This window comes from Lysinimonas soli (assembly GCF_042655435.1).
GTDB classification, from domain to species: domain Bacteria; phylum Actinomycetota; class Actinomycetes; order Actinomycetales; family Microbacteriaceae; genus Lysinimonas; species Lysinimonas soli.
Genome location: NZ_JBHSMG010000001.1, coordinates 451,385 through 508,454 on the forward strand (window position 1 = coordinate 451,385; position 57,070 = coordinate 508,454).

51 protein-coding genes and 1 tRNA gene (2 of these 52 cut by a window edge) are annotated in these 57,070 nt (G+C 70.4%); 36 read left to right on the forward strand and 16 right to left on the reverse strand.

Annotated features, from left to right (window positions below):
• Positions 1–462 carry the 3' end of an ATP-dependent helicase gene (locus ACFPJ4_RS02160; protein ID WP_386738645.1) on the forward strand. Its footprint begins 1,248 nt before the window's first position, so only the last 462 of its 1,710 coding nucleotides appear in the window; its start codon lies beyond the left edge, outside the window; it ends in the stop codon at positions 460–462.
• Between the two features lie 823 nt (positions 463–1,285).
• Here the strand turns inward: ACFPJ4_RS02160 and ACFPJ4_RS02165 are convergent.
• Positions 1,286–2,629: a zinc-dependent metalloprotease gene (locus ACFPJ4_RS02165; RefSeq protein WP_386738646.1), complete on the reverse strand. Its 1,344-nt coding sequence runs from the start codon at positions 2,627–2,629 to the stop codon at positions 1,286–1,288.
• 133 nt (positions 2,630–2,762) lie between these two features.
• On the opposite strand from ACFPJ4_RS02165, the gene ACFPJ4_RS02170 reads away from it, so the two are divergent.
• The 7 genes from ACFPJ4_RS02170 (at position 2,763) to ACFPJ4_RS02200 (ending at position 11,131) form a co-directional block, all read left to right on the forward strand.
• On the forward strand, positions 2,763–3,854 hold the full coding sequence (locus tag ACFPJ4_RS02170) for a YlbL family protein (protein ID WP_386738647.1): 1,092 nt from the start codon (positions 2,763–2,765) through the stop codon (positions 3,852–3,854).
• A 38-nt stretch (positions 3,855–3,892) separates the two neighbouring features.
• Complete coding sequence (locus ACFPJ4_RS02175) at positions 3,893–6,811, forward strand: UPF0182 family membrane protein (protein ID WP_386738648.1); 2,919 nt, start codon at positions 3,893–3,895, stop codon at positions 6,809–6,811.
• A gap of 47 nt (positions 6,812–6,858) precedes the next feature.
• A tRNA-Met gene (locus tag ACFPJ4_RS02180) sits at positions 6,859–6,932 on the forward strand.
• Between the two features lie 344 nt (positions 6,933–7,276).
• Positions 7,277–8,260, forward strand: a complete 984-nt coding sequence (locus ACFPJ4_RS02185; RefSeq protein WP_386738649.1) for a hypothetical protein — start codon at positions 7,277–7,279, stop codon at positions 8,258–8,260.
• A gap of 41 nt (positions 8,261–8,301) precedes the next feature.
• Entirely contained in the window at positions 8,302–8,955 is a 654-nt protein-coding gene (locus tag ACFPJ4_RS02190; protein ID WP_386738650.1) for a LuxR C-terminal-related transcriptional regulator, read from the forward strand.
• Between the two features lie 14 nt (positions 8,956–8,969).
• Positions 8,970–10,148 carry a sensor histidine kinase gene (locus ACFPJ4_RS02195; RefSeq protein WP_386738651.1) on the forward strand — a complete coding sequence of 393 codons (1,179 nt, stop codon included), beginning with the start codon at positions 8,970–8,972 and terminating at the stop codon, positions 10,146–10,148.
• Positions 10,145–11,131, forward strand: coding sequence for a hypothetical protein (locus ACFPJ4_RS02200; protein ID WP_386738652.1), 987 nt, complete (start codon positions 10,145–10,147; stop codon positions 11,129–11,131). Before ACFPJ4_RS02195 ends, ACFPJ4_RS02200 begins: the two co-directional genes overlap by 4 nt.
• Positions 11,132–11,159: 28 nt before the next feature.
• Here the strand turns inward: ACFPJ4_RS02200 and ACFPJ4_RS02205 are convergent, their stop codons facing one another.
• The gene (locus ACFPJ4_RS02205) at positions 11,160–12,323 is read right to left on the reverse strand and encodes an acyl-CoA dehydrogenase family protein (RefSeq protein WP_386738653.1); all 1,164 of its coding nucleotides are present in this window, start codon (positions 12,321–12,323) and stop codon (positions 11,160–11,162) included.
• A gap of 89 nt (positions 12,324–12,412) precedes the next feature.
• On the reverse strand, positions 12,413–13,006 hold the full coding sequence (locus ACFPJ4_RS02210) for a TetR/AcrR family transcriptional regulator (protein ID WP_386738654.1): 594 nt from the start codon (positions 13,004–13,006) through the stop codon (positions 12,413–12,415).
• Between the two features lie 74 nt (positions 13,007–13,080).
• On the opposite strand from ACFPJ4_RS02210, the gene ACFPJ4_RS02215 reads away from it, so the two are divergent.
• From ACFPJ4_RS02215 to ACFPJ4_RS02230, 4 genes are read left to right on the forward strand one after another with little or no spacing between them, the layout of a single operon-like run.
• Positions 13,081–14,688, forward strand: a complete 1,608-nt coding sequence (locus ACFPJ4_RS02215) for a carboxyl transferase domain-containing protein (protein ID WP_386738655.1) — start codon at positions 13,081–13,083, stop codon at positions 14,686–14,688.
• Positions 14,688–16,727 (forward strand): acetyl/propionyl/methylcrotonyl-CoA carboxylase subunit alpha, encoded by a 2,040-nt coding sequence (locus tag ACFPJ4_RS02220; RefSeq protein ID WP_386739755.1) that lies wholly within the window; start codon positions 14,688–14,690, stop codon positions 16,725–16,727. Before ACFPJ4_RS02215 ends, ACFPJ4_RS02220 begins: the two co-directional genes overlap by 1 nt.
• A complete protein-coding gene (locus ACFPJ4_RS02225) occupies positions 16,724–17,215 on the forward strand; it encodes a MaoC family dehydratase (protein WP_386738656.1) in 492 nt (163 codons plus the stop codon). The genes ACFPJ4_RS02220 and ACFPJ4_RS02225 overlap by 4 nt, the downstream gene beginning before the upstream one ends.
• A gap of 1 nt (position 17,216) precedes the next feature.
• Positions 17,217–18,020, forward strand: coding sequence for an HpcH/HpaI aldolase/citrate lyase family protein (locus tag ACFPJ4_RS02230; RefSeq protein ID WP_386738657.1), 804 nt, complete (start codon positions 17,217–17,219; stop codon positions 18,018–18,020).
• Between the two features lie 16 nt (positions 18,021–18,036).
• On the opposite strand, the gene ACFPJ4_RS02235 is transcribed toward ACFPJ4_RS02230, so the two are convergent.
• Positions 18,037–18,726: a response regulator gene (locus ACFPJ4_RS02235; protein WP_386738658.1), complete on the reverse strand. Its 690-nt coding sequence runs from the start codon at positions 18,724–18,726 to the stop codon at positions 18,037–18,039.
• Positions 18,723–20,315 carry an ATP-binding protein gene (locus tag ACFPJ4_RS02240; protein WP_386738659.1) on the reverse strand — a complete coding sequence of 531 codons (1,593 nt, stop codon included), beginning with the start codon at positions 20,313–20,315 and terminating at the stop codon, positions 18,723–18,725. Before ACFPJ4_RS02240 ends, ACFPJ4_RS02235 begins: the two co-directional genes overlap by 4 nt.
• A gap of 156 nt (positions 20,316–20,471) precedes the next feature.
• On the opposite strand from ACFPJ4_RS02240, the gene ACFPJ4_RS02245 reads away from it, so the two are divergent.
• Together ACFPJ4_RS02245 and ACFPJ4_RS02250 are read left to right on the forward strand one after the other, a co-directional pair.
• Positions 20,472–21,845, forward strand: coding sequence for a cation:dicarboxylate symporter family transporter (locus ACFPJ4_RS02245; protein WP_386738660.1), 1,374 nt, complete (start codon positions 20,472–20,474; stop codon positions 21,843–21,845).
• Between the two features lie 94 nt (positions 21,846–21,939).
• A complete protein-coding gene (locus tag ACFPJ4_RS02250; RefSeq protein ID WP_386738661.1) occupies positions 21,940–22,764 on the forward strand; it encodes a carbon-nitrogen hydrolase family protein in 825 nt (274 codons plus the stop codon).
• Positions 22,765–22,803: 39 nt separating this feature from the next.
• Here the strand turns inward: ACFPJ4_RS02250 and ACFPJ4_RS02255 are convergent, their stop codons facing one another.
• Positions 22,804–23,451 (reverse strand): TetR/AcrR family transcriptional regulator, encoded by a 648-nt coding sequence (locus ACFPJ4_RS02255; RefSeq protein WP_386738662.1) that lies wholly within the window; start codon positions 23,449–23,451, stop codon positions 22,804–22,806.
• A gap of 116 nt (positions 23,452–23,567) precedes the next feature.
• Positions 23,568–24,767, reverse strand: a complete 1,200-nt coding sequence (locus ACFPJ4_RS02260) for an aminotransferase class I/II-fold pyridoxal phosphate-dependent enzyme (RefSeq protein ID WP_386738663.1) — start codon at positions 24,765–24,767, stop codon at positions 23,568–23,570.
• 117 nt (positions 24,768–24,884) lie between these two features.
• On the opposite strand from ACFPJ4_RS02260, the gene ACFPJ4_RS02265 reads away from it, so the two are divergent.
• From ACFPJ4_RS02265 to ACFPJ4_RS02280, 4 genes are all read left to right on the forward strand, one after another.
• Positions 24,885–25,427: a hypothetical protein gene (locus ACFPJ4_RS02265; protein ID WP_386738664.1), complete on the forward strand. Its 543-nt coding sequence runs from the start codon at positions 24,885–24,887 to the stop codon at positions 25,425–25,427.
• A 116-nt stretch (positions 25,428–25,543) separates the two neighbouring features.
• Positions 25,544–26,179: a PKD domain-containing protein gene (locus ACFPJ4_RS02270; RefSeq protein ID WP_386738665.1), complete on the forward strand. Its 636-nt coding sequence runs from the start codon at positions 25,544–25,546 to the stop codon at positions 26,177–26,179.
• Between the two features lie 100 nt (positions 26,180–26,279).
• Positions 26,280–27,734 carry a S1C family serine protease gene (locus tag ACFPJ4_RS02275; RefSeq protein ID WP_386738666.1) on the forward strand — a complete coding sequence of 485 codons (1,455 nt, stop codon included), beginning with the start codon at positions 26,280–26,282 and terminating at the stop codon, positions 27,732–27,734.
• 194 nt (positions 27,735–27,928) lie between these two features.
• Positions 27,929–28,969, forward strand: a complete 1,041-nt coding sequence (locus tag ACFPJ4_RS02280) for a glycosyltransferase family 2 protein (RefSeq protein WP_386738667.1) — start codon at positions 27,929–27,931, stop codon at positions 28,967–28,969.
• Positions 28,970–28,982: 13 nt separating this feature from the next.
• On the opposite strand, the gene ACFPJ4_RS02285 is transcribed toward ACFPJ4_RS02280, so the two are convergent.
• Both ACFPJ4_RS02285 and ACFPJ4_RS02290 read right to left on the reverse strand, forming a co-directional pair.
• Positions 28,983–31,835: a CDP-glycerol glycerophosphotransferase family protein gene (locus ACFPJ4_RS02285; protein ID WP_386738668.1), complete on the reverse strand. Its 2,853-nt coding sequence runs from the start codon at positions 31,833–31,835 to the stop codon at positions 28,983–28,985.
• Positions 31,836–31,913: 78 nt separating this feature from the next.
• Positions 31,914–32,708: a hypothetical protein gene (locus tag ACFPJ4_RS02290; RefSeq protein WP_386738669.1), complete on the reverse strand. Its 795-nt coding sequence runs from the start codon at positions 32,706–32,708 to the stop codon at positions 31,914–31,916.
• Between the two features lie 129 nt (positions 32,709–32,837).
• Between ACFPJ4_RS02290 and ACFPJ4_RS02295 the strand changes: the two genes are divergently transcribed.
• From ACFPJ4_RS02295 to ACFPJ4_RS02310, 4 genes are read left to right on the forward strand one after another with little or no spacing between them, the layout of a single operon-like run.
• Complete coding sequence (locus tag ACFPJ4_RS02295) at positions 32,838–33,767, forward strand: hypothetical protein (protein ID WP_386738670.1); 930 nt, start codon at positions 32,838–32,840, stop codon at positions 33,765–33,767.
• On the forward strand, positions 33,764–34,945 hold the full coding sequence (locus ACFPJ4_RS02300; protein ID WP_386738671.1) for a cytidylyltransferase domain-containing protein: 1,182 nt from the start codon (positions 33,764–33,766) through the stop codon (positions 34,943–34,945). Before ACFPJ4_RS02295 ends, ACFPJ4_RS02300 begins: the two co-directional genes overlap by 4 nt.
• Complete coding sequence (locus ACFPJ4_RS02305) at positions 34,942–35,814, forward strand: N-acetylneuraminate synthase family protein (RefSeq protein ID WP_386738672.1); 873 nt, start codon at positions 34,942–34,944, stop codon at positions 35,812–35,814. Before ACFPJ4_RS02300 ends, ACFPJ4_RS02305 begins: the two co-directional genes overlap by 4 nt.
• Before the next feature lie 25 nt (positions 35,815–35,839).
• Complete coding sequence (locus tag ACFPJ4_RS02310; protein ID WP_386738673.1) at positions 35,840–37,066, forward strand: DUF6716 putative glycosyltransferase; 1,227 nt, start codon at positions 35,840–35,842, stop codon at positions 37,064–37,066.
• Here ACFPJ4_RS02310 and ACFPJ4_RS02315 read toward each other — a convergent pair.
• The 3 genes from ACFPJ4_RS02315 to ACFPJ4_RS02325 form a co-directional block, all read right to left on the reverse strand.
• Positions 37,054–37,827, reverse strand: coding sequence for an ABC transporter ATP-binding protein (locus tag ACFPJ4_RS02315; RefSeq protein WP_386738674.1), 774 nt, complete (start codon positions 37,825–37,827; stop codon positions 37,054–37,056). The genes ACFPJ4_RS02310 and ACFPJ4_RS02315 overlap by 13 nt on opposite strands.
• Complete coding sequence (locus ACFPJ4_RS02320; protein ID WP_386738675.1) at positions 37,827–38,624, reverse strand: ABC transporter permease; 798 nt, start codon at positions 38,622–38,624, stop codon at positions 37,827–37,829. Before ACFPJ4_RS02320 ends, ACFPJ4_RS02315 begins: the two co-directional genes overlap by 1 nt.
• Positions 38,625–38,698: 74 nt before the next feature.
• Complete coding sequence (locus ACFPJ4_RS02325) at positions 38,699–39,406, reverse strand: phosphocholine cytidylyltransferase family protein (protein WP_386738676.1); 708 nt, start codon at positions 39,404–39,406, stop codon at positions 38,699–38,701.
• Positions 39,407–39,807: 401 nt separating this feature from the next.
• Here ACFPJ4_RS02325 and ACFPJ4_RS02330 point away from each other — a divergent pair, with 401 nt between their 5' ends.
• From ACFPJ4_RS02330 to ACFPJ4_RS02345, 4 genes are all read left to right on the forward strand, one after another.
• Complete coding sequence (locus ACFPJ4_RS02330; protein WP_386738677.1) at positions 39,808–40,815, forward strand: ABC transporter ATP-binding protein; 1,008 nt, start codon at positions 39,808–39,810, stop codon at positions 40,813–40,815.
• Positions 40,791–42,410 carry a hypothetical protein gene (locus ACFPJ4_RS02335; RefSeq protein ID WP_386738678.1) on the forward strand — a complete coding sequence of 540 codons (1,620 nt, stop codon included), beginning with the start codon at positions 40,791–40,793 and terminating at the stop codon, positions 42,408–42,410. The genes ACFPJ4_RS02330 and ACFPJ4_RS02335 overlap by 25 nt, the downstream gene beginning before the upstream one ends.
• Before the next feature lie 4 nt (positions 42,411–42,414).
• A complete protein-coding gene (locus ACFPJ4_RS02340) occupies positions 42,415–42,693 on the forward strand; it encodes a DUF3039 domain-containing protein (protein ID WP_386738679.1) in 279 nt (92 codons plus the stop codon).
• 210 nt (positions 42,694–42,903) lie between these two features.
• Positions 42,904–43,860, forward strand: a complete 957-nt coding sequence (locus tag ACFPJ4_RS02345) for a hypothetical protein (protein WP_386738680.1) — start codon at positions 42,904–42,906, stop codon at positions 43,858–43,860.
• 85 nt (positions 43,861–43,945) lie between these two features.
• Here the strand turns inward: ACFPJ4_RS02345 and ACFPJ4_RS02350 are convergent, their stop codons facing one another.
• Positions 43,946–45,238 (reverse strand): nicotinate phosphoribosyltransferase, encoded by a 1,293-nt coding sequence (locus ACFPJ4_RS02350; protein ID WP_386738681.1) that lies wholly within the window; start codon positions 45,236–45,238, stop codon positions 43,946–43,948.
• Positions 45,239–45,364: 126 nt separating this feature from the next.
• Here ACFPJ4_RS02350 and murI point away from each other — a divergent pair, with 126 nt between their 5' ends.
• From murI to ACFPJ4_RS02385, 7 genes are read left to right on the forward strand one after another with little or no spacing between them, the layout of a single operon-like run.
• On the forward strand, positions 45,365–46,210 hold the full coding sequence (murI, locus tag ACFPJ4_RS02355; protein ID WP_386738682.1) for a glutamate racemase: 846 nt from the start codon (positions 45,365–45,367) through the stop codon (positions 46,208–46,210).
• Positions 46,211–46,251: 41 nt separating this feature from the next.
• Positions 46,252–47,025 carry a ribonuclease PH gene (gene rph, locus ACFPJ4_RS02360; RefSeq protein WP_386738683.1) on the forward strand — a complete coding sequence of 258 codons (774 nt, stop codon included), beginning with the start codon at positions 46,252–46,254 and terminating at the stop codon, positions 47,023–47,025.
• Positions 47,022–47,636 (forward strand): RdgB/HAM1 family non-canonical purine NTP pyrophosphatase, encoded by a 615-nt coding sequence (gene rdgB / locus ACFPJ4_RS02365; protein ID WP_386738684.1) that lies wholly within the window; start codon positions 47,022–47,024, stop codon positions 47,634–47,636. Before rph ends, rdgB begins: the two co-directional genes overlap by 4 nt.
• A gap of 45 nt (positions 47,637–47,681) precedes the next feature.
• Entirely contained in the window at positions 47,682–48,593 is a 912-nt protein-coding gene (locus ACFPJ4_RS02370; protein WP_386738685.1) for a cation diffusion facilitator family transporter, read from the forward strand.
• A gap of 34 nt (positions 48,594–48,627) precedes the next feature.
• Positions 48,628–49,248 (forward strand): metal-dependent transcriptional regulator, encoded by a 621-nt coding sequence (locus tag ACFPJ4_RS02375; RefSeq protein WP_386739756.1) that lies wholly within the window; start codon positions 48,628–48,630, stop codon positions 49,246–49,248.
• A gap of 57 nt (positions 49,249–49,305) precedes the next feature.
• The gene (locus tag ACFPJ4_RS02380; RefSeq protein WP_386738686.1) at positions 49,306–50,577 is read left to right on the forward strand and encodes an Nramp family divalent metal transporter; all 1,272 of its coding nucleotides are present in this window, start codon (positions 49,306–49,308) and stop codon (positions 50,575–50,577) included.
• Positions 50,578–50,617: 40 nt separating this feature from the next.
• Positions 50,618–51,394, forward strand: a complete 777-nt coding sequence (locus tag ACFPJ4_RS02385) for an alpha/beta fold hydrolase (RefSeq protein WP_386738687.1) — start codon at positions 50,618–50,620, stop codon at positions 51,392–51,394.
• 27 nt (positions 51,395–51,421) lie between these two features.
• Here the strand turns inward: ACFPJ4_RS02385 and ACFPJ4_RS02390 are convergent, their stop codons facing one another.
• Both ACFPJ4_RS02390 and ACFPJ4_RS02395 read right to left on the reverse strand, forming a co-directional pair.
• Positions 51,422–52,183, reverse strand: a complete 762-nt coding sequence (locus ACFPJ4_RS02390) for a DedA family protein (protein WP_386739757.1) — start codon at positions 52,181–52,183, stop codon at positions 51,422–51,424.
• Positions 52,184–52,261: 78 nt separating this feature from the next.
• Positions 52,262–52,912 carry a DedA family protein gene (locus ACFPJ4_RS02395; protein ID WP_386738688.1) on the reverse strand — a complete coding sequence of 217 codons (651 nt, stop codon included), beginning with the start codon at positions 52,910–52,912 and terminating at the stop codon, positions 52,262–52,264.
• Positions 52,913–53,172: 260 nt separating this feature from the next.
• Here ACFPJ4_RS02395 and ACFPJ4_RS02400 point away from each other — a divergent pair, with 260 nt between their 5' ends.
• Positions 53,173–53,523: a metalloregulator ArsR/SmtB family transcription factor gene (locus tag ACFPJ4_RS02400; RefSeq protein WP_386738689.1), complete on the forward strand. Its 351-nt coding sequence runs from the start codon at positions 53,173–53,175 to the stop codon at positions 53,521–53,523.
• 18 nt (positions 53,524–53,541) lie between these two features.
• On the opposite strand, the gene ACFPJ4_RS02405 is transcribed toward ACFPJ4_RS02400, so the two are convergent.
• Positions 53,542–54,264, reverse strand: a complete 723-nt coding sequence (locus tag ACFPJ4_RS02405; protein ID WP_386738690.1) for an SOS response-associated peptidase — start codon at positions 54,262–54,264, stop codon at positions 53,542–53,544.
• Between the two features lie 356 nt (positions 54,265–54,620).
• Here ACFPJ4_RS02405 and ACFPJ4_RS02410 point away from each other — a divergent pair, with 356 nt between their 5' ends.
• Positions 54,621–56,402: a glycosyltransferase family 2 protein gene (locus tag ACFPJ4_RS02410; RefSeq protein ID WP_386738691.1), complete on the forward strand. Its 1,782-nt coding sequence runs from the start codon at positions 54,621–54,623 to the stop codon at positions 56,400–56,402.
• Positions 56,399–57,070 carry the 5' portion of an efflux RND transporter periplasmic adaptor subunit gene (locus ACFPJ4_RS02415; protein WP_386738692.1) on the forward strand. Its footprint extends 63 nt past the window's final position, so 672 of the gene's 735 nt are visible here — the first part of the coding sequence; the start codon lies at positions 56,399–56,401; its stop codon lies off the right edge, out of view. The genes ACFPJ4_RS02410 and ACFPJ4_RS02415 overlap by 4 nt, the downstream gene beginning before the upstream one ends.

Here is a 57,070-nt window from a genome sequence, read left to right on the forward strand (position 1 = left end):
CTCGCACGCGAGGCGGGCTGGAGCATCCGCCCCGAGGACTCCTCGCTGCCGCGCGAGAACTGGGACGCACTCGACGCGATCGTGCGGTTCGCCTCATCGCTGCCGACCTCGGTGACCCTGGAGCGCTTCTCCGAAGAGCTGAGCGAGCGCGCCGAGTCGAACAACGAGCTCACGGTCTCGGCCGTGGTGCTGTCGACCCTGCACAGCGCGAAGGGGCTGGAGTGGGACACCGTGTTCCTGATCGGGCTGTGCGAGGGGCTGTTGCCGGTCAGCTACGCCCGGGGCGAGGCCGCCATCGACGAGGAGCGTCGCCTGCTCTATGTCGGCATCACGCGGGCACGGCGGCGGCTGCGGATGTCGTGGTCGCGGACGGGGTCGCGCGGTCAGCAGCGGGAGCCCAGTCGCTTTCTGGCGGAGCTGAACAGCGGCACGCGGGGTGCTGCGACCAGACGCGCGGGCTGATCGCCCCGTCGCGAGCCGAGAGCTGCCAGCTGGTGGCGACGGCGACGGGCCCGGTTTCGAGCCGACGCAGGATACGCCGCGTCGCGAAGGCGGCGGCCTCGACGATCGCGAGCCGTGCGGGCGCCGGGGCGGGACGACCCCAGAGCTGCGTGGCCATGGCGGGCCAAGCCGGGTCGGCATCCGTTCGGGAGAGCTGCATGCAGTAGAGGCAGGGGCCGCTGCCGGGTTCGACGAAAGGGCCGACCGTCACGCCGCGGTCGCCGAGCACGACCGGGACGTGGGGGATGTCGCGGCGCAGCCATTCGCCGTGATCCTGTGCCGACACGAGCCAGCCCGCCACGACGACGGCAAGGTCGGGTTCTGATGCGGCGAGCACTCCCGACTGCGACAGCAGCGTGCGCAGCTCGTCGGCGAGCATGCCGTCGCCCGTGACCAGCACCCGAGCGTGGGGCCCGGCATCGGCGGCGCCGTCGTCGAGCACGGGCGACAGGCGCTCGAGCAGCTCGTCGGCGCGCGACGCCGGGATCCCGGCGCCGCGCGCCATCATCTCGAAACCGCTGGGCGAGATGCCGGCGACGAGGGCGGCGACCAGCCGCTCGGTGTCCTCGTGCACGTCCTCCAGGACGACAAGCGCGTCATCCACCCCGAACTGCAGGCTGCTCGGGCTCCGCCAGACCAGCGGAATCCCGCCCCGTATCTTCAGCACCATCCTCCGAGGATGCCCCGTCGCGACGCGTGTCGTCGTGGTTCGTCCACAGCGCTACGGGCGCCGTGAGGGCGGCGGGGGCTCGGGCGGGCCGCGGCGACGGGCCGCGCGCCGGCGCTACACCTCGTGCGGGCGGTTCTCGCCGTCGTCGTTCAGCAGATCCTCGATGGCCATGTCGACGTCGTCGGGGATCCGCGAATCCTGCCCGAGCCGCGCGATCAGCGCCGTCGGGTCGTCGATGTCCTGGTCCGAGGGGATGAGGTCGGGGTGGGCCCACAGTGCGTCGCGCCCGTCGTTGCCGACCGCATCGGTGACCTTCTGCCACATGGCGGCCGCCTCGCGCAGCCGGCGCGGTCGCAACTCGAGTCCGACGAGGGTGGCGAAGGCCGACTCGGCGGGTCCGCCGGCGGCGCGGCGGCGACGCACCGACTCGGCGATCGCCGCGCTCTTGGGCAGGCGCTTGGTCGCGGCGGCGGTCACGACATCCACCCACCCTTCGACCAGGGCGAGCATCGTCTCCAGGCGGGCCAGGGCGGCCAGCTGCTCGTCGCTCTTCGGCGGGATCAGCGCCCCGCTGGTCATCGCGGCCCGCAGCTCTTCGGGATTCTGCGGGTCGAAGTCGGCGGCGAGCTCCTCGAGCCGCTCGGTGTCGACCCGGATGCCGCGGGCGAAGTCGGTGATCTGCGTCAGCAGGTGCAGCCGCAGCCACTTGGCGTGACGGAACAGCCGCGCGTGCGCGAGTTCGCGCACCGAGAGGTAGAGCCGCACCTCGTCGACGGGGATGTCGAGTCCGGCGCCGAAGGCGTCGACGTTCTGCGGCACGAGCGCCGCCTGCCGGTGGTCGCCGTCGAGCAGCGGGATGCCGACGTCGCCGCCCGAGACGACCTCGCCCGCGAGCTGCCCCACGACCTGCCCGAGCTGCATGGCGAAGAGCGTTCCGCCGATGTTGCGCATGAGCTGGCCCGCGTTGCCGAGCATGCCGCTGAGCTCTTCGGGAGCCTGCTCTTCGAGCACCCCCGTGAGGGCATTGGCGATCGAGTGGGCGACCGGCTCGGCGAGCTGGGTCCACACCGGCATGGTGGCCTCAGCCCATCCGGCACGAGTGAGCAGCACGGGCGCGACGGTGAGCTCAGCGATCGAGGTGACCTCGTCGAGCCACAGCTCGGCCACGTGCAGAGCCTGCTCGAGGGCGGACTGCTCGGCGGGCGTGCTCACGACCGCGGACCGGGCGGCGAGCCCCTTGGCCTGTTCGAGGGCGAGACCCCAGTTGATGCCCTCGCCGCTGTTCTGCAGCGCCTGCTGCAGCTGGCCGATCAGGCGCTGCACCATCTCGGGATCGTCGGGCAGCCCCGCGGCGCTCGCGAGCTTGGCGGGGTCGAGGTCGGTATTGCCGGCGAGGAAATCGCGCAGCATGTCGCGGAAGTCGTCTTCAGACGGCTCGTCCCGCGAATCATCAGCCATGTGTTCTACGGTAGCCCTCGCCCGGCCGGCGAACCGGGGGATTCGCCTAGGCTGGCCCCGCACGGCCTCCGCCCGCAGCGAACAGCCGACGTCATCCGCACGACCTCCATCCGACCCGAAAGCCCCGACTCCGTTGCGCTCACTCTTCTCTGACCGTGGTCGGGTCGCCCGGGCCACCGGCTGGCTGCTGCTCGTCGCCGCGGTGACCGGAACCGTGCTGATCGGCGTCTCCCCGTCGCCCTACGCGGTCGAGCGCCCCGGGCCGGTGTACAACGTGCTGGGCAAGACCCTGGTGAGCGGCAAGAACGTTCCGCTCATCGAGATCCCGGGCAGGACGACCTACCCGGCCGGGGGCATGCTCGACATGCTCACCGTCTACGTCGACGGCTCGCCGCAGCAGCGCGTCAGCTGGATCGAACTCGCCGGTTCGTGGTTCGACGCGAGCCGGGCGGCCGTTCCGCTCGACGAGATCTACCCGCCCGGGCAGACCGACAAGCAGGCGAACGAGGAGAGCGCGCTCGATATGAGCAACTCCCAGCAGAACGCGATCGCCGCCGCCCTGACCGAGCTCAAGGTCGGCTACACCTCCCAGCTGCTCGTGGCGCAGGTCATCAAGGGCACGCCCGCGGCCGGCAGGCTGAAGGCGGGTGACGAGCTCGTGACCGTCGACGGCGAGCCGATCACCGGTCTTGCCGTGCTCCAGTCGGCGATCAGGGCCACGGGAACCTCGGGGTCGGTCTCGCTCGTGATCCGCCGCGCCGGCACGACGAAGACGGTCGAGATCACTCCCGAGATCAATGCCGAAACGGGCAAGCCCGCGATCGGCATCTACACCGGATCGCGTTTCGACTTCCCCTTCGACGTCAAGATCCAGCTGCAGGATGTGGGCGGTCCGAGTGCCGGGATGATGCTGGCCCTGGGCATCTACGACAAGCTCACCCCCGGAAGCCTGACCGGGGGCAAGCACATCGCGGGTACCGGCACGATCGACCCCGACGGCTCGGTCGGCGCGATCGGCGGCATCCGTCAGAAGCTGTACGGCGCACGGGACGACGGGGCGAGCTGGTTCCTGGCCCCGGCTTCGAACTGCGACGAGGTCAGGGGGCACATCCCGAGCGGCATCAGGGTCGTTGCGGTCAAGACGCTCGACGATTCGCTCGCCGCCGTGCGGGCGATCGCCTCGGGATCCGGCACGGGCTCCCTGCCGAGCTGCCCCGCGAAGTAGCGAAGCGTTCTAGCAGGAGGCGACCCTAGGATCGACGGGTGACGTCCTCCACCGCCAGTCGACCCCAACGTCCGCCCCGCAACCGCACACGCGCCGCGTTCGCGATCACCGCCGCGGTGATCGCCGCGCTCGTGATCGCCTTCTTCATCTTCTCGGGGCTGTACGCCGACGTGCTGTGGTACGACCAGATCGGCTACCTCAAGGTGCTCACGACGCAGTGGGCTGCCACGGCCGCCATGTTCGGGGTCGGATTCGTCGCGATGGCCCTTCCCGTCTGGCTCAGCATCTTCATCGCCTTCCGGGCACGCCCGGTGTACGCCAAGCTCAACTCCCAGCTCGACCGCTATCAGCAGGTCATCGAGCCGCTGCGGCGCCTGGCGATGTACGGCATCCCGGTGGTGCTGGGCCTGTTCATGGGCGTCTCGACCGCGACCCGCTGGCCCACCGTGCTGCAGTTCCTGAACCGCACGAGCTTCGGCACGAAGGATCCCCAGTTCCACCTCGACGTGTCGTTCTACGTCTACGAGCTGCCGTTCTACCGCGGGGTGGTGGCGTACGCCTCGGCGGCCGTCATCATCGCGGGGCTCGCGGCGCTCGCCACCAACTACCTCTACGGCGGCATCCGGATCACGGGGCGCGAAGTGCGCATCTCACGCCCCGCGCGCATCCAGCTCGCCCTGACCGCGGCCATCTACCTCGGGCTGCAGGCCGTCAGCATCTGGTTCGACCAGTACTCCACCCTCACCGACAGCACCTCGATCGGAACCTCCGTGAGCATCACGGGCGCCGGGTTCACCGACGTCAACGCCACGATCCCGAGCCGTGTGATCCTGGCCGGCATCGCCGCGTTCGTGGCGCTGCTCGCCGTGGTCACGGCGATCATCGGCCGGTGGCGCCTGCCCCTGATCGGCACGGCGCTGCTGATCGTGTCGAGCATCGTGATCGGCTCGATCTACCCCGCCATCGTGCAGAACTTCCAGGTCAACCCGAGCGCGCAGACCCTCGAATCGAAGTACATCGACCGCAGCATCTCGGCGACCCGCGATGCCTACGGGGTCAACGGCGTCAAGACCGTCCAGTACAACGCGACGACCGACGTGCAGGCGGGGCAGCTGCGGGCGGATGCCGAGACGGCCGCGAGCATCCGCATCCTCGATCCCGCCCTGGTGAGCAAGACCTTCGCGCAGTTGCAGCAGGTGCGGCAGTACTACCAGTTCAGCCCCCACCTGGATGTCGACCGCTACAAGATCAACGGCACGACCCAGGACACGGTCATCGCGGTGCGCGAGCTCGACTCGGCGAACCAGAGCTCCAACAGCTGGTACAACGACACCCTCGTCTACACGCACGGCTTCGGGGTCGTCGCCGCGTACGGCAACCAGCGCACCAGCAACGGCCAGCCCAAGTTCCTCGAGTCCGACATCCCGCCCAAGGGCTCGCTCGGCAGCTACCAGCCCCGCATCTACTTCGGCGAGCAGTCGCCCGGCTACTCGATCGTCGGGGCCCCGAAGGGCTCGAAGAACGTCGAGTTCGACTACCCGTCCGGCGGGGGCACGACCGCGTCCGATGCGAGCACCGACGGCGCGACGACGACCTACAGCGGCAACGGAGGACCGAAGCTCGACAGCTTCCTCAAGAAGCTCGTCTACGCGATCAAGTTCCAGTCGCAGGAGATCGTCTTCTCGAGCGCCGTGACCAACGACTCGCAGATCCTCTACGACCGCGACCCCAAGGCCCGCGTCACGAAGGTCGCGCCCTACCTGACCCTCGACAGCGACCCGTACCCTGCCGTGGTCAACGGGCGCGTGGTGTGGATCGTCGACGGGTACACGACGACCGCGGACTACCCGTACTCGCGGGTGCAGCAGCTGTCGAACACGATCGTCGACACCTACACGCCGCAGCCGGACTACGCGCTCGACGACGTCAACTACATCCGCAACTCGGTCAAGGCCACCGTCGACGCCTACAGCGGCAAGGTGACGCTCTACGCGTGGGACACCACGGACCCGATCCTGAAGACCTGGCAGAAGATCTTCCCCGCGACGATCAAGCCGGCGAGCGCCATGAGCACCGAGCTCACCGCGCACGTGCGGTATCCCGCCGATCTGTTCAAGGTGCAGCGCTCGATCCTGCAGACCTACCACGTGACCGACGCCGCCTCGTTCTACCAGGGCGTCGACGCCTGGAGCGTGCCGAACGATCCGACCCAGCCCAAGTCGACCGCCAAAGCCCAGCCCCCGTACTACTTGACGATGCAGGTGCCGGGCACGAAGAACTCGGCGTTCACGCTGTACTCGACCTACATCCCCAAGTCGTCGTCGTCGTCGAGCCGCAGCGTGCTGACCGGGTACCTGGCCGTGGACTCCGATGCGGGGCCGAACTACGGCAAGATGACGCTGCTCACCCTGCCGAAGCAGGCGACCGTGCCCGGGCCGGGCCAGGTGCAGAACACCTTCGACTCCGATCCGACGGTCTCGACCCAGCTGAACCTTCTCAGACAGGGGCAGACGGATGTCGTCTACGGCAACCTGCTGACCCTCCCGGTCGGCGGGGGGCTGCTCTACGTGCAACCGGTGTACGTGCAGTCGAGCGCGAACGCCGACACCAGCTATCCGCTGCTGCGCAAGGTGCTCGTGGCCTTCGGAGACAAGATCGCTTTCGAGGACACGCTGAACGCGGCGCTCGACTCGCTGTTCGGTGGCAACTCCGGTGCGAGCGCAGGGGACAACGGCGCGGCGGGAACCGGGTCGGGCACCTCGCCCGGCACGGGCACCGGGAGCGGTACGACGACCGGCACCCAGAACGCCGCGCTCAAGAAGGCCCTCAGCGACTACCAGGCCGCCCTCGCCAGGCGTCAGGCCGCCTACGCGACCAACGATCTCGTGGCGGCCGCGCAGGCCGACCAGCAGATGCAGGATGCCATCAAGGCGGCGATCGCAGCGGAGGGCAACTGAGCGACGCAGCCAACCCCCAACGCACGTGATAGGCTCACTTCTTGTGCCGCGGGGTGGAGCAGTTCGGTAGCTCGCTGGGCTCATAACCCAGAGGTCGCAGGTTCAAATCCTGTCCCCGCAACGAAAACGAAGGCCCCGGTCGTGCAGACCGGGGCCTTCACCATGTTGGGGGGACCCATGAGGCTTCCCTTGCGTGAGGATTCCCCGGTAGTTTGAGCTGACCTTTCGTCCGCTCGAGCATGAGAGCACGCCCTGACCACTCCGCCGCCCTCCGACCCTGACGCGCCCGTCGAGCCGGAGACCGTACCGCCTCCGCCGTTCGGACTCGCGCCGTCGACCGTCGATCCGACGCCCCCTGCCGTCTCGACGGAGCCGGCCGTCGCGCCGGCGTCGGCCGCAGCGGCCGAGCAGCACGCGTCATCGTCTCCGCTTCGTCGTCGCCCTCGCGGCCTCGTCCTGGGCCTCGTGCTCGGCGGGGTCGGGGTACTGATCCTGGCCGCGTTCGGGATCGGCTACCTGGCGCTGGCCTCCAACTACGCCCCGAGTGCGAGCGTCAGCCGCTTCCTCGACCTCGTCGTGAAGGGCCAGTCGAAGGCGGCCGTCGCGACGCTCCAGCCGGCGCCGGACGGCAACCGCAGCCTCGTCGCCGACGACGTGTACGCCGCCGCGAAGCATCGCATCATGACGTACCGCATCCTGTCGACCGTGATCAGGGGCTCGCAGGCCATCGTCCAGGTGGAGCTCACGACCGACGCCGGGTCGTGGAAGCAGCCCTTCGAACTGGTCACCGGCCGCAAGGTGCTGCTCTTCGACGTGTGGACGGTCGACGGCACCTCTTTTCCGACCGTCGAACTCGACGACGGGCGACCCGCCGGCGTGACGGTGACCGCGAACGGGGTCCCCCTGAGCTCGAACGGCGAGGACTCGGCGGTCTTCCTCGCGCTGCCCGGCGACTACCGTTTCGCGATCGAGAGCGACACCACGCTCGTGACGGCCGACAGTCATGACGCCCTCGTGTCGAGATTCGACACGAGTAAGAAGGTCGCCCTGCAGGTGCAGCTGACCGCCGACGGCGTCGCGAGCGCGCGGACGGCCGTCGACGACTTCCTCCAGGCCTGCATCGCGCAGCCCGTGCTCGCGCCGACCGGCAACTGCGGGTACTCCGTGATGGACACTCCGGGGGCCACGCTCAGCAACATCAACTGGAGCATCAAGCAGCGACCGATCGTGTCGTTCGATCCCTGGAAGGACGGCGGTTGGACGGTCAAGACCGATACCGCGGGCTCTCTCGAGATGGATGCCGACTTCCGCACATCGCGGGAGTACGGCCAGGCGGTCGCGGTCTTCGACTCCTACGACATCCAGGGCTACGTGGCCCTGGACGGCAAGGGGGGCTTCGTCTTCACGAGCACGTACGAGGGCGACGCCGCGAACCAGCCGAACGCGTAGGCACGAAAGCCGAACAGTAGAGTGGCGGGAACATGGTCCAGGTGAGTGCGTCACGGCCGACCCGCGTTGCGCTCGTCGACGATCACGCGATCGTCGAGGTCGCGTTCCGTGCCGCCTTGGCCGAGGTCCCGTCCGTGCAGTTCCTCGGCATCTCGCCGACCGTCCACGAACTGCTCGTCGAGCATCCCGACGCCGAGTTGGTCGTGCTCGACCTGCGCCTCGCCGACGGGTCGTCGCCGATCAGCAACGTCACGGCCTTGCGGGAGCACGGAATGCGGGTGATCGCCTACACCTCGGGCGAGGACCCCTACTTCGTGCGCCTGGTGGCCCGCACCGAGGTGCTCGGCATCGTGCGCAAGTCGGCGCCCGTCGACGTGCTGCTCGAGACCATCCGCTCGGCCGCCGCCGGTCAGGCCCTCATGTCGACGGAGTGGGCCGCCGCGATCGATGCCGATCCCGAACTCGCCGACGCCGGCCTGAGCGCGCAGGAGGAGGCGGTTCTCGCCATGTTCGCGACCGGCCTGAAGACGCAGGCCGTGGCCTCCGCGCTCGGGATCGCGGTCGGAACCGTCGAGGACTACGTGCGCCGCATCCGTTCGAAGTACGCGCGTGTGGGGCGGGCGGCGCCCACCAAGATCGACCTGTACAAGCGCGCGATCGAAGACGGCTTCCTGCCGATGCCGGGGCGCGAGTGAGTACAGAACGAGCGGTGATCGCGCCCACGGTGGTCTCGGCATCGGCGCCGATCACCCGTGCCATGGCCCGCGGTGTCGGGGTGGGCGGCGTGGTCTTCGCCGCGCTCAACTTCCCGGCCTTCCTCGCGCAGTCCCCGACGATCGACCCCGGATGGGATGTCGGCTTCGCGGGCGCCTACCTGGCCGCGACGATCGTCATCGCCGTCGGCTCATGGCTCGCCGAGGTGCGGACGCTCCAGATCATGGCCGGGGTGCTCGCCGGCATCTACCTCCTCGGGATGCTCACCTTCGTGCTCGCGCTCCCGCGCCAGGGGGTCGGCGACCCCGGCGAGGCACCCTGGTTCATCTCGCTCATGGTGATCGGCGCCTCGGCCGCCGCGGTGTCGTTGCCGACGGTGGCCGCCTGGATCTACCTCGGGCTCAGCGGGGTGCTGATCGCCGTCGACCGCCTGCTCTACTGTGCTCCGGGATCGATCAACGGGACGATCGAGGGCACCCTGTTCGAGTTGTTCTTCTGCGCCTTGTTCGTCGCGCTGGCGATGGCGTCGCGACGCCTGGGCGAGTTGCTCGACCAGGCGGGTCTCGCCGCAGAGATCGAGACGCGGCGCAACGCGACCCAGAGCGCCCGGACCCGTGAGCGGCGCCGCATCGATGCGCTCGTGCACGACAACGTGCTCGCGGTGCTGCTCGCCTCGGCGGTCGGGGGAGACGAACGGGTGGTGGCCGACCAGGCTCGTCGTGCCCTGCGGCAGATCGAGCGGTACGGCTCCGACGGCGACCCCGAGCCGGTGACGGCGGCCCAGCTGGTCTGGGAGCTGCAGTCGATCACGACCGACATCGCACCCGACGCGGAGTTCCGGTTCGAGCTCGACGGGGAGCGTCCGCCGCCGCCCGAGGTCATCGAGGCCGTCAGCGAGTCGACGGCCGAGGCGTTGCGCAACAGCGTGGTGCACGCCGACGCCGTTGACCGCACCGCGGCGCGCGCCGTGCATGTGCGCCTCGACGAGCAGGGCGTCGCCGTGCTCGTGCTCGACGACGGGGTCGGCTTCGACGCGAAGTCCGTGCCGACCTCGCGCCTCGGAATCTCGGTCAGCATCGTGGGGCGCATGCGCGGAATCGCCGGCGGCTACGCCGCGATCGAATCGGAATCCGGTCGCGGTACGACCGTACGGATCGGCTGGATGAGGCCATGACCCGGGACTCACGCCCGCTGCAGCGCGGCACTCCGCTCGACTTCGCCGGGTGGCCGGCCTGGGTCGTGCTCGCCGCCTTCACGGCGGTGAACACGATCATCGCGGTGCTCGCGGGCGGGCCTGCCATGAGAGACGGACACGGTGTCGGGGCGCTGGCGCTCCTGACCGGGGCGGCGGCGCTCACGGTGCTTCCGCGCCGGCATCCGCTCGCCCTGCGGTGGGTGCTGCTGGTCATCGCGCTCGTCGCCGCCTGCACGGTGCTCATGCTCGAGCAGATCCCGGTGAACGGGGCCGACGGGTTCCGCAGTTGGAACTACAACGCGAGCAACTTCGTGTGGTTCGGGGTCGCTCTGCTCGGCCGCATCCGCTGGGCCTGGATCGGGATGGCCGTCGTCTGTGCGATCACCTGGACCTGGAGTCTCGTCGTCACCCACGGCCTATGGAGTGGTCTGTCGCCGACCTACGGCGAGATCGGGGCGCTGCTGGCCGGCACCTTCTTCGCCGTGATCCTGCGCAGGGCGGCCGATGACGTGATGACGCTGCAGGCGGTGCGGCGCCAGCGCGTCGGAGAAGAGCAGCTGCGCGCCGAGAGCGAGCGGGAGCGGGCGACGCAGCTGGCTCTCGTGCGGCGCCGGGTGCTGCCGGTGCTCACAACCATTGCGTCGGGGTCATCGACCTCGGCGCAGCGACAGGAGCACCGCCTGCTCGAGGCGGTGCTGCGCGACGAGATCCGCGGAACCCGGCTCGCCGTCGAACCGCTCGCGGCGGCGGTGCGGGCCGCGCGTGGCCGGGGCACCGACGTGTCCCTGCTCGACGACGCCGAGGAGGCGACCGTGGCGTGGGGCGACCTGGAGTGGGCGGCGGATGTCGTGGCCGGCATCGATGACGACCGCATCACCGTGCGCCTCAGCGGCAACCCCGCCGTCCTCACCGTCGCGACCGGCGACGGTGAGGTGCTGCATCGCGAGGTCGGGAACTCCTAGCTCGGGGACGGGCGCGGCGCGCGCGAGGTCACAGGCCGAGCGTCCGGGCGATCAGCATGAGCTGCACCTCGCTCGTGCCCTCGCCGATCTCGAGGATCTTGCTGTCGCGGTAGTGCCGGGCCACCGGGTAGTCGTTCATGAACCCGTAGCCGCCGTGGATCTGGGTGGCGTCGCGGGCGTTGTCCATGGCGGCCTCGGAGGCGACGAGCTTGGCGATCGAGGCCTGCTTCTTGAACGGCTTGCCCGCGAGCAGCAGGGCCGCGGCGTCGTAGTACGCGGTCCGGGCCACATGGGCGCGCGCCTCCATGCGGGCGATCTTGAAGGCGATGCCCTGGTTGGCGGCGATCGGGCGGCCGAAGGCCTCCCGCTGCGTCGCGTAGGCGACGCTGGCATCCACGCAGCCCTGGGCCGCGCCGACGGCGAGGGCCGCGATCGCGATGCGCCCCTCGTCGAGGATGCGCAGGAAGTTGGCGTAGCCGCGCCCGCGCTCGCCGAGCAGGTTGGCCTCGGGCACGTGCACGTCGGTCAAGGTCAGAGGGTGGGTGTCCGAGGCCTTCCAGCCGACCTTGTCGTAAGCCGGCTCGACCGTCAGGCCCGGGGTCTGCGCGGGTACGACGATCGTCGAGATCTCTTTCCCGCCATCCGGACCGACGCCGGTGACGGCCGTGACCGTGATGAGCGCTGTGATGTCGGTGCCCGAGTTCGTGATGAACTGCTTGCTGCCGTCGATGACCCAGTGGTCGCCGTCGAGGACGGCCCGGGTGCGGGTTCCACCCGCGTCGCTGCCGGCCCCCGGCTCGGTGAGGCCGAAGGCGGCGAGCTGCCGGCCGCTGGTGAGGGCCGGGAGCCATTCCCCCTTCTGCGCGTCGGTTCCGAAGCGGTGGATCGGCATCGCCCCGAGCGAGACGCCGGCCTCGAGGGTGATGGCGACGCTCTGGTCGACCTTGGCGAGCTCCTCGATGGCGAGGCAGAGGGCGAAGTAGTCGCCGCCCATGCCGCCGTACTCCTCGGGGAAGGGGAGCCCGAACAGGCCCATCTCGGCCATGCCTGCGACCACCTCGTAGGGGAAGCTGTGCTGCGCATCGTGCTCCGCCGAGACGGGGGCGACGACGGTTCGCGCGAAGTCGGCGACGGATGCCGCGAGCTGTCGGTAGTCATCCGGAAGATTCCCGGTGGCCAGGTAGTCGGTCATGGCCCCTCGTCGGACGCGTCGTCAGGTACGCATCATGCGCGGCCAGGTTAGCAAGCGATAACCGAAAAGCCCAGGGGGAGGGACTCGGTTCAGCGCGCGGGGACCGTGCCGAGCAGGGTCACGAGCGCGGTCTCGGCCAGCACCCGCCGTACATCCGTCGCCGGGTCGAGTCGCGCGGTGTACGGCGTGGAGTTCAGCACCCCGAAGGCGGCGTGCATCTTGATCTCGAGGTCGGCGGGCGAGAGCTCGGGTCGCAGTCGCGCCACGATCTGCTGCCAGCCCTGGAGGTAGCGGCGCTGGATCTCGCGCACCCGATGATTCGCCTCGGCGGGCAGCTGGGCCAGTTCGCGATCCTGGATGCGGATGACGTCGCGCTCGCTCATCGCGAAGTCGACATGGAACTCGATGAGGTTCGTGAGCGTGGCGAGATCGTCCGCGCCCTGGGCCACCGTCGCCTCGAAGCCGGCCATGAGGCGTTCGCTCGAATCCATCAGGAGCTCGACGAGCATCGCCTCCTTGCTCGCGAAGTGCCGGTAGAGCGCCGGACCGCTCACCCCGACCGCGGCGCCGAGGTCTTCGATCGAGACCGCGCGGTAGCCGCGCTCGGCGAACAGATGCCCCGCGGCCGCGAGGTACTTCTCGCGGCGGTGGGCCTTCTCGGTCGCCCGCCAGGTCTCTGCCACGATCCGATCCTAGGGCGGTGGACATCTCAGTTAGTGCTCAGTAACCTGAGGGAGACCGAACGGACGGACGTGCGATGGACAGGCTGAGCAGCTCCGCTCGGGCCGGCAGCCCGGAGTTCCTCGCGAACGCCGCGGCTCAGCGCGCCGCCGTCGACGAACTGCGCGCGCGGCTGGCGACGGCCGCGCTCGGCGGCACCGCGGCATCCCGTGAGCGGCATCTGGGCCGGGGCAAGCTGCTGCCGCGTGAGCGCATCGAGCGGCTGCTCGACCGGGGCAGCCCCTTTCTCGAGATCGCCCCGCTCGCCGCGAACGGGATGTACGACGACGAGGTGCCGGGCGCGGGCGTGATCGCGGGCATCGGGCTCGTGCACGGGCGGCAGGTGATGATCGTCGGCAACGACGCCACGGTCAAGGGCGGCACCTACCTGCCGGTCTCGGTCAAGAAGCACCTGCGGGCCCAGGAGATCGCCGAGCAGAACGAGCTGCCCTGCGTGTACCTGGTCGACTCGGGGGGCGCCTTCCTGCCGATGCAGGACGAGGTCTTCCCCGATCGCGACCACTTCGGCCGGATCTTCTACAACCAGGCCAGGATGTCGGCCCGCGGCATCGCGCAGATCGCCGCGGTTCTCGGCTCCAGCACCGCGGGCGGAGCGTACGTGCCGGCGATGAGCGACGAGACGGTCATCGTGGCGAACCAGGGCACGATCTTCCTGGGGGGACCGCCGCTCGTGAAGGCGGCGACCGGGGAGGTGGTCAGCGCCGAGGAGCTCGGGGGAGGGGTGACCCACACGCGGTACTCCGGGGTCGCCGATCACCTGGCCGACGACGACGCGCACGCCCTGCAGATCGTGCGCGACATCGTGGCGCAGCTTCCCGCGCCGCGCGAGCGAGCCTGGGAGGTCGTCGCGGCGACGGAGCCCGTCGTCGATCCGGCCGAGCTCTACGGCGTCGTGCCGACCGGCCTGCAGACCCCCTACGACGCGCGCGAGATCATCGCGCGGATCGTCGACGGCAGCGAGTTCCACGAGTTCAAGCGCGACTACGGGGCCACCCTGGTGACGGGATTCGCGCGGATCCACGGCCATCCGGTCGGCATCGTCGCCAATAACGGGGTGCTGTTCTCGGAATCCGCGCTCAAGGGCGCGCACTTCATCGAGCTGTGCGACGCGCGCAAGGTCCCGCTGCTGTTCCTGCAGAACGTCACGGGGTTCATGGTCGGTCGCGACTACGAGCGCGGCGGCATCGCCAAGCACGGCGCCAAGATGGTCACCGCCGTCGCCTGCGCCCGGGTCCCCAAGTTGACCGTAGTGGTCGGCGGCTCGTTCGGGGCCGGCAACTACTCGATGAGCGGTCGCGCCTTCTCCCCGCGTTTTCTCTGGATGTGGCCGGCCGGCCGCATCTCGGTGATGGGCGGGCCGCAGGCGGCTTCGGTGCTGTCGACCGTGCGCCGCGAGCAGGTGGAGGCCTCGGGGGCCACCTGGTCGGAGGCCGAAGAGGCGGCGTTCGCGGCGCCGATCCTGGAGCAGTACGAGCGACAGGGCAGCCCGTACTACGCGACGGCGCGGCTCTGGGACGACGGCATCATCGATCCCGCCGACACCCGCCGGGTGGTCGGGATGGCCCTCGAGGTGTGCTCGCGGGCGCCGATGGACGACGTCTCGTACGGCGTCTTCAGGATGTGATCGGCGTGTTCGAGACGGTACTGGTCGCCAACCGGGGCGAGATCGCGTGTCGGGTGATCCGCACCCTGCGCGCGCTCGGCATCCGGTCGATCGCGGTCTTCAGCGACGCGGATGCCGGGGCCCGGCACGTCGGACTGGCCGACGCGGCGGTGCGCATCGGTTCTGCGGACGCGAGCGACAGCTACCTCAACATCGAGCGGATCGTGGCGGCGGCGCTCGCACACGGCGCTCAGGCGATCCATCCGGGCTACGGATTCCTCGCCGAGAATGCGGCGTTCGCACGCGCCTGCGCCGACGCCGGCATCGTGTTCGTCGGACCCGGGGTCGAGGCGATCGAGATCATGGGCGACAAGATCAGGGCCAAGGCTCACGTCGCGTCCCGGGGCGTGCCCGTGGTGCCGGGCCTCGCCGAGCCCGGTCTCGGCGACGACGCGCTCGCCGAGGCGTCTCGCGCGATCGGGTTCCCCGTGCTCATCAAGCCGTCGGCGGGTGGGGGCGGCAAGGGCATGCACCTCGTCCGGGCCGAGGGAGAACTCGTCGCGGCGATCGCCGCGGCGCGGCGCGAGGCGGCGTCGTCGTTCGGCGACGACACGCTCTTCGTGGAGCGCTACGTGACGAGCCCGCGGCACATCGAGGTGCAGGTGCTGGCCGACGACGCCGGCACGACCGTGCACCTGGGCGAGCGGGAGTGCTCGCTGCAGCGTCGCCATCAGAAGGTGGTGGAGGAGGCCCCGTCGATCCTGCTCGACGAGGCGACTCGCGCGCGCATCGGCTCGGCCGCGGTCGAGACGGCGAGGAGCGTCGGCTACCGCGGGGCGGGCACCGTCGAGTTCCTGGTGTCAGCCGACGCGCCCGGCGAGTTCTTCTTCATGGAGATGAACACCCGGCTGCAGGTGGAGCATCCGGTGACCGAGCTCGTGACCGGGCTCGATCTGGTGGAGTGGCAGCTGCGGATCGCCGCGGGAGAGAGCCTCGACTTCGCCCAGAGCGACGTCGTGCTGCACGGCCACGCGGTCGAGGCCCGGGTCTACGCGGAGGATCCCCGTCGCGGCTTCCTCCCCACCGGCGGCACGGTGCTCGCGCTCTCGGAGCCCGTGGCCGAGCACGTGCGGGTGGACTCGGCCCTCCGCCCCGACCTGCACGTCACCCCCGACTACGACCCGATGCTCGCCAAGGTCATCGCCTGGGCGCCCGACCGGCCGACGGCGCTGCGTCGGCTGCGCGCGGCGCTCGGCGAGATGGCGACCCTCGGGGTCGCGAACAATGTGGCGTTCCTGCGGGAGTTGCTGGCGGATCCGGATGTCGTCGCCGGCGAGCTCGACACCGGCCTGATCGAGCGTCGCCTCGAGACGCCCGAGTTCGGCCGCCCCGGGGCCTCCGCTGCTGCCACCTTCGCGGAGGCCGCGCTCATCCTGCACGCCCTCGACGCGGCGGGCGCGGATGCCGGGCCGTGGCGGTACGACGGCTGGCGGCTCGGCGCCGCGTCGCCGGCCCGCTACCACCTGGTGGGCGTGGCCGAGGGGGAGGCGGTCAGTGTGGCGGTCACCGGTGGGGCGACGCACGCGCTCGTGCAGCTCGACGAGGAGGGCCGGATCGGCTCGGTGCAGCTCGACGGCGCGCGCGCCCGGGTGCGGATCGGCGACGCGAGCCGCACCCTGTGGTTCGCCCGCGACGGACTCCGGCTGCACCTCGGCCACGACGGCTCGGCCTGGGCGTTCGACGACCTCGGGGTCGCGCGACGTGCGAGCGGAACGGCGGCCACGAACCCGGAGCTGCGCTCGCCCATGCCCGGTTCGGTCGTCGCCGTCTTCGTCGACGAGGGTGGGCACGTCGACGCGGGCACCCCGGTGCTCGCGATCGAGGCCATGAAGATGGAACATGTGCTGCGGGCTCCGCAGAGCGGCACCGTCGAGTTGCGGGTGGGCCTCGGGGCCCAGGTCACCGGTGACCAGGTGGTGGCCTCGGTCGTGGCCGACGCCGCATCGGGCGACGGTTCGGTCACGGACGATGCGGGCACGGATGAGGGAGAGAGCAGATGACGGAGCGGCGGATCGAGCAGCGCGGCCTGTACTTCGAGGAGCTCGACGAGCAGGCGGTCTACGTGCACAGCCCCGGGCGGACCGTGACCGAGGCCGACAACGTGCTGTTCACGACCCTGACCATGAACACGCAGTCCCTGCACCTCGACGCGGAATGGGCGAAGTCGACCGAGTTCGGCGAGCGGCTGATCAACAGCATGTTCACCCTGTCGACGCTCGTCGGGGCCTCGGTCGCGCAGCTGACCCAGGGCACCATCGTGGCGAACCTGGGCTTCGGCGACGTGCGGTTTCCGCATCCCATGCGCGCGGGCGACACGATGTACTCCGAGACCCGCGTGCTCTCGAAGCGGCTCTCGAAGAGCCGCCCGGGCCAGGGCGTCGTCGAGTTCGAGCACACGGCCCGCAACCAGCACGGCGAGGTCGTCGCGGTCGCGCGCCGCTCGGCGCTCATGCTCTGCCTGCCCGAGCCGCACACCGAGGAGGCCTGAGGTGCTCGCCGGCCCGGCGCTGCTGTTCTGCCCTGCGGATCGGCCGGAGCGGTTCGCGAAGGCGGCCGCGGCGGCCGACGCGGTGATCCTCGACCTGGAGGACGGCGTCGCGCGGGAGGCCAAGGATCGCGCGAGGGCCGCGGTGGTGGCGTCCTCGCTCGATCCGGCCCGCACGATCGTGCGCATCAACCCCTCGTCGAGCGGGCTGTGGGAGAGCGACCTCGCGGCGCTCGCCGAGACGCCCTATCGCACGGTCATGCTGCCCAAGGCCGAGAGCGCCGGCGAGGCGGAACGACTGGCCGGATTCGAGGTGATCGCGCTCTGCGAAAGCCCGCGCGGGGTCAGGAACGCCGACGAGCTGGCGGCATCGCCGAACGTCGTGGCGCTCAGTTGGGGCGCCGAGGACCTCGTCGCCGCGCTCGGCGGGACGTCGAGCCGGTTCGCGAGCGGGGAGTACCGGCAGTACGCGCACTACGCGCGGTCGCGGGTGCTCATCGCCGCCGCGAGCGAGGGCAAGGCGGCGTTCGACACCGTGCACCTGGACATCGCCGATCAGGCCGGGCTGCGGGCCGAGGCCGACGACGCCCGGGCCTCCGGTTTCGCGGGAGCGATGTGCATCCACCCGAGCCAGGTCGAGCTGATCCGGGCCGCGTTCCGCCCGAGCGCCGACGAGGTGGCGTGGGCCCGGGGCGTGCTCTCGGCGGCGGCCGCGGCATCCGGCGGCGTCTTCGTCTTCGAGGGACGGATGGTCGACGAACCGCTGCTGCGGCAGGCGCGGCAACTCATCGCGCGGGCGCACGACTGACCCGGCGACCGGGCGGTCAGGGCCGCCAGGAGTACTCGACCTCGGGCCGGCCGGGAGCGCCGTAGCGCTGCGTCCGCGTGACCATGCCGAGGTCGGCGAGATGCTCGAGGTAGCGCCGCGCGGTCACCCGTGACAGCGCCAGCGGCGCCGCCACCTCGCTGGCCGACACGGGAGCCGTGGCCTGACGGATGCGCGCCGAGACCGCGTCGAGGGTCACCGAGGAGAGCCCCTTGGGCAGCTGCGCCGTCGCGGCCGGGCCGCGGGCCGCGAACAGCTCGTCGGCATCCTGCTGCGTGGCGCTGCGGGTGGCGCTCTCCCACCTGCTGGCGTAGCGGCGGTAGTGGTCGAGCTTCTCGCGGAACACCGCGAACCCGAACGGCTTGATGAGGTACTGGACGGCGCCGAGGCCGAGGGCCGCCTGCAGCGCCTCGGTCTGCCGCACCGCGGTCACCGCGATGAAGTCGATGTCGATCTTCGCGGCCCGCAGTGCCCGCGCGAGGTCGAGGCCGCTGGCGTCGGGAAGGGTGATGTCGAGCAGCAGCAGGTCGACCGGGGTACCGGCGTCGCGCGCGGCGATGATCTGCGCGTGCGCCTCCCGGGCGGTCGAGCAACTGCCCACGAGCTCGAAGCCCTCGAGGCGACCCAGGTAGTTCGCGTGGGCGGCCGCGGTGAGCGGTTCGTCTTCGACCACGAGGACGCGGATCACGGGGTCGCCCCCAGCGGAAGGCGCACGATGACGGTGGTCGGAGTGCCCGGGGCGAAGGCGATCGTGCCGCCGTGCTCCTCGACGATCCGGCGCACCACGCCCAGTCCGAGGCCGTGCGCCCCGCCGTCGTCGGCCTTGCTCGTGACGCCCGGGGCGAAGACGTCGGTCCCCTCGGGGATGCCCGGCCCGGTGTCGGTGATGTCGAGCACGACGTCGGCCGCCTCGCCGCGGATCCGCACGCCGACGCGACGCGGCGCGGGCGAGCGGCGCACGGCATCCAGCGCGTTGTCGACCAGGTTGCCGACGACCGACACCGTCTCGTTCGGGCTGAGCGGCAGGACGACGCCGTCGGCGAGGTCGACGTCGAGGATGACGCCGCGTTCGGTCGCGGTGGCCGCTTTGCCCAGCAGCAGGGCCGCCAGCACCGGGCTGGCATCCCGGCCGTTGACCGCGTCGGCGAGACCTTGGCTCGTGCGCGAGATGTCGTCGATGAGGGCCGAGACCTCCTCGGCGCGGCCCATCTCGATCAGGGAGGCGATGGTGTGCAGCGTGTTCAGGTGCTCGTGCGACTGCGACTGCAGCGCCTCGCTCATGGTCCGGATCGACTCGAGCTCGCCGAGGATCGCCTGAAGCCGGCTCTGGTCGCGCAGGGTCATGACGGCGCTGTGCGCCCCGGCCGGTTCGCGGCCCGTGGTGAGGGCCGGCTCCTGGTTGACGAGCAGCACCCGCCCCTCGGCGACGTGGGTCTCTTCGATGACCCGGCGACCGGAATCGAGCAGTGCCGCGACATCCGGATCGATGTCGAGTTCGCCCGCGGTGCGTGGGGGGAGGGACTCCGGCGCCGGGGGCAGCCCGAGCAGGTCGGCGGCTTCGTCGTTGTACAGCACGACGCGGTGCTGGGGATCGGTCAGCACGACGCCCTCGCGCACCGAGTGCAGCACCGACTCGTAGAACTGGACCATGCGGCTCATCTGCTGCGGCGCCAACCGTCCCGTCATGCGCCATAACGAGCGCCTGGTGAAGGCCGCGGCCGCCGCGCCCAGCAGGACGACGAGGATCGACAGCCCTACCAGGAACGGAACGCGCGGCAGCACCGCCGTCGACACCTTCGCGGTCGTCACCCCGGCAGAGACCATGCCGACGAGCCTGCCGTGGTCGGTGATCGGCACGACCGCACGCACCGAGGGACCGAGGGTGCCGGTGTAGGTCTCGGTGATGCTCCTGCCCTGCTGCGCCGCCGAGATCGTCCCGAGGAAGTGCTGGCCGATCTGGGCGGGGTCGGGATGCGTGAAGCGGATCCCGTTCGGGTCCATGATCGTCACGAAGTCGACGTGCGCCGACTTCATCACGGCCAGGGCGTACGGCTGCAGGGCGGCCGTCGGGTCGCTCGCCTCGATCGCACTCGTGACGGCGGGGTCGGAGGCGATCGTCTGGCTCACCGCGAGGCTCTTGGCCGCGGCGTCATCCGAGACCGACCGCTGGGCGTCGAGGACCAGGATGACGAGCAGCACGGCGCCGATGACGAGGACGGCGAGAACCTGCACGCCGAAGACCCTGCCCGCAACGCTCCACGTGCGCGTGTGCCGCATCGCCCCACCTCCGCGTCAAGTATGAACCGCGGGCAGGAGGGGGCCGGCGACCAATATGAACACAAGCTTCTGGGTCGGGGGCGATCACCTCATGCTGGTCGGAATCACCCGTCACGAGGCCGGAGACATCGACGTTCCGGCCGGATTGGACCTCTCATGGCAACGACGCCCCGGGCCGCACGTCGGCTCGATCGGAATCACATCCTCTACATCGCGGTCATCGTCGCGGTTCTCGCCGGCGCGATCGTCGGCCTGGCTGCGCCGGGCTTCGCCGTCGGGCTCGCGCCGATCGGCACCGGATTCGTGGCCCTGATCAAGATGATGATCGCGCCGGTCATCTTCTGCACGATCGTGATCGGCGTCGGATCGATCGCGAAGGCGGCGACGGTCGGCAAGATCGGCGGTCTCGCGATCGGCTACTTCATGGTCATGTCGACGTTCGCGCTCGGCATCGGCCTGATCGTGGGCAACATCATCCACCCCGGCACGGGGCTGAACATCGCCGGCGCCAGCTACCACAGCACGACCGAGCCGGTCGGCGCCCAGGACTTCATCCTCGGCATCATCCCGGCCACCCTGTTCTCGTCCCTGACGGGCGGCAGCGTGCTGCAGGTGCTGCTGGTGGCACTGCTCACCGGCTTCGCGCTGCAGTCGCTCGGGGCGAAGGGCGTGCCGGTGCTCGACGCGGTCAAGAGCCTGCAGGCGCTCGTGTTCCGCATCCTCTCGATGATTCTCTGGGTCGCCCCGATCGGCGCCTTCGGGGCCATCGCCGGCGTCGTCGGCGCGACCGGGTGGAGCGCGGTCGTGAGCCTCGCGACGCTCATGATCGCCTTCTACCTGACCTGCTTCCTCTTCATCGCCGTGGTGCTCGGACTGCTGCTGAAGGCAGTCACGGGGGTCAACATCTTCCGCCTGATCGGCTACCTCGGCCGCGAGTACCTGCTGATCGTCGGCACCTCCTCGTCGGAGGCGGCGTTGCCGCGGCTCATCGCCAAGATGGAGCACGCCGGGGTGTCGAAGCCGGTCGTGGGCATCACCGTGCCGACGGGCTACTCGTTCAACCTCGACGGAACCGCGATCTACCTGACGATGGCCTCGCTGTTCATCGCCAACGCCATGGGCAAGGCGATGTCGATTCCCGAGCAGATCGGCCTGCTGGCGTTCATGATCATCGCCTCCAAGGGCGCGGCGGGCGTCACCGGCGCGGGTCTCGCGACCCTGGCCGGCGGACTGCAGACCTACCGCCCCGACCTCGTGAACGGCGTCGGCGTCATCGTGGGCATCGACCGCTTCATGTCGGAGGCGCGAGCCGTGACCAACTTCACGGGCAACGCGGTCGCGACCCTGCTGCTCGGTTCGTGGACCCGGCAGCTCGACAAGGGGCGGCTCGTCGAGGTGCTCTCGGGGCGGCTGCCGTTCGACGAGGCCGAGTTCGGCCGACGCGACGATCACGCGACGAACCCGGTCGGCGCCTCCTCGACCCCGCAGGACTCGAATGCAGCGGTTCCCGAGCTGACGTCCAGCCGGTAAGCGCACGCAAGCGCAGCGGGTCCCGGTCGGAGCAGGCCGGGGCCCGCTGGCGTGAAAGGAGACGGGGATCGGCCCGCCCTCCTAGGCTGTCGTCATGGCCGATGCAGCCGAGACCCCGATCGCGATCGCCGTCGCGCAGTTCGCGCCCGGTGACGACCCCGACGCCAACCTCGAGCAGATGGCGCGCCTGGCCGGCGACGCGGCCAACCGGGGCGCCATGATGGTCGTCTTCCCCGAGTACTCGTCGTACTTCAGCCCCACGATGGCGGGAGCCGACGCGGTCGCCCATGCGCAGACGCTGCACGGCCCCTTCGTTCGGGCGCTCGCCGAGCTGGGGGCCGAGTTGGGCATCCATCTCGTCGCGGGAATCGTCGAGCGCGTTCCCGACGACGACCACCGGGTGGCGAACACGCTCGTCGCCCTCAACGACCAGAGCGAGCTGGTCGCCCACTACCGCAAAGTGCACCTCTACGACGCCTTCGGCCAGCGCGAGAGCGACTGGATCGTGCCCGGACCGATCGAGCAGCCGGCCACCTTCGCGTTCGGCGGCTTCACCGTCGGACTGCAGACCTGCTACGACCTGCGATTCCCCGAGGTGACCCGGCGGCTCGTCGATGCCGGAGCCGAGCTGATCCTGTTGCCGAGCGCGTGGGTGCGCGGTCCGCTCAAGGAGGCGCACTGGCGCACCCTCATCACCGCGCGCGCGATCGAGAACACCGTGTACGTCGCGACCGCCGACCAGGCGCCGCCGATCGGCGTGGGCAACAGCATGGTCGTGGATCCGATGGGCGTCGAGGTCGTCACCCTGGGCGAGAACACGGGCGTCGCGGTCGCCTGGATCACTCCCGCCCGCGTCGCCGAGGTGCGCCGCGTCAACCCCTCGCTCGCCTTGCGTCGATTCCGGGTGGAACCGCGGTAGCGCGCCGGCTCGGACGGCGAACCGCCGTGTGGGGTCGACTCAGCGGAGGCCGGACGGGCCGGTCGCGTATTCGATGAAGGCCGCCTTGCCGGGCCCGGTGTCGACCGCATCCGTGTCCACCGAGCGCTCGAGCAGCATGACGAGACCGTTGACCAGCTGATCGAGCTCCTCGTGCGGCGCCGTCAGGGCCGTGCCCGCGGCGACGGTCGTGATGACGGCGGACAGCGATGGCGAGTCGACGTCGTGGCGCACCATCCCCACCTTCTTCATGCGGTCGATGAAGCCGTCGCCGATCCCCAGCCGGGGCATGAAGTCGAAGCCGTACGCGCCGCGCATGATCGAGTTCAGGGCGCTCGGATCCGTCAGGTAGAGGGCTCGGGCGAGCGGTCGCTCGTGCACGGCGCCGATGGTGTGCCGGTAGATGCGCGACAGCTTGCCGCCCTGGGGGTCCCGCTCGATGTGATCGATGACCGCCCGGAAGATCCCGCGGTACTCGCGGTTGACGAGGCCGACGAAGAGCTCGCCGGGCGAGGCGAACAGCTGCAGCAGCTCACCCTCGGTGATCCGGGCGCGGGCCGCGATCTCGCGCATGCTCGCCGACTCGAAGCCGTCATCGAGAACGATCGCGGATGCCGTGTCGAGCACACGGTCGACATCAGAGGGCGAGGCCACGGCGGTCGCTTTCATGGGGCAACGGATGCTGCATCGGGGATCGAATCCCCTCAGCCTACGGGGACGGGACGACCAGTCTGTCCACCCCGGGCGAAGGAACCGGATATCACCCCCGCCTCACCCCGGACGGGTCAGGTGCGACGCAACTGCGCCAGCTGAGCCGACGCCCGATCGAGCACCTCCGCGCGCTTGCAGAACGCGAATCGCACGAGAGATCGGTAGTCGGCGTGACGCTCCGGCCGCACGAATGCGGTGAGGGGGATGCCGGCCACACCCGCGAGCTGGGGCAGCCGGCGGCAGAACTCCACGGCGTCGATGAATCCGAGGGGGGCGGCGTCGGCGATGATGAAGTACGAGCCGTCGGGCCTGCTGACCTCGAAGCCCGCGCGACGCAGACCGGAGCCGAGCAGCTCGCGCTTGACGGCGAGGGCGGCGGCGGCATCCGCGAAGTAGGAGTCGGGCAGGCCGAGCCCGGTCGCGATCGCGGGCTGGAACGGGGCACCGCTGACGTAGCTGAGGAACTGCTTGACCGCGAGGATCGCGTCGAGCAGCTCGGGCGGCGCGATGAGCCAGCCGATCTTCCAGCCGGTCGTGCTGAAGGTCTTGCCGCCACTGGAGATGGTGACGGTGCGTTCGCGCGCTCCGGGCAGGGTCGAGATCGGGATGTGCTCGACGCCGAAGACCAGGTGTTCGTACACCTCGTCGGTGACGATGATCGCGTCGTGCCGGTGGGCGAGTTCCACGATGAGTTCAAGGGCTTCGCGGTCGAGCACCGTGCCGGTCGGGTTGTGGGGGGAGTTGATCAGGATGACGCGGGTGCGATCCGTGACGGCGGCGCGCAGCCGGTCGAGGTCGGGCCGGAACGCAGGGGCCGGCAGCGCGACCGTCACGTGCACACCGCCGGCAAGCGCGATCATCGCCGCGTAGGAGTCGTAGAACGGCTCGAAGGTGACGACCTCGTCGCCCGCATCGACGAGGGCCAGCAGGGTGGCCGCGATCGCCTCGGTGGCTCCGGTCGTGACCAGCACCTCGCGCTCGGGATCGACCCGCAGGCCGTAGAAGCGCTGTTGATGATTCGCGATGGCCTCGAGCAGAACCGGCATGCCGCGTCCGGGTGGGTATTGGTTGAGGCCCTCGTCGATCGCCCGCTTGGCGGCCTCGAGCACGGCACGTGGGCCGTCCTCGTCGGGGTAACCCTGACCCAGATTGATCGCCCCGGTGCGCGCGGCGAGTGCCGACATCTCGGCGAAGATCGTCGGACGCAGCTCGCCGTCGTCGCTCAGCAGCATCGCCCCGCGTGCGGCGCGAACCCAGGATCCCGAGACACTCATCCCCGCCAACCTACCGGTGAGGAACGGGGCCTCCTCCCCACTACGTTCGCGGCGACGTCCACCCACACTGTGGATTCCGGATGCCGCGTGCCGAGCCGGTGCCCTACCGTCGTGGGTATGCGCATCGGGTCGTTGCTCCTCACGCTGGGGGTGCTGCTCGCCCTCGCCGGATGTGCCCCCGCCGCGTCGCCCCCGTCGTCGTCGACTCCGAGCGCGACGCCGGTGTTCGCGTCGGATGCGGAGGCGCTGAAGGCGGCGGAGACGGCGTACGCGGCGTACCTGAAGGTGTCGGATCAGGTTGCGCAGGACGGCTGGAAGGACCCGTCGCGGCTGAAGCCGTTCGCTAGAGGTGAAGCCCTTGCTAGAGACAAGGCAACGGCCAACCAGTTTGCTGCAAAGTCCCTCACCCAAGTTGGTAGCACCAGGTATGACAGCGCAAAGGTCGAAGGTGTGTCAGAGCGCGGTCGCGGCATGGTGGTCGTGACGATGTACCTCTGCGTTGACGTTTCGGGAGTGGACGTCCGTGGCCCAGACGGTACCTCTGTCGTTCCCAAAGATCGTCAAACGCGAGTGCCGCTTGAGGTCGATGTCGACAACTTCGAAGAAACCAAAATGAAAGTGAGTCGAAACGACGCATGGTCGGGTACGGACTTCTGCTGACAATGGTTGTGGGTCTGCTCATCGGTGGACCAATTGCGCATTCCGACGGCTGCAGCTTGGGCGAGATTGCTACAGGAGCTTGTTCGGTCGGTGGTTCCGTCGATGGTGGTTCTGCAGTGCTCGAAGGCACCGAGACCGTGCCCGGCACCCCCGGCTCCGGCGCCGGCTCCGGGGCCAAGGGGTCTGCGCCCGATGCCTGCCCGATCGTCCGGTTGGGCAAGTGCTTCGGCACCGTTCCCAAGCCCTCAGACCCGACTCCGGCGGCGCAGCCCATCACGCTGCGGGACATCGCGAGCTTCCGCCCGGCCGCGGGAGTCCAGCACATGGAGCCGAACGGCTGGGTCGTCGCCGGTCTCGACGCCAACATCTACGCCGTCGTCGGCCAGCGGCTCGTCGATGGAGCCCTGCTCGGACGCCCGGCGACCGTGCGCTTCACGCCTGTGGGCTACCGATGGAACTACGGCGACGGCACCGCGGCGGTGCGGTCCACCCAGGGCGCGACCTGGGCATCCCAGGGGCTGCGCGACTTCGATCCGACGCCCACGAGCCACGTCTACGCCGACGAAGGGGAGTACGTCATCCGACTGAGCATCGACTTCCGCGCCGAGTACCGGTTCGGATCATCCGGATTCGTTCCGATCACCGGCACTGTCACGGTTCCCGCGAACGAGCTGTACGTCACGGTGACGGGTGCGAAGACCGTGCTCGTCGAACACGACTGCTCGGCGAACCCCAGCGGCCCCGGATGTTAGGCCGGCCAGCAGGCGAACAGCAGTAGGCTCCCAGCGCCAGTAAATGCAACGCTCAGCTTCGAGCGGGATGCTGGCTCCGCTGAAAGGAGCATCCCGACAAATGCCCGACTCACCCCAGACTCCGTCCGACTCCGAGGTCCCGAACGAGGCGCCGAAGAGCGAGGGCGAGGCACAGAGCATCGAAGCCCAGAGCACTCCGGCCCCGACGTCGCCCGTGAACGCCTCGCCGACCACGCCGGTCGTCGCCCCTGCCGTCACCGCCGACGCGCCGAGCGCCCCCGCTGCCGACACCGCCGCGTACCCGGCCGGCACCCTCCCCGCCGCCGCACCGGCGGTGACCGCCGCGAAGAGGGGCAACGTCGGGCCCCTGATCGCCGCCCTTGCCGTCGGAGCCGTGCTCGGCGGCGCATCCGGGGCGGGCGTCGCCGCATGGGCCGTCAGCGCCAACAGCGGCACGCACACCACGAGCAGCTCACCGCAGACCATCACGGTCAACAACAAGGACGACGTCACCACCGTCACCGCGGTCGCCGCCAAGGCCAGCCCGTCGGTCGTGACCGTGGACGTGTCCGCCAGCAGCGAGGGTGGCACCGGGTCCGGTGTCGTGCTGAGTGCCGACGGCTACGTGCTCACCAACACGCACGTGGTCACCCTCGACGGCAACTCCGCCAACGGGACCATCGAGGTCACCACCTACGACGGCAAGCTCTACAAGGCGACCGTCGTGGGTACCGACCCGATCGTCGATCTGGCGGTCATCAAGCTCCAGGGTGCCAGCGGCCTGCAGCCGATCGAGTTCGGCGACTCGAGCAAGATCAACGTGGGCGACAAGGCGATCGCGATCGGGGCGCCCCTCGGTCTGTCGAACACCGTCACCGACGGCATCGTGAGCGCGCTCAACCGGTCCATCCAGATCGCCTCATCGGCGGTGCCCAACGGCAGCTCGTCCGACGGTGCGACCCCCGCCCCCAACGACGGAAGCAGCCCGTACAACTTCTGGAACTTCAACCAGAACGGCCAGAGCGGATCGAACTCGACGCAGTCCTCCGAGATCTCGCTGCCCGTCATCCAGACGGATGCCCCGATCAACCCCGGCAACTCCGGCGGCGCCCTGCTGAACAGCTCCGGCAAGCTCATCGGGATCAACGTCGCGATCGCGAGCACGGGAAGCACCTCGACCTCGACCCAGTCGGGGTCGATCGGGGTCGGCTTCGCCATCCCTGCCGAACTGGCCAAGCGCATCTCGAGCGAGATCATCAAGACCGGCCACGGCAGCCATGGACTGCTCGGCGCCTCGGTGCAGACCGCGACGAGCGACAACAGCTCGGTCGTCGGGGCGCTGATCGCCGACGTCAGCGCGGGTGCCGGGGCCGACAAGGCGGGACTCAAGAAGGGTGACATCGTCACCTCGTTCAACGGGGTCCCGATCACCAACAGCACCGACCTGACCGCGCAGGTGCGCTTCCTGGCTCCGGGGAGCACCGCCAAGCTCACGTATCTGCGTGGCTCGAGCTCCAGCACCGTGGACGTCACCCTCGGGACGCTCAAGAGCTAGCAGTCAGCAGGATCGGCCGCGAGGGCCGACATACCGCGGGGAGTTGGCCGAGGCCGGCTCCCCGCGGTGTTCCCGGCCCCGTTTCCCGAGCCTGACCTCCGGCAATTCGGCCGCTGCTAAGCTCGTCGCGCCCACCTTTCGATGGGCGATGCCGGCAGCCGCAGACTCCGGTGGTACCCGCGGGGAGCGTGCAGATGGCGACGACGTCACGCCCTGGTGTGTCGTACGTCATGCCCGTGCTCAACGAGGCCGGCTACGTCGAGTCGGCGATCCGGAGCGTGCTCGAGCAGGACTACCGCGGTCCGGTCGAGATCGTGCTGGCCCTCGGCCCCTCGAGCGACGGCACCCGCGCGATCGTCGAGCGTCTCGCGGCGGCCGACCCCCGCATCCGGCTGGTCGAGAACCCCGGTATGGACATCCCCATCGGCCTCAATCTCGCGATCGCCGCCTGCCGCAACCCCGTGATCATCCGGGTGGATGCGCACACCGAGCTCGCCCCCGGCTACACCGAGCGCGGCGTCGCCGACCTCGAGCGCACCGGAGCCGCCACCGTGGGCGGAATCATGGTCGCGACCGGGGCGCCCGGCTTCCAGGCGGCGGCCGCCCGGGCCTACAACAGCCGGTTCGGCCTCGGTGGCGGCGCCTACCACGGCGACGATGCCAAGGAGGGCCCCGCAGAATCCGCCTATCTCGGGATCATGCATGCGGGGCTGCTGGCCGAGGTCGGCGGCTTCGACGAGACCCTGCGCCGCGGCGAGGACTGGGAGCTGAACTACCGACTTCGTCAGGCCGGCCACATCGTGTGGCTCGACCCGAAGCTGCGCGTCACGTACTGGCCGCGCAGCACCGCGACGAAGCTCGCGCGGCAGTTCTTCGCCACCGGGGTGTGGCGCGGAGAGCTGGTGCGGCGGCTCGGCGCACGCAACCCATTGCGGTTCTTCGCCCCGCCCCTGCTCGTGATCGCGACCGTGCTCTCGGTGATCGCGATCCCGTTGCACGCGACCGGGGTGCTGAGCGGGATCGTCGGATGGATCGCCGCGCTCGTCTACCTCGGCCCGGCGCTCTACCTGGTGCTGCTCGCGGTCGCGGGCGCGACGAGCGAGGGAACGCCGGCCGATCGCATCCGGTTCGCGTCCGTCATCGCGATCATGCATTACAGCTGGGGCAGCGGATTCCTGCTCGGAGTCGTGCGCGGCGCCGGCAACGCGGTCGACACCTCCCGCACCGAGAGCTGAGCGCGCGCGCTGCTCAGCCCAGCCAGCCCTCGTCGAGCAGGTGCCGCACGACCCGTTCGCCGGCGTGGCCGTCGTCGAGCGGAGTGAACCGGGCGCGCCAGGCGGCGCGGCGCTCGGCGAAGGCGGGAGCCGCGGCATCCGCCCCCAGCACGGCGGCGCGCAGCCCGTCGCGATCGTGCACGACGGGTCCGGGTGCCTCCGCCAGCAGATCGAAGTAGAAGCCCCGCAGATCGGTGCTGTAGTGCGCCAGGTCGGGGGTGAAGAAGATCATCGGCTTGTCGGTGCCGACGACGTCGAACATCGCCGAGGAGTAGTCGGTCACGAACACGTCGGCGAGTTGCAGCAGATCCGACATGTCCGGGTAGCTCGTGACGTCGATCAGCTGGGCGCCCTCGAGGTCCTGGCCGTAGCGCAGGGTGCGCGAATGGCCGCGCAGCAGCAGCACGTGGTCGCCCCCCAGCTCGCCGGCGAAACTCGCGAGGTCGACGTAGTCGACCATCTCGGTGCGGTCGTCGCGCCAGGTCGGAGCGTAGAGCACCACGCGCGCCGTGTCGCTCAGGCCGAGTACGGCACGCACGGCGCGGATGCGCTCCGGGTGCGCGAACACGTCGTTGCGGGGATAGCCGTGCTGCCAGATCGGGCCGTCCATCGCGTAGGCCGAGCGGAAGATCTCGGCGCTGTACGGATTCTGGGCGAGCAGGGCATCCCAACGGGCGCTCTCGCGCCGGATCGCGATCCGGGTGCGCAACCCCGGGTTGCGATCGAGGGCGAGGCGTTTGAGCATCGTGCCGTGCCAGGTCTGCAGCACCTTCTGATGCGGCCGAGGACGGTACCGCTTGCGCAGCCAGTCGTTCACGACCAGCGTGCGGGCGGCGGCACGCACCCGCCACCACTCACGGCTGCCCTCGACGATCCGGGTCGCGCCGTCGGGCACGGCGACCGAGGCGTCGACGACGCTCCAGTACCGCCGAGTCTCGGGCCGGATGCCGGCGAGCGCCCGATCGATGCCGAGCGGGTTGTCGGAGGCCGACTGGCCGTAGAAGCTCTCGAAGAAGACCGCGTCGTCGGGGGTCGGTCGCGCGCGGCGGTACTCCCGCTCGAGCCGCTTCTGGGCGACGGGCCCGCGCTCGTCGTCGGCGAGCGGCGGCGACACCCGCAGCAGCAGGCCCCCGGCGGTGGCGAGCAGCTGCGCCCGGAACAGCGGATGCCGCAACTCGCCGGGCAACTCGGCATCGACCTCGACGCGCGCCGTGTCGGGTCTGGCGCCCGGTGCGGGTTCGGCCGCCGCCCCGGTGCCGGGTTCGGCGCCGAGCGCGAGCCGGTAGTCGCCCGACGGGAGGGCGAGTCCGGAAGTCCCCCAGCGGGTCGACAGCAGCCGGAAGGTGGCCGTGACGACCCCGTCGGCCGCGACGATCGCGCCCGGGCGCTGGGTTCGTGCGCCGTCGAGCCGCACGGTCCCGACGACGTGCGCGGCCCGGTCGATGGTGATCGTGAGCGCCGGCCCATCGTCGTCGCCCGTTGCGCCGTCGGTGTCGGCGTCGAACCGGGCGGAGGTCACCCGCGAGCGGACCGTCGCGGGCCACGGAACCTCGGCGACGGTCAGGCCGAGTGAGACCGCGATGCCGCTGCGGCGCAGTATCTCGGCCAGCACGCGTTCGGTGCCGCGCCCGTCGAGCAGGTCGATGTGCTCGTCGCGCAACCAGCGCACGTGCGCCGCGGTCGCGGCGGCCGCCGCGGGATCGCGGTCGAGCCGATCGATCATCGCGAGCACGTGCCGCCAGTCGGCGAGCTGTCGGCCGTCGGTGAAGGCGCGGTACGGCGTGTAGAGCCCGCGGGCTCGGGCGTAGTGCTCGACGTCCGGTGCGAGGAACACGATCGGGCCGCCGAGCAGGCTGTAGTCGTAGGCGATCGAGGAGTAGTCGGTGATCAGCAGGTCGATCGCGGGCAGCGCCGGGGTGATCTCGGGCAGGCGCTCGGGATCGAGCATCCGGATGCGGTCCGAGCGCGCCGGTCCGCTCGCGTAGTCGCCGCGGCCGAGCGGATGGGTGCGCAGCAGCAGCACGCTGTCGGTGCGATCCAGCCAGGCGGCGATCGCCTCCCAGTCCGCCTCCCGGGGCACGCCGGGGTCCGCCGCGCCATCGCGCCAGGTGGGGGCCGAGAGCACGAGACGGGCGGTGGTGGGCAGGGGACCGGCGACGGCGTCGATCAGGGCGCGCGCGGTCGCTCGGCGGGACTCGGCGGACCCGGCCAGCAGCACGTCGTCGCGCGGATCGCCCGTCACCACGACGCGTGACGGTGCGACGCCGAACGCGCTGACGATGCGCGTCGCGACGAGAGCCGAGGCGACGGGGAACAGCGAGATACCGCGCCCGCCGTACCGGTAGGCCCTGGCCATCACCGCGCGCACCAGCCGGTGATCGGGCAGGAACGAGACGCGCAGGGCGGCGGGGGCGTCGAGGTGGAGCTTCTTGAGGGGGATGCCGTGCCACAGCTGCACGACGTATCCACCGCGGGTCGCGTAGCGGTTCACGTCGCCGAACCCATGGGTGACCACGAGCACCTTGGCCCGGAGCGTGAGGCGGAAGCCGCGCCATCCGCGCCGCAGCTCGGCGTCGAGCCCCAGCTCGCGTGCCGTCGCGAGCTCGTCGGCGGTGCCGGCGAGCCAGATCAGGCGCACCTGGCCGGGCAGACGCGAGCGGGCCAGCCGGTAGAGCGGCAGGGCTCCCTCGCCGACGCCGATCCCCGAGCCGAACACCCACAGCCGCGGGGTGCGCGGGACGACGAGCGTCGCGAGGGCTCCGAGCGCGTAGAGCGGGAGGCGCAGCACCTTGCGGGCGTTGCCGGCTCCGAAAGTGAAACTCGCCATGGTCGACCACGATTCTGTCACGCCGCGCCGGGACCGGGGCTGTGCCGGGCACCGGCCGGCGGCCGGGAGCTCGCGGGGTCAGGCGGGCCGGCGGTCGGCGGCGTCCGGGGGAGGGGGATCGATCCGTCGTCGCAGAGCGCGCGGAGCCTTCGGCACCCGCACGACCACACCGAGCGCCTCGGGGAAGAGCTCGGGGGCCGGCCCGAACGCGCCGCGCGCCGAGCGGATGATGCGGCGGCCGAGCAGGTGGTTGCCGGTTCCACCGACGACAGCGCCGATGCCGAAGGGGATCGCGCGCCCGATGATCGAGGTGCCCTGCGTCACCGCGAAGCGCTTGAGGAAGGCGGAGCGAACCCGGTCGGCGACCTGACCGAACGCGGCCCGGGGGAGGCTCTTGGTGATGAACTCGCCCCAGTAGGCGCTTCGCGAACCGCGACCGCCGGCCTCGGCGGCGAACTGCTGCAGCAGCTCCTGACCGCCGGTGCCGAGCATGAGCGCCATGACGAGGGTGCGGGCCCGTTCGGGCTCGACCACCGCGATCCCGTGGATCTCGGTGACCGACTGCGCGAACAGGGCGCTTGCCTCGAGAAATCCCGCCGTCTCGACCCCCGAGAGCATGAGAGAGGTGCCGACGCCGACCGCGGGGATCGCCGCACTCGCGCCGACGAGGGCACCACCGCTGGTCACGGCGGTCAGGAACCGGCGCTCGAGAATCGCGACGACCTGCGCGGGTGAGGCGTCGGGCCGGCTCGACCGGATCGAACGCAGGTGCGCGAGCACGACGGGCCGCTGCACCGACAGCACCTTGTCGATGCCCTGCGCGACGCGCGGGTGCAGCCCGTCGGACGTGGATGTCGCGATCTGCTCGGCCATCTGCCCACCGTATCCGCCTCGGCTGCGCGTGACCCGGTTCCTGCGGCTTGCCCGGTCTTCACCCAGGCGATGCGGTGTGTTCATCTTGCGTGCACGACCGGCTCACGGGCGGGCGGGAGCGTGGTTCGGGTGATCGACCAGCGACGCACCCCGGTGGCCTGGGTCGAGTCCCCCCTCCAGCTGCTGTGCGCCGCGGAGTACGCGGCGGCGCTCGGCCGTCCGATCGCCGTCGCCTTCCGCTTGACCGGATCCCAGATGACCTCGACCGCCCACGAGCTGCTCGAGCGCGGTGCGCTGTTCTCCTCGTGCGCGCCGTACTTCGGCATCCCCTGGTCGCTGCTGTCGAGCCAGCCCGACTGGATCATTGGCGACGGATTCTCGGGCCAGTTCCGTCTGGCCGCTTCGGTGCTGCGCCCCCGTTCGATCGCCCTCGTCGACGACGGCGACATGACCGTGCACCTGGCCGCGGCCCTCCTCGGGCGCACCGAGTACGCACGCCCCGTCCGTCCGGGGCACCGCGAGGGGTCCGTCGCGACCGCCCTCGGAGCGATCACGCGAGCGCGCCTGCTGCGGCTCGCGGGCTCCGAGCGGCTGACGATGTTCAGCGCGTTCGCCCACGACCCCGCCCTGCTCGCGCTGGCCGCCCGCGACGTGCCGGTCGCCGCCAACGACTTCGAGTGGTCGCGGGCCCATGCGCGACCGGCGCGGATGCCGCATCCGCGCGTCGTGCTCGGCACGGCCCGCATCGTCGACGGCCTGCTCGACGAGTCGGACTACCTGCTGTGGCTGCGCACGGTCACCGAGGACGGTCCCATCAGTTATCTCCCGCACCGGCGCGAGGACTCGCGCACGCTGGCCCGCGTCGCCGAGCTGCCGGGCGTCGCCGTGGTCGACAGCGGACTGCCGGCCGAACTCGCCCTGGCGGGAACGAGCGAGCCGCTCGAGATCGTGCTGCTGCGCTCGAGCGCGGCGACGACGCTGCGCACCGTGCTCGCGGGCACGGGAAGCACCGTGCGCCTGCACGCGCCGGATTCGCGCCCCGGGGAGCTCGTGCGATGAGCGCCGGCGAGACGGTGGTCGTGATCCCGGCGCGGGGAGGCTCGAAGGGCGTGCCGCGCAAGAACCTGCGCCGCGTGGGTGGCATCCCGTTGATCGCCCGCGCGATCACGAGCGCCCGTGAGAGCGCGCTCGTCGACCGGGTCGTCGTGTCGACCGACGACCCGCAGATCGCCGCCGTCGCCCGCGAGTGGGAGGCCGAGGTCGTCGAGCGGCCCGCCGGGATCTCGGGTGACACCGCGAGTTCGGAATCGGCTCTGCTGCACGCCCTCGACGCCCTGGCGGCGCGCGGGGTGACCACCGCCGTCCTGGTCCTCGTGCAGGCGACCTCGCCGTTCATCGATCCGGGCGATCTCGACCTCGCGATCGCGCGGGTGGCGCGGGGCGAGGCCGACTCGGTCTTCTCGGCCGTGGAGTCGTGGGGCTTCCTGTGGCAGGCGGGTGGCGACGGCGCTGCCGGTGCCATCGGCGTCAACCACGACCCGCGCGTGCGTCCCCGCCGCCAGGAGCGCGAACCCGAGTACCTCGAGACCGGGGCCTTCTACGTCATGGATGCCGCGGGCTTCCGTCGGGCCCGGCACCGCTTCTTCGGCCGGATCGGGTTCGCCCTCGTGCCCGAGGCCGCCGCCATCGAGATCGACACCGAGGAACAGCTCGCGCTCGCCTCGGCGATCGCGCCGCTGATCGCGGGCCCGAGCACCCTCGACGTCGACGCGGTCGTGACCGACTTCGACGGGGTGCACACCGACGACTCGGTCATCATCGGCCAGAACGGCGACGAGTTCGTGACGGTCAGCAGGTCGGACGGGATGGGCATCGCCCGGCTGCGCGAGGCCGGGATCCCCGTGCTGATCCTCTCGACCGAGACGAACCCCGTGGTCTCGGCCCGGGCGCGCAAGCTCGGCGTCGAGGTGCTGCAGGGCCGCCGCGACAAAGCGGCCGCGCTCGCCGACTGGGCCGCCGAGCGCGGCATCCCGCTCGACCGCATCGCCTACCTCGGCAACGACGTCAACGATCTCGGCTGCTTCGAGCTCGTCGGCTGGCCCGTCGCCGTGCCCGGCGCGCACCCGCGGGTGCTCGCGGCCGCGCGATTCGTGCTCGGAGCACCCGGCGGCGATGGCGCGGTCCGCGAGCTCGCCGAGGCCGTCATCCGCACCACCCAACGAAGGAGCGTCTCATGAGCGTCACGATCGGATCGCACGAGATCGGTCACGGGCTTCCGGCATATGTCATCGCCGAGATCGGGCTCAACCACAACGGGTCCGTCGAGCTGGCCAAGCAGCTCATCGACGTCGCCGCCGACGCGGGCGCTCAGGCGGTGAAGTTCCAGAAGCGCACCCCCGAGATCTCGACTCCCGAGCACATGAAGTCGATGCCGCGCGAGACGCCGTGGGGCGAGATGAGTTACCTCGAGTACCGCTACCGGGTGGAGTTCGACCGCGAGCAGTACATCGAGATCGGCGACCACGCCACCATGCGGGGCCTCGACTGGTTCGCCTCGCCGTGGGACGTGCCGGCCGTCGAGTTCCTCGAAGACCTCAACGTCGTCGCGCACAAGGTCGCCTCGGCGAGCGTCACCGATCTCGAGCTGCTGCGCGCGCTCGCCGAGACGGGCAAGCCCGTCATCCTCTCGACCGGGATGTCGACCCTCGAGCAGATCGACGCGGCGGTCGAGACCCTCGGCACCGATCGCCTCGTGATGCTGCACGCGACCTCGACCTACCCGCTGCCGCCCGGGGAGGCCAACATCCGCATGATCGGGGCGCTCGGTTCGCGCTACCCGGGCGTGCCGGTGGGCTACTCGGGTCATGAGCGCGGGCTGCAGATCTCGCTGGCCGCGGTCGCGCTCGGTGCCGTCGCGGTCGAGCGGCACATCACGCTCGACCGGGCGATGTGGGGTTCGGACCACGCCGCCTCGCTCGAGCCCACCGGTTTCGAGCACCTGGTGCGCGACATCCGGATCATCGAACAGGCCATGGGTGACGGGGTCAAGCGCGTCTTCCCGGGGGAGCTCGCCCCCCAGGCGAAGCTGCGCCGCATCACCGTCTGACCCGGAATCCACCGGACGGGCAGCCATGAGGATCATCGCGATCGCGGACTCCGACTCCTACCTCAAGTGGGCGGCGGCGACCCTCGGCGCGCTGCCGACGGCCGCCGACCGCGAGCTGCTGCTGGTCGAGACGCCCGTGCTGCCGAGCGAGACGCAACGACGTGCCGCCCTGGCCGTGGGGGGCATGGACCCGAGCCGTCTGGTGTGCCTGCCCCTGACGGGGGTGGTCGAGCGGATCCGCCGGGAACGACCGGATGCCGTGCTGGTCGCCGTCCGCGGTCCGGTCGCCGCCGTGCTGATCCGCTTGATCGCCGAGCTGCCCGACCGCCCGGTGATCGTGACCGGCCTGCCCGGGATCTCGATCCCGGCCACCCGCAAGGCGCTCGCCTTCCGGCGGCAGGCCGACCTGTTCCTTCTGCACAGCAGGCGCGAGATCCGCGACTTCACCCGCCTGTCCCGCGTGCACGGCTGGACGCACCGCTTCGCCCTCGCCTCGCTGCCCTTCCTGGAGCGTCGCAGTGGCGAACCCGGCGACGCCCTCGTCTTCGCCGCGCAGGCGATCGTGCCGCGCGAGCGCGAGGACCGGCTCGAGGTGCTCCGGATGCTGCTGGCCGCCGCCCGCGCCGATCCCGCGCGTCCCGTGGTCATCAAGATTCGGGCGCGGGTCGGCGAGCAGCAGACCCACGCGGAGCGCGACAGCTACCCCGAGCTGCTGGACGAGCTCGCCGAGCAGGGGGTCGAGATCCCGGCGAACCTCCGCGTGTCGAGCGAGCCGATGAGCTCCGCCCTCGACCGGGCGCAGGGCCTGCTCACGGTGAGCTCGACCGCGGTGATCGAGGCGATCGCGCGGGGCATCCCGGTCATCGTGCTCGACACCTTCGGGGTCAGCGACGCGCTGATCAACCCGGTCTTCGAGCACAGCGGCCTGTTCGGTGGAGAGGACGACGTCATCGCGCGGCGATTCCGTACCCCGCATCCGGGCTGGCTCGACGACAACTACTCCCACGCCCCGGAGGCCGACGACTGGACCCGTCAGCTCGACGCGCTCGTCGCCGCGCGCGCCCAGGGCGTGCTCCCGGCGCGCGAGCCGGTTCGGGCGAGCGGCGGCGTGCTGCGCCGTGCCTGGGAGCGCAAGCGCGCGTTCGGCGACTCGGACCGCAGCGTCTCGGGCGCGGTCGCCCTCGCGGTCGGGACCCCCGCGCGCGCCACCATGGTCATGGCTCGCAGGCTGGCCCGGCGCTACGAGGGGTAGTCGGCGTTGTAGCGGTCGATGACGTCCTGGATCGGGGCATCGAGCACGAGCGCGCCCTTGTCGAGATAGAGGCCGCGGGTGCAGAACCGCAGCAGGTCGCGCTCGCTGTGCGAGACCAGGAAGAGCGTGCGCCCGCCGGCGAGCAGTTCGTCGATGCGGGTGAAGCACTTCTCGCGGAAGGCCTTGTCGCCGACGGCGAGGACTTCGTCGACCAGCAGGATCGGCTCCTCGAGTCGCGAGATCACCGCGAAGGCGATGCGCACCTTCATCCCGCTCGAGAGGTGCTTGTAGGGGGTGTCGATGAAGTCGCCGATGCCGGCGAACTCGATGATCTCGTCGAAGGTCTCGTCGATCTCGCGGCGCGGCATGCCGTGCAGCCCCGCAGTCAGGTAGACGTTGTCGCGCACCGTCAGATCGTTGACGAATCCGCCCGTGATCTCGATCAACGGGGCGACCCCGCCGTTCACCTCGACCCGGCCGGTGTCGGGAAACATCACCTGCGCGACGAGCTTGAGCAGGGTGGACTTACCCTGCCCGTTGCGTCCGACGACGCCGATCGACTCGCCCGGCTTGACCTCGAAGCTCACGTCGTGCAGGGCCCAGAATTCGCCAGGACGGGCCCGGCGGTCCTTGCCCGCGAACAGGTCCTTGAAGTTGCGGCGCGACTGCCGGTTGCGCTTGAACCGGATGCCGACATCCTGCACCCGCATGCCCCCGACCGCGACCGGGGCCGCGCGCTGCTCGAGCTGATCGTGGGCCATCAGATCTCCTTCAGCACGGTCGCGATGGTGCGCCGGAACACGAGCATGCCGGCCACCATGATGATCGCCGCCAGCAGGGCGCTCATCGCCACCGCGAACCAGTTGAGGTCGCTGGGAAAGAACGCGCTGCGGTAGAGGCCGATGATGCCGGTGAGCGGGTTGAAGGCGCCCCAGAACTCGAGGTGCAGGTGGCGCAGGTCGCTGAGGCCGTACACGATCGGCGACAGGTAGAACAGCAGGCGCAGGATCAGCTTGACCGCCCGCTCCAGGTCGCGGAAGAACACGACGAGGGGCGCGATGATCAGCCCGAGCCCGAAGGTCAGCACGGCCTGGATGACGATCGCCGGGATCCAGAACACGAGCTGCCAGTGGAAGCTCGCCCCCGTGGCGATGGCGAAGACGATGAGCACCGGCAGGCTTGCCACGAACTCGATGCCCTTGGAGAGCACCTGCCGTGCCACCCAGATCGTGCGCGGGATCGTGGTCGAGCGGATCAGCTTGCCCTCGCTGATGAAGGCGCGGGTGCTGTCGGAGATCGCGCCGTTGAACCAGGTCCAGGGCAGCAGGCCCGAGATCAGGAAGACGATGTACGGATCCTGCCCGTTGCGATGGAACACCAGCACGAAGACGAAATAGTAGATACCCGACATCAGCAGCGGGTCGATGATCGACCAGAGATAGCCGAGCACCGAGGTGGAGTAGCGCACCTTGAGGTCGCGCTTGGTGAGCAGCCAGAGCGAGCGGCGATAGCGCTCGAACGGCGACCACCGGGCGCGCGCGGGCGTCGATGTGGTCACGCGCTCACCCTACCCGGGGAGGCTGGACCCTTCCGACTCGCGGGGCGGCAGCGTCCCGAACCGGCGAGGCGGCTTCAGACGAAGAGGTTGGCGCGCTCGAGGTCTTCGGCGAAGTCGATCTCGACCGCGTACAGGTCGGAGATGTCGACCGGATGCACCCGCAGCCGGTCGTGCGCGATCGCGAGCTCGATGCCGCGCTCGAAGTAGTCCTGATCGCCGACCTTCTGCAGGTGGCGCAGCAGGGTCCACTTGTCGGTGCTCGCGATGTAGTTGATTCCGACCGCTTCGCCCATGCCGCCGACGACCGACTTGGAGAGCTCGGAGATGAACCCCTCGGCATCCGTCGTGTACTTGACCTCCTCGTCGGAGACCTTGGCGGTGTTGACGCTCACGAAGCTGCGGTCGGCGGCGACGAAGTCGCCGACCCGCACGAGCACCTCGGGGTCGAACACGACGTCGCCGTTCATCCAGAGCACGCCTCCGGCGCTGGATGCCTGCAGGGCCCGCATGAGGCTCTTCGAGGTGTTCGTCTGGTCGTACTGCTCGTTGTAGACGAAGGACGCGTGGGGGAACGCCTCGATGACGTGCTCGAGCTTGTAGCCGACGACGATCGTGACGGCGGCGTCATTGCCGAACGCGGCGTGGATGTTGTCGAACTGCTGCTGCATGATGGTGCGGCCGTCGCTCAACTCGGTCAGCGGCTTCGGCAGCGAGCGGCCGAGACGGCTGCCCATGCCCGCGGCGAGGATCACGATCTGGGTGGTCGGCTTGGGGGTGCTCACGCGGAAGGTCTCCTCGGTCGTCGGCTGAAGTGGTCGATCGATGAGGGGACGTTCACCTGGAATTCATCGATGATCCTGCTGTGCGACACACCTTTGTGCACGCCCGGAGTCTATCGAGGCACCCTGGGAGCACCCACCTCGCGCCCGATTCCGTTTCCTTTTCGTGATACTCCGTCTCATGAGCGTCGCTCGCTTGTCGTGGTTGATACGGTGTACCGGTGGAAGCCGAGTCCGACCCGACACCGCCGCCACGGTCAGGGCCCGGCGGCAAGTCTGCGGCCGCGCGCCCCGGGGCAGCGCGACGTCCGGCGAGCCCCGCGGCGGCCCCTCTCGGGGTCCCGAGACCGACGACTCCACCGGCAGTGAAGAAGCCCTCTGCCGCCGCAAAGAAGCCCGCCTCCGTGGCGCGTAAGCCGGCTCCGAAAGCCAAGGCGCTGGATGCCGGGGCCCCGTTGGCGATGCTCGAGGCGCCTGCTGAAGCACCTGCCCGGTCGCTTGCCGCGGCGCCTGTGGCGCCGAACTCCACCGTGACTCCCGAGGCCGCGCCCAGGGCCACGCCGGCCCCGCGCGGGCGGCCCGCTGCCCGGGCGATGCGGTCGGGAGCGGCGAAGCGTCCGGCATCCAGCAAGCGCACTCCCGCGGTCCTCCCCGAGACCGCCCTCTCCGTGACGGGCCTCACCAAGACCTTCGGCGACGCGATCGCTGTCGACGGTATCGACCTCACGGTGCCGGCCGGCTCGTTCTTCGGCTTCGTGGGGCCGAACGGTGCGGGCAAGACGACGACGCTGTCGATGGTCACGGGGCTGCTGCGACCCGACTCCGGCGTCATCAAGATCTACGGCGTCGATGTCTGGGCCAACGCGGCCGTCGCCAAGCGGCAGCTCGGAGTGCTGCCCGACCGGCTGCGGCTGTTCGATCGGCTCACCGGGTCGGAGTTCCTGCACCACGCCGGGGCGCTGCGCGGTCTCGACCGGCAGACCATCGTCAACCGGGTGGGCGACCTCGAGGCCGCCTTCGGGATCGAGCATTCGACCAAGCGCCTGGTCTCGGACTACTCCGCCGGTATGGTCAAGAAGATCGGGATCGCGGCGGCCATGATCCACTCGCCGCGGCTGCTCGTGCTCGACGAGCCCTTCGAGTCGGTCGATCCGGTGTCGGCTCAGGTCGTCATCGACATCCTCAAGAAGTTCGCGGCGGCGGGCGGCACGGTCGTGCTCTCGAGCCACAGCATGGACCTCATCGAGCGGGTCTGCGATGCCGTCGCGATCATCGCGGAGGGCCATGTGCTCGCGAGCGGTCCCATGGACGAGGTGCTGGCCGGCCGGTCGCTCGAAGACCGCTTCGTCGAGCTGGCGGGCGGCGCGACAGCGGTGGAGGGCATGGAGTGGTTGCAGAGCTTCTCCGACTGAAGGGTCGGCTGCTGCGGAACGGCTTCCGCCGTCCTCGCGCGCGCATCGTCGGATCGGCGGTTCTGCTGCTCGTCGCGCTCGTCGGCATCGCAGCCCTGTATGTCGTCGCCGGCAGGGTCACGGCGCTCGACGGCGACATCGTGGGGCGCGTGGTCACGGTGGTCGGGGCGGAGGTCACGCTCGGTGCGCTGCTCATCCCGGCGATGTTCTCGCGCAGCCAGCTCATCGAGCCGCGAGCCTTCCTGGGCTACCGATTCCACTCGGGCACGGTCGCGGCGACGATCCTCCTTCTCACGCTCGTCGGTCCTGCGCTGCTGCTGATCCCCGTGGTGCTCCTCCCGGTGGTGGCGTGGCGCGGGTTCCCGGGCATGTCGAGCATCGCCCTCGCGGCGGCACCGCTGCTCCTGATCCAGTCGCTGCTGCTGGTGCGCGTCGGGGTCGCCGTCGGTGCGTGGCTGGCCCCGCATCGGGGCCTCCGCTCCTGGATGCGGTTGTTCGGCATCCTGGTGCTGCTCGGCGGACTGCTGACCCTCGCCGGACTCGTGCTCCCTCGGGCCGTACTGCTGGCGCCGGAGCGCTCGCTCGCGGTCATCTCGCCGTTCGTGCGCTTCCTGAACTCGATTCACCTCGGAGCGATCGCGGACAGTCTGGCCGGGTCGCCGGTTGCGAGCCTGTGGGGTGCGCCTCAACTGGCCTATACGGGCACCGGCAGGCCCGACACGGCGGTGCTGATCGGTGCGGCATCCATCCTGGTGCTCGCGCTGCTGTGGTGGGCCATCGTGGCGGGGTCGTTGCGTCCCACTCGGCGGCTCAGGCTGGATCGGGCCGCGCGGGTGCCGGGCTGGTTCCGACGGATGCCCGCGACGCCGGCCGGGGCGGTTGCGGCGCGCAGCTTCATCTACTGGATCCGCGATCCCCGGTATCGCGCGGTCTTCGGGGTGCTGCCCGTCCTGCCGGCGCTCACGGTGCTGGCGTTCTACATCGGCGGCGTGCCCGAGTCGATCGGGGCGTTCGTCCCTTTGGCGCTCGTGGTGCTCGTGCTGGCCTGGTCGACCATCCACAACGACGTCGCGTACGACTCGACGGCCATCTGGGCGCACCTCGCGGCCCAGACCCGCGGCATCCACGATCGACTCGGGCGCATCTGGCCGGTGCTCGCCGCCGGAGCGGTGCTCATCGCGATCGGGACGCCGATCACCGTCTGGGCGCAGGGCGACCCGGCCTCCCTTCCCGCCGTGCTCGGGATCAACATCGCGCTGCTGCTGGGCGGGCTCGGGGTCGGCAGCGCGCTGTCGTCGCGCTATCCGTATCCGGCGCCGCGGCCGGGGGAAGGCGCATTCAGCTATCCCCAGGCCTCGGGCAGCACGGGGGGCGGAGTGCAGGGGGCGTCGTTCGTGCTCACGATCCTGGTCGCGGCGCCGCCCATCGCGGCCACGACCCTGTGGCTGATGGGGTACCCGGGTCCGCTCACCTGGATCGCCCTCGGATCGGGCGTCGTCGTCGGACTGCTGGTGCTCGTGCTGGGTGTGCGCAGCGGGGCATCGGCATTCGACCGACGCGGCCCGGAACTCCTGGCCTTCACCATGCAAAACTAGGGGAATGAGCCTCACCGAACCGGGAAGCCCCGACACCGCGGGCGGCGGAACCGGCACCGACCTGCTCGACAGGGAACTGCAGGAGCTGCTCGAGAAGGAACTCACCGAGGATGGTGACCACGATCGCTTCTCGCACTACGTGCAGAAGGAGAAGATCCTCGAGTCGGCGGTGACGGGTAAGCCGGTGATCGCGCTCTGCGGCAAGGTCTGGGTGCCGGGTCGCGATCCCGAGAAGTTCCCGGTCTGCCCCGACTGCAAGAAGATCTACGACCGCATGAAGTGACGCCGCACCCCGTCGCCCACCCACTGGCGCTGAGAATCCACGTTCTGTCGTTCTCGCGGCGCCATTCCGGCGCATTCTGGACTCTCGTCGGCGGGCGGGGCGCGGCCGGGGGCGGCGGGGCTTTCCTGCACAAGCCGTCGCCGACGCGACGGGTCCACGGGGTGCGCTGGGCGGCGCACGGCAGGGGGCTGGGCGGGGGAACATGCGGGGATGCGACGACCTGCACCGCTCCCCGGCGACCGCGCCGACCGGCCGTTCGCGGTTCGGGAGGCGCTCGAGGCGGGGGTTCCGGCTCGGCGGTTGCGGGCATCCGACCTTGCCGCGCCCTTTCACGGGACCCGGATCCGGCGCCCTCTCGAGACCGACTTCACCCTCTGGTGCCGTGCCCTCACGACCGTGCTTCGACGCGGCGACGCCTTCACCGGGCCGACCGCGGCGAGGTTGTGGGGCATCCCTCTGCCGATCCGCTTCGTGACCGAGGTTGCGCTCCACGTCGCGCATGCCCCCGGTACCCGCCAACTGCGCCGGAAGGGCGTCGTCGGCGCGGCCCGCGTGATCGGTGCTCGGACTCTCGCGGTCGAGGGGCTCCCGGTCGTCGACCCGGTGTCGTGCTGGATCGACCTCGCGCGATCCCTCTCGGTCGGCGACCTGGTCGCGGCGGCCGACTTCCTCATCACCGGTGAGGGCGGCGTCGGCGCCGTGGCTGATGCGGGCGAGCTGCGCGCGAGGGTCGCTGCGATTCCGCGTGGCCACCGCAACATCCGCGCGCTGCGGGTCGCGGCGAGCGAGATGCGCGCGGGTTCGTGGTCGCGACCGGAGTCGGTGCTGCGGTGGATCCTCGTGCGATCTGGGCTTCCGGAGCCTGAACTGAACCAGGCGATCCGGATCGGTGGCCGGCTGGTGATTCCCGACCTCCATTGGCCGGAGTTCCGGCTGGTGGTCGAGTACGACGGTGCCCATCACGGCGAGGCGGGGCAGTGGGCGCAGGACCTGGCGCGCAGTGAGGTGCTCGCCGACGCACGCATCCGGGTGGTGCATGTGACGGCGCGGCAGCTGTTCGGTGATCCGGCGATGGTGGTGCGTCGGGTCGCGCGGCGACTCGTCGACGCCGGCTGGCGCGCGTCCTATCGCGTCGAGATGCCAGAAAACGTCGTTCTGGAGCCGTGAGAACGACCATTCGGGGATTCTCGGCGGCGGCGGCGGCGGGGGCGGGCGGGCGCGGCGGGCGGGCGCGGCGGGGCGGGGCGGGGCGTCAGAGGTAGCGCGTGGGGATGGCGGGCTCGCCGCGCGAGAGCGACAGCGCCTGGAGCGGCAGCTCGGCCATCGCCGCACGATGGTGATCGCGGGCCGCCGCGACTCCGGACGAGCCGCGATGCGCCTCGACGGGGGCCCCCTCGCGCACGAGGTCGACGAGCAGCGGGCGACCCGCATCCGATCCCAGCGGCGGGTCCTCGACATGGATGTCCTCGGCCACGGCCACGCCGTCCTGCAGGGCGCGCACCGGCTGCTTGCGCCCGCCGACGGTGGCCTTGCCCTCCGAGGTCTTGCCGACGGGCAGCCAGCCGCCCGACTCGTCGAGGTGGGCGACCAGCTTGTAGATCATGCCGGCGGCGGGAGCGCCCGATCCGGTGACGAGGGCGGTGCCGACGCCGTAGGAGTCCACGGGTGCCGAACTCAGCGCCGCGATGGCGTGCTCGTCCAGGTCGTTGGTGACCGTGATCCTGGTCGAGGTCGCCCCCAATGCATCCAGCTGCGCACGCACCTCGCGCACGACGACCGCCAGGTCGCCCGAGTCGATCCGGACCGCACCGAGCGCCGGTCCCGCGACCTTCACCGCCGTCGCGACGCCCTGCTCGATGTCGAAGGTGTCGACCAGCAGCGTCGTTCCCGGACCCAGCGCACCGACCTGGGCGCGAAAGGCGTCTTCTTCGCTGCCGTAGAGCAGGGTGAAGGCGTGCGCCGCGGTCCCCATGGTCGGGATGCCCCAGCTGCGTCCCGCCTCGAGGTTGCTGCTCGCGCTGAACCCGGCGATGTAGGCGGCACGGGCGGCCGCGATCGCGGACCGCTCGCCGGTGCGGCGCGAGCCCATCTCGGCGAGTGGGCGCCCCTCGGCGGCCGAGACCATCCGCGCCGCAGCCGACGCGACCGCCGAGTCGTAGTTGAAGACGCTCAAGGCAAGGGTTTCGAGCACGACCGCCTCGGCGAAGCTGCCCTCGACGACGAGGATCGGCGAGCCGGGGAAGTAGAGCTCGCCCTCCCGGTAGCCGCGGATGGTGCCGGTGAAGCGGAAGCCCTCGAGCCAGTCCAGGGTCGCGTCGTCGACCACCCGCTCGCGCTTCAGCCAGGCCAGCTCGTCGGGGCCGAAGCGGAACCGCTCCAGCAGATCGAGCAGCCGACCGGTACCGGCCACGACGCCGTAGCGGCGCCCGGTCGGCAGGCGGCGGGCGAAGAGCTCGAACACGCTGGGACGCAGGGCGCGTCCGTCGCGCAACGCGGCGTCGATCATCGTGAGCTCGTAGCGGTCGGTGAGCAGCGCGCTCGTCATGGTTCGAGCCTAGGCGTGCGGTGGCCCGCTGCACCCGCCGTGGTCGAGCGTGGTGCCCGCACCCACCACGCGGACCACGTCTGTGGCGCCGAGCCGTGCTCTGGGGGAGTCACTATCCTGAGATGCGTGACCTTGCTGCCGACCGACGCTCCGATCGGGGTGTTCGACAGCGGAGTCGGCGGCCTCACGGTCGCCCGCGCGATCCTCGACCAGCTGCCGCGCGAGTCGATCCTGTACGTCGGCGACACCGCCCACTCGCCGTACGGGCCGAAGCCGATCGCCGAGGTGCGGGCCTACGCCCTCGCCGTGCTCGACGACCTCGTGGCGCAGGGCGTGAAGGCGCTCGTGATCGCGTGCAACACGGCGAGCTCCGCGATGCTGCGCGACGCGCGCGAGCGGTACGAGGCGGCGAGCGGCATCCCGGTGGTCGAGGTCATCCACCCCGCGGTCCGCGCTGCGGTCCGTGCCACGCGCAACGGGCGGGTCGGCGTGATCGGCACGACCGGAACGATCCAGTCGCGGGCCTACGACGACGCGTTCGCCGCCGCATCCGGTCTCGAACTCGTCACGGCGGCCTGCCCGCGCTTCGTCGAGTTCGTCGAGGCCGGCATCACGAGCGGGCCCGAGCTGTTCGCGGTCGCCGACGAGTACCTCACACCGTTGCGGGGAGCCGGGATCGACACCCTCGTGCTCGGGTGCACGCACTATCCGCTCATGTCGGCCGCGATCCAGTACGTCATGGGTCCGGATGTCCGGCTCGTCTCCAGCGCCGACGAGACGGCCGCCGACCTCTACCGCGTTCTCGTCGACCGGGGGCTCGAGCGCACCGCTCCGGACGCCCCGACCCACACCTTCGAGAGCACGGGCGACGACGAGGCGGCCTTCCGCCGGCTCGCATCGCGCTTCCTCGGCCCCGAGGTCACGCGGGTCGAGACCTTCGAGACCGGCACGATCCAGCTTCCGCGCGTCTGACCCGCCCCGTTCGCAGCCCCCACCCCTTTCGAAAGGCTTCCATGACCCGCACCGACGGCCGCCGCGCCGACCAGCTCCGCCCCGTGACGATCGAGCGCGGCTGGAGCACGCAGGCGGAGGGCAGCGCGCTGATCTCGTTCGGCGACACCCGCGTGCTCTGCACCGCGAGCTTCACCAACGGGGTGCCGCGCTGGCTGACCGGCAAGGGCAAGGGCTGGGTGACGGCGGAGTACGCGATGATCCCGCGCTCCACCAACGACCGCATGGACCGCGAGTCGGTCAAGGGCCGCATCGGCGGCCGCACCCACGAGATCTCGCGACTGATCGGGCGCAGCCTGCGCGCGGTCATCGACACCAAGGCCCTCGGCGAGAACACCATCGTGATCGACTGCGACGTGCTGCAGGCGGATGGCGGAACGCGCACCGCCGCGATCACGGGTGCCTATGTCGCGCTCGTCGACGCGATCGAGTGGGGCAGGAGCAAGGGCTTCATCGGCAAGAACGCCAAGGCCCTGATCGACTCGGTGTCGGCGATCAGCGTCGGCATCGTCGACGGCGAGCCGCTGCTCGACCTGGCCTACGTCGAGGACTCACGCGCCGAGACCGACATGAACGTCGTCGTCACCGGCCGCGGCCTGTTCGTGGAGGTGCAGGGAACGGCCGAGGGCGCGCCGTTCGATCGCGCCGAGCTCACGACGCTGCTCGACCTGGCGGTCGGCGGCACGACGACGCTGGCGCGTCTGCAGGCGGAGACCCTGGGGCTGGAGACCGCAGCGGGGACGCAGGCGACGCTGCAGGGAGGCGCCCCGGCGTGACCACCTTCGTGCTCGCGACGCACAACGCGCACAAGGTCGACGAGCTGCGTCGCATCCTCGGCGACCGCCTCGGGCATCACCAGCTGATCGGCTACGACGGCCCCGAGCCGGTGGAGGACGGGGACACCTTCGAGGCGAACGCCCTGATCAAGGCGCGGGCGGCGGCCGTCGTGACGGGGTTGCCCGCGATCGCGGACGACTCGGGGATCGCGGTGGATGCGCTGGGCGGCGCCCCCGGCATCCTCTCGGCCCGCTACGCCGGCACCGGCGACGATCGCGACAACTACCGCATGCTGCTGGCGAAGCTGGAGGGGGTCGACGATCGCGCGGCCCAGTTCGTCTGCGCCGCCGCGCTCGTCGACCTCGCGGCGCTCGATGTCGGCCCGCGACGGGGTGACGGGGTGTTCGAGCACACCGAGCGCGGCATCTGGCCCGGCACGGTGCTGGAGGCCCCGGTCGGGGCGGGCGGCTTCGGCTACGACCCGGTCTTCCGACCCGACGGGCTGGCCGTCAGCTCGGCCGAGCTCAGCGCCGACGAGAAGAACGCGCAGAGCCATCGCGCGCGCGCCTTCGGCCAGCTCATCGTGGTGTTGCGCCGCCGATACGGCTGACGGCCGCTGAGGCCGGGCCCGGCCGAGGGCATCTACCCTGGAGGCATGGCCCACGATCACGCGGAGCACGCCGGCGGCAATCGGCGCCGGCTCGGGGTCGCGCTCGCGATCGTCGCCGTCGTGCTGGTCGTCGAGCTGCTCGGTGCGTGGATCTCGGGTTCCCTCGCGCTGCTCGCCGACGCCGGGCACATGACGAGCGACGCCATCGGACTCGTGGTGGCCTTGGTGGCCAGCTCGATCGCCGCGCGACCGGCCACCGATCGGCACACCTTCGGGTTCCAGCGAGTCGAGGTGCTGGGCGCCCTGGTCAACGGGGTGCTGCTCGCCGTGGTCGCCGCGACCGTGGCCATCGAGGCGATCCGCCGATTCGTCTCGCCCGAATCCGGGCACGTGCAGGCCGTGCCGTTGCTGATCATCGCCGCGATCGGCCTGATCGCCAACATCGTGGCGCTGTTCGTGCTGCGGGGCGGCGATCGCGCCTCGCTGAACCTGCGCGGCGCCTACCTCGAGGTGATGGGCGACCTGCTCGGATCGATTGCCGCGCTCGTGGCCGGCGTCGTCATCCTGACCACGGGATTCGCGCTCGCCGACGCGATCGCCTCGCTCGCCATCGCGGGGCTGATCATTCCGCGGGCCGTCGTGCTGCTGCGTGATGTCGTGCGGGTGCTCACCGAGTCGGCACCGCGCGACACCTCGGTCGCCGAGATCCGGGCCCACCTGCTCGAGACGGAGGGGGTCACGGCGGTGCACGACGTACACGTCTGGACGATCACCTCGGGGGCACCGGTCTTCACGGCGCACGTCGAGGTCGACAGTTCGGTGTTCGAACGTGGCGAGACCGATGCCCTGCTGGATCGCCTCGGCGGATGTCTCGCCGGCCACTTCGACGTCGAACACTCCACATTCCAGCTCGAGCCCGCCGGGCACGCGGAGCACGAGGGGGACTCCCATCGCTGAGCACGCGGCGTCGAAGACCCCGGCTCGCGTCGGACTGCGACCGGAGCGCTCGCGTACCGCTGCCGAGGACTACCTCAAGGCCGTCTACGCGCACAGCGAGTGGCAGGCCGGGGCACTGGGCTCGTCGCAGCTGGCGCAGCGGATGGGCCTCGCGCCGAGCACGGTCACCGAGATGGTGAAGAAGCTCGTCGCCCAGGGGCTCGTCGAGCACGCGCCGTACGGGGCGATCGAGCTCACGGCATCCGGTCGTGCCGAGGCGCTGCGCATGGTGCGTCGCCACCGTCTCGTCGAGACCTGGCTCGTGCAGCAGTTCGGCTACCGCTGGGACGAGGTGCACGATGAGGCCGAGGTGCTCGAGCACGTGCTGAGCGACCGGCTGCTCGACGCGATCGACGCCCAGCTCGGCCGGCCCGTGCGCGATCCGCACGGCGACCCGATCCCGGCCGCCGATCTGACGCTGCCGGCGTTCCACGGCGAGCTGCTGGCCGATCTGGCGGCGGGATCGCGTGGCCGGGTCGTGCGCATCAGCGACCGCGATCCCGAGGTGCTGCGCGTGCTCGCGGCGGCGGGGATCGGGCTGGACTCCGAGGTCGTCGCGGGGCAACTTGATGCCCACACGGCGCGAGCGGTGTGGGTCGCGGGACTTTCGGCCTGACGGCGGTCGCCCGGAACTGGTAGATTTCGGTATACCGAAATCGCCGATCGGAGTCAGATGGCCACCGCACCCGCCGTGCGCGACGCGCCGCCGCGGCGCCCGACCGGGCGTGCAGCCCGGGTGCGGTCCTTCCTGCTGCTGCTCGGACCGGCGATGGTGGCCGGAGTCGCCTACCTCGATCCCGGCAACGTCGCGAGCAACGCGAGCGCGGGGGCGCGGTACGGCTACCTCCTGGTCTGGGTCGTCGTCGTGGCGAACGCGATGGCCTGGCTCATCCAGTACCTCTCGGCCAAGCTCGGGGTCACGACCGGGAGCAGCCTGCCCGGTCTGCTCGGCGAGTCCTTCCGCCACCGGGGTACGCGCTACGCCTTCTGGGCGCAGGCCGAACTCGTCGCCATGGCGACGGACGTCGCCGAGGTACTTGGCGGCGCGATCGCCCTGCAACTGTTGTTCGACGTCCCCCTCGTGCTCGGCGGGATCATCACGGGCACCGTCTCGATGCTGCTGCTGGCGCTCAACAATCGCGGGGGCTCGAAGACGTTCGAGCGGGTCGTCACGGGACTCGTCGTGATCATCGGCGTGGGGTTCTGCGCCGGCATCCTGTTCGCCCCGCTCGACCCGTCCGCCGCCGCGGCAGGACTCCTGCCCCGCTTCACCGACTCGGGCTCGGTGCTGCTGGCCGCCTCGATCCTCGGGGCGACGGTCATGCCGCATGCGATCTATGCGCACTCCGCCCTCACGCGCGACCGCTTCGGGCTGGTGGCCGAGGGACCGGATCGCCGCCGCATCCTGCGCGCCACCCGCGTCGACGTCACGGTCGCCCTCGCCATCGCGGGCACCGTCAACGTCGTGATCCTGCTGCTCGCCGCCTCGACCCTGCCGGGAGTGGCGGGCGCGGGCACGCTGGAGGGTGCGCACGCCGCGATCTCGGCGGCCCTCGGGCCGGTCGTGGCGACCCTGTTCGCGGTGGGGCTGTTGGCCTCCGGCCTCGCGTCCACCTCGGTCGGGGCCTACGCCGGCGCCGAGATCATGCAGGGCCTGCTGCGCGTGCGGGTGCCCCTGCTGGCGCGGCGGCTGGTCACCCTCATCCCGGCGCTCGCCATCCTGGTGATCGGGGTCGACCCGACCCTCGCCCTCGTGCTCAGCCAGGTCGCGCTGTCGTTCGGCATCCCCTTCGCACTCATCCCGCTCATCCGCTTCACCTCGCAGCGGGCCCTGCTGGGCGACGCGGCGAACCGCTGGTGGACCACGGCGCTCGCGCTCGTCGTCGCGACGCTGCTGATCGGCCTCAACGTGACGTTGATCGCGCTGCTGGTCGGCGGGTCGTGACGGCACATCGGGCGGCGCGGGCACGTGTGAGGATGGTCGCGTGACCGACCGCATCCTCACCCGTCCCGGTGCCGACATCGCGTATTCGATCAGTGGGAGTGGCCCGGTCGTGGTGAGCGCGCACGGTCTGACCTCGAGTCGCTCGAACGAAGACCTGCTCGGTCTCTCGCCGGAGCCGCTCGCCGCCCAGCACACGGTGGTGCGCTACGACGCTCGCGGTCATGGTCGGTCGACCGGCAAGCTGTCCGCCGACGACTACCGCTGGTCGCGGCTGGCCGACGACCTGCTCGCGCTCATCGACGAGGTCTCTCCCGATGCCCCGGTGGATGCCATCGGTGCGTCGATGGGCTGCGGCACGGTGCTGCACGCCGTACTCCGTGATCCCGAGCGCTTCCGTCGTCTCGTGCTCGTCATCCCGCCGACCGCCTGGGAGACGCGGTCGGCGCAGGTCGCCGGCTACGAGACGATGGCGAAGGTGATCGAGAACCGGGGGATCGATGCCTTCCTGGAGCTCGCAGCCCGATCCCCGAACCCTCCGGCCGTTCCGGCCGATCTCGTCATCCGCCCCGACATCGACGAGACGCTGCTCCCCGTCGTGCTGCGCGGCGCCGCGCGGAGCGACCTGCCGCCGGCCGACGAGATCGCCGGAATCGCCCAGCCCGTGCTGATCCTGGCCTGGACGGGCGACCCGACGCATCCGCTCTCGACCGCTGAGCGCCTGCTCGCCCTGCTGCCGCACGCGCGGATGCAGGTCGCCCAGAGCCCCGCCGAACTGCGGGAATGGACCCGGATCGAGGAGGAGTTCCTGGCCCCCTGATCGCACGCGGCCGTCGGCCGCCCGGACTCAGGCCTTGTCGTCGAAGATCTTCGGGTCGAGGACGACATCGGACTCGTCGAGCGGTGCCACGCCGGCGGCCCGCGCTCGGCGCGCGGCGATGGTCGAACGGATGGTGTGGTACGCCGTGGGCACGATCGCGATGCACACGGCGCCGAGCAGGATGACGTCGATGTACGAGGTCACGAAGTCGCGCACCGGCGGGATGTAGTTGAGCAGATAGCCCGCGAAGGTGAGCCCAGCACCCCAGATGAGGGCGCCCACCGCGTTGTAGAGCGAGTAGCGGCGGTACGGCATGTGGCCCACGCCGGCGGCGACGGGGGCGAAGGTGCGCACGATGGGCACGAAGCGGGCGGCGATCACGGCCAGGCCGCCGAAGCGGGTGAAGAAGGCGTTGGTGCGTTCGACATTCGCGCGGCTGAAGAAGCCGCTCTCTTTGCGTTCGAAGATGCGCGGACCGGCCTTGTGGCCGATCAGGTAGCCCACCTCGCCCCCGAGGAACGCGGCGCCCGCGATCGCGAGGCACACCCACCAGATGTCGATGTGGATGATCTGCTTGGCTCCCGGGAAGGCGAGCACGCCCGAGATCACGAGCAGCGTGTCGCCGGGAAGCACGAATCCGACGAGCAGGCCGGTCTCGGCGAACACGAAGGCGCACACCACGACGAGCGCCCAGACGCCGAAGCCCTCGATCAGGTTCTTCGGGTCGAGCCAGGGGATGAGGCCAGAGACCGGGTGCAGCAAGGCCGGGTGCAGCAGGGCGGGGATCATGGGGCTCCAGTCGTCGGTCACGCGCGGTGATCGGCGGTCACGTTCGCCTCAGCGTACCCGCTGGCTCTGATGTTGTTCTTAGGAGTCGGCAAGCATCCGATCGCCCTGGTTCGCCTTGCCGGCGCGGTCGAGTCGCCACGCCCTGACCCCGGCCACGATCGAGATCGCGATGACGACGCCGGCGATGATGTAGGCGGCCACCCGCACCTGCGGCTGGGAGGCGGCGAAGTAGCCGATCACGGTGATGCTGACGCCCCAGGCGAGGGCGCCGACCAGGTTCGCGGTCGCGAAACGCGCATACGACATGCGGCTGATGCCCGCGATGGTCGGGATGAACACGCGACCCCAGGGGATGTACCGCCCGATCACGACCGACCACCAGCCGAACAACTCGTAGAATCGCTCGGTGCGCGCCACCGCCGCCCGCACCCACGGGCCGCCTCGCCGTGCGAGCACGGGCTTGCCGAGGCGACGCCCCATCCAGAAGCCGAGCTGATCGCTGGCGAAGGCGGCGACGCCGACGCCGATCGCGAGCACCCAGATCGAGATGTGATTCGAGGCCGTTGCCGCGATGATCCCGGCCGCGAAGAGCAGCGAGTCGCCGGTGAGGAAGGGGATGACGACGCCGACGTAGAGCGCGGTGCCGGCGAAGACGAGGCCCCAGACCACGAGGTAGAACAGCACGGGCCCCGAACTCGCGAGCAGGTCCGAGAGCTGGCCGCCGTTCATCGCTTCACCGTAGCGCGCCTCGCCCCGCGCCACCGAGACGTGCTGCCGAGCCGGGCACGGCCGCCGGGTCACGGCGACCGGCCCGACGGGTCAGCAGCAGGCGGGGCCGCAGACGCAGTCCGACTCGGTGCAGGTGCAGGGGTCGCAACATTCCTGGCTCATCGTGTCTCCTTCTCGTCACTTCTTCATCGACGGTCGTCGATGTTCACATCATGCGGTTAAATATCGATGGATGTCAATATATGTGGCAGAATGTCGTCATGCCCGTCGCCGAACTGCTCCCGATCCGCGATCTCCAGGCCTGCTGCGCGCCCATCGTGCGCGAGGTCATGTCGGAGCGGAACGCCGAATCGCTCGCCCGCTCGATGAAGGCGCTGGCCGATCCGGCGCGACTGCGGCTCATGTCGATGGTCGCGGCGCACGACGGCGGCGAGGCGTGCGTGTGCGACCTCACCGAACCCCTCGGGTTGTCGCAGCCGACCGTGTCGCACCACCTCAAGGTGCTCGTCGACGCCGGGTTCCTCAGCCGCACCAAGCGCGGCACCTGGGCGTACTTCCGGGTCGTGCCCGGTTCGCTGGATGCCCTGTCGTCGTTCCTGACGGCGGCCTGAGATTCGCAGGCCTGACCCTCACGGGGCGAGCGGCTCGATCAGGCTCGGATCCGACGGATCGACCGTGCGGGAGTTGTTGACCCGGCGATCCACCTCGAAGCCCGTGACCGTCGCGGCGACCCCGGTCGAGACGTGCTCGAGCAGGCTCAGCAGCTCCTGCTTCTGCGCGTCGTCGACGAGCTTCTCGGGCGAGAGCCAGCGGTCGTAGGCCCCGGGTTCGAGAAAGGCGGGCATGCGGTCGTGCACCTCGCCCGAGGCGTCCCGCGCCTCCCGGGTCACGATCGCCGCCGACACCTCCCACGCGCCGTCGACCTTGTGGGCGGTCGCGATGCCGGCGGCGGCCAGCATGCGGCCGGGGCCGTGGAGGAAGTGCGGGATCTTGACCTCTTTGCCGTCGAGCTCGACGGTCGTCCACTCGTAGTAGCCCCGCATCGGCACGATGCAGCGCGAGCCGGCGAACGCGCTCTTCCAGAGGCCGTTCGTCGCCAGTGCTTCCATGCGGGCGTTGAACTGCGGCCGTTTGGCATCGGTCAGGAAGGGCGGGTGGAAGTTCCACACCGCCGGCTCGACCGCGCGGCGCACCTCGCCCGTCTCGCGATCGGCGCGCTCGCGGATGATCGGGATGACGTCGGTCGGCGCGATCGAGAACGACGGCTGCCAGTCGCGGAAGTCATTGCCCTGCAGCACGAACTCCTCGATGAGTTCGTTGGTCTTCTCGTCCATCGCGAATCGCCCGCACATGCCTCGATTGTGCACCCGGGGTGCGACGCCGAAGCCGGCCGATCGGAGCCGATGAGGCACCGGAGGGGCATGGGCCGAACATCCGAGAACCCTCCGAATCGACCCAAGAGGGAGCCAATTGTTCACAGGATGCTGGCGCCCACCCCTGGCGCGCGCTTAGCTGGGTGCTGCTCCACCCCCGACTTCGACATGTCGCCCGCTGCCCCCAGCACCGGGTTTCTGGCTGATCGAGGTCGCCATCGTCGCTGATGAACCGGGCCGTCCGGCCTGGAGTCACGCGCCAAAGATGCCGTTGCACCGTCTCGTGCACGGGGATGCCTTGCGGCATTCGCCCTCGCAAAGGAGTACCGCACACCATGGCAACAACCTGGAAGAACAAACCGTATCGAGGGCGCCGACGAGCCGACACGGCTCCGCTGGCGCGCAAGGTCGAGAACTCGGCCGTCGAATCGCCGACCCTGCTGCTGTTCGTCCTGATCGCGGCGATCGGCGTGCTGGCGTACACCGGATTCCTGCTGAACCCCTCGAACCGAGGCGACTGGCTGCCCTACGGCATCGTGATCACGGCCGAGCTGATCCTCGTGACGCAGGCCCTGGTGTCGATGTGGACCATCCTCTCCGGCGGACAGGACCCGCGAACCTTCGCGTTCCACCACTCGCAGGAGCGCCTCTTCGACGCGACGACGATCGAGCGCTCCGAGTTGGCCGAGCGCCCTCATGACTGGCCGATGTATCTCGAGAACCGCCGCATCCGGGTCGACGTCTACATCACCGTGTTCGGCGAGCCGTTGGAGAAGATCGCCAAGACCGCAATGGCAGCCCTGGCGATGCGCGGGCAGCACGTCACCTGGATCCTCGACGACGGCGAGTCGGATGCCGTGCGCGACCTCGCTGCCGACCTCGGCGTCCGCTACGTGCGCCGCCTCACCCACCACGGGGCGAAGGCGGGCAACATCAACCACGCGCTCACCGTGTCCAACGGCGAGTACTTCGTGGTCTTCGACGCGGACTTCGTGCCCGACAAGGACTTCCTCTACGAGACGGTCCCGTTCTTCATCGACGATAAGGTCGCGTTCGTGCAGACGCCGCAGGCCTACGGCAACCTGCACAACCTCATCTCGCGCGGCGCCGGCTTCATGCAGACCGTCTTCTACCGCTTCATCCAGCCGGGCCGCAACCGCTTCAACGCGGCCTTCTCGGTCGGCACGAACGTGATCTTCCGCCGCTCGGCGATCGAGCAGATCGGCGGCATGGTCACCGACTCCAAGTCGGAGGACGTGTGGACCTCGCTGCGACTGCACGAACGCGGCTGGCGGTCGATCTACATCGCCGTCACTCTCGCGGTCGGCGATGCGCCCGAGACGATCGAGGCGTACACCAAGCAGCAGCTGCGCTGGGCGTCGGGCGGGTTCGAGATCCTGATGCAGCGCAATCCCTTCAGCCCGCGCACCAAGCTCACGATCGATCAGCGCATCCAGTACTTCGTCACGGCGACCCACTACCTCGTCGGGATCACCCCGCTGCTGCTGATCATGGTGCCGCCGCTCGAGATCTACTTCGACCTGCGCCCCGTGAACCTCACGGTCACCTGGCTGACCTGGCTGCTGTTCTATGCGGGCTTCTACGGCATCCAGGTGCTGCTGGCCTTCCACACCATGGGGTCGTTCCGGCCGGAGACGCTCATCATGGCGGCGGTCTCGTTCCCGATCTACGTGCGCGCCTTCGTGAACGTGTTCTCGGGCCGGGAGCAGAAATGGTCGGCGACGGGGTCGAAACGCGACTACGTCTCGCCGTTCAACTTCATCATCCCGCAGGTGCTGTTCTTCGTCTTCGTACTGCTGACCTCCCTGGTCGGCATCGTGAAGGACTACAGCCACCAGACGATCACGCTCGCGACCGCCTGGAACGTCACCAACACGATCGTGCTCGGGACGTTCATCGTCGCCGCCTTCCGCGAATCGCATCGTGCGCGCGCCGTCGAGGCGCCGAGGGCGACCTTCTATCCCACCTTCGCCCGACCCGTGTCGGAGCGACCCATCCACTCCATTCCGGCACCGGTGCCGGTGCGCGCCAGGGCGGCCTCCGAAGCGGAGCGCCTCGTGCCGGTGTTCGATCAAGCAGGAAGGACCGTCTCATGACCTGGGCGAACCGTTTACGACTCTTCACAGGGCTCATCGTGGTCATCGCCATCGTGGCGGCGGCGACGCTGGTTCTCAGCGTCCGCGAGACCGAGGTGGCCAGCAGTTCCGCGTCGGTGAAGGCCATCACGTACTCGGTCGGATCCGACTTCGCCGGCACCGTCGTCGAGGAGAAGGCCAAGACGGGCGACACCGTGAAGAAGGGGCAACCCCTGATGACGATCCAGAGCGCCGCGGTCGAGACGGCGTCGGCCACCAAGGCCGGCATCCCCTCGAGCGAGGCGTATTCGGTCGCCGCGGGCGGCATGCTCACCTTGAACGCGACCGGCCCCGGCGTGATCGAGTCGATGGGGGCCCACGTGGGCGGATTCGTCAGCGCCGGCAGCGCGCTCGCCACGATCGACCAGGCGGGGTCGCTGTACGTGCTGGCGAAGTTCCGGATCGACCCGTACGACTTCTCGCGCATCCATAAGGGCGCGCGCGTCGATCTCGTGATGCCCAATCAGCAGCAGCTGAGCGGAATCGTGTCGCAGATCCACGTGACCACGACGACCGGCGGATCGGCGAGCGCGAGCATCGAGGTGACCAGCCCGCATCTCGTGCAGGGTCGGGACAGCGGTCTCGTGACGCCGGGCACCCCGGTCGCGGCGACGCTGCATCTGCGGGAT

Coding starts and splice junctions, on each gene's coding strand:
- ACFPJ4_RS02165 (WP_386738646.1), bottom strand. CDS start 2,629: ATGGCTGATGATTCGCGGGACGAGCCGTCTGAAGACGACTTCCGCGAC.
- ACFPJ4_RS02200 (WP_386738652.1), top strand. CDS start 10,145: ATGACCCGGGACTCACGCCCGCTGCAGCGCGGCACTCCGCTCGACTTC.
- ACFPJ4_RS02205 (WP_386738653.1), bottom strand. CDS start 12,323: ATGACCGACTACCTGGCCACCGGGAATCTTCCGGATGACTACCGACAG.
- ACFPJ4_RS02215 (WP_386738655.1), top strand. CDS start 13,081: ATGGACAGGCTGAGCAGCTCCGCTCGGGCCGGCAGCCCGGAGTTCCTC.
- ACFPJ4_RS02225 (WP_386738656.1), top strand. CDS start 16,724: ATGACGGAGCGGCGGATCGAGCAGCGCGGCCTGTACTTCGAGGAGCTC.
- ACFPJ4_RS02240 (WP_386738659.1), bottom strand. CDS start 20,315: ATGCGGCACACGCGCACGTGGAGCGTTGCGGGCAGGGTCTTCGGCGTG.
- ACFPJ4_RS02245 (WP_386738660.1), top strand. CDS start 20,472: ATGGCAACGACGCCCCGGGCCGCACGTCGGCTCGATCGGAATCACATC.
- ACFPJ4_RS02250 (WP_386738661.1), top strand. CDS start 21,940: ATGGCCGATGCAGCCGAGACCCCGATCGCGATCGCCGTCGCGCAGTTC.
- ACFPJ4_RS02255 (WP_386738662.1), bottom strand. CDS start 23,451: ATGAAAGCGACCGCCGTGGCCTCGCCCTCTGATGTCGACCGTGTGCTC.
- ACFPJ4_RS02260 (WP_386738663.1), bottom strand. CDS start 24,767: ATGAGTGTCTCGGGATCCTGGGTTCGCGCCGCACGCGGGGCGATGCTG.
- ACFPJ4_RS02265 (WP_386738664.1), top strand. CDS start 24,885: ATGCGCATCGGGTCGTTGCTCCTCACGCTGGGGGTGCTGCTCGCCCTC.
- ACFPJ4_RS02275 (WP_386738666.1), top strand. CDS start 26,280: ATGCCCGACTCACCCCAGACTCCGTCCGACTCCGAGGTCCCGAACGAG.
- ACFPJ4_RS02280 (WP_386738667.1), top strand. CDS start 27,929: ATGGCGACGACGTCACGCCCTGGTGTGTCGTACGTCATGCCCGTGCTC.
- ACFPJ4_RS02285 (WP_386738668.1), bottom strand. CDS start 31,835: ATGGCGAGTTTCACTTTCGGAGCCGGCAACGCCCGCAAGGTGCTGCGC.
- ACFPJ4_RS02290 (WP_386738669.1), bottom strand. CDS start 32,708: ATGGCCGAGCAGATCGCGACATCCACGTCCGACGGGCTGCACCCGCGC.
- ACFPJ4_RS02300 (WP_386738671.1), top strand. CDS start 33,764: ATGAGCGCCGGCGAGACGGTGGTCGTGATCCCGGCGCGGGGAGGCTCG.
- ACFPJ4_RS02305 (WP_386738672.1), top strand. CDS start 34,942: ATGAGCGTCACGATCGGATCGCACGAGATCGGTCACGGGCTTCCGGCA.
- ACFPJ4_RS02310 (WP_386738673.1), top strand. CDS start 35,840: ATGAGGATCATCGCGATCGCGGACTCCGACTCCTACCTCAAGTGGGCG.
- ACFPJ4_RS02315 (WP_386738674.1), bottom strand. CDS start 37,827: ATGGCCCACGATCAGCTCGAGCAGCGCGCGGCCCCGGTCGCGGTCGGG.
- ACFPJ4_RS02340 (WP_386738679.1), top strand. CDS start 42,415: ATGAGCCTCACCGAACCGGGAAGCCCCGACACCGCGGGCGGCGGAACC.
- ACFPJ4_RS02345 (WP_386738680.1), top strand. CDS start 42,904: ATGCGACGACCTGCACCGCTCCCCGGCGACCGCGCCGACCGGCCGTTC.
- ACFPJ4_RS02350 (WP_386738681.1), bottom strand. CDS start 45,238: ATGACGAGCGCGCTGCTCACCGACCGCTACGAGCTCACGATGATCGAC.
- rph (WP_386738683.1), top strand. CDS start 46,252: ATGACCCGCACCGACGGCCGCCGCGCCGACCAGCTCCGCCCCGTGACG.
- ACFPJ4_RS02370 (WP_386738685.1), top strand. CDS start 47,682: ATGGCCCACGATCACGCGGAGCACGCCGGCGGCAATCGGCGCCGGCTC.
- ACFPJ4_RS02380 (WP_386738686.1), top strand. CDS start 49,306: ATGGCCACCGCACCCGCCGTGCGCGACGCGCCGCCGCGGCGCCCGACC.
- ACFPJ4_RS02390 (WP_386739757.1), bottom strand. CDS start 52,183: ATGATCCCCGCCCTGCTGCACCCGGCCTTGCTGCACCCGGTCTCTGGC.
- ACFPJ4_RS02395 (WP_386738688.1), bottom strand. CDS start 52,912: ATGAACGGCGGCCAGCTCTCGGACCTGCTCGCGAGTTCGGGGCCCGTG.
- ACFPJ4_RS02400 (WP_386738689.1), top strand. CDS start 53,173: ATGCCCGTCGCCGAACTGCTCCCGATCCGCGATCTCCAGGCCTGCTGC.
- ACFPJ4_RS02405 (WP_386738690.1), bottom strand. CDS start 54,264: ATGTGCGGGCGATTCGCGATGGACGAGAAGACCAACGAACTCATCGAG.
- ACFPJ4_RS02410 (WP_386738691.1), top strand. CDS start 54,621: ATGGCAACAACCTGGAAGAACAAACCGTATCGAGGGCGCCGACGAGCC.